General features: G+C 71.3%; 50 protein-coding genes and 1 pseudogene (1 of these 51 only partly in view). 8 read left to right on the top strand and 43 right to left on the bottom strand.

Annotated elements, in window-relative coordinates; translation table 11 throughout:
* Nucleotides 1–161: 161 nt before the first annotated feature.
* The 5 genes from ACIRPU_RS23890 to rpsB all read right to left on the bottom strand — a co-directional run bounded on the left by ACIRPU_RS23890 (nt 162) and on the right by rpsB (nt 4942).
* Nucleotides 162–1343: a phosphatidate cytidylyltransferase gene (locus ACIRPU_RS23890; RefSeq protein ID WP_403870507.1), complete on the bottom strand. Its 1182-nt coding sequence runs from the start codon at nt 1341–1343 to the stop codon at nt 162–164.
* On the bottom strand, nt 1343–1900 hold the full coding sequence (frr, locus tag ACIRPU_RS23885; RefSeq protein WP_355705153.1) for a ribosome recycling factor: 558 nt from the start codon (nt 1898–1900) through the stop codon (nt 1343–1345). Before frr ends, ACIRPU_RS23890 begins: the two co-directional genes overlap by 1 nt.
* A gap of 170 nt (nt 1901–2070) precedes the next feature.
* On the bottom strand, nt 2071–2829 hold the full coding sequence (gene pyrH / locus ACIRPU_RS23880) for a UMP kinase (protein ID WP_062641698.1): 759 nt from the start codon (nt 2827–2829) through the stop codon (nt 2071–2073).
* 185 nt (nt 2830–3014) lie between these two features.
* Nucleotides 3015–3851 carry a translation elongation factor Ts gene (tsf, locus tag ACIRPU_RS23875; RefSeq protein WP_384112796.1) on the bottom strand — a complete coding sequence of 279 codons (837 nt, stop codon included), beginning with the start codon at nt 3849–3851 and terminating at the stop codon, nt 3015–3017.
* 146 nt (nt 3852–3997) lie between these two features.
* Nucleotides 3998–4942, bottom strand: coding sequence for a 30S ribosomal protein S2 (gene rpsB / locus ACIRPU_RS23870; RefSeq protein WP_403870502.1), 945 nt, complete (start codon nt 4940–4942; stop codon nt 3998–4000).
* A 280-nt stretch (nt 4943–5222) separates the two neighbouring features.
* Here rpsB and ACIRPU_RS23865 point away from each other — a divergent pair, with 280 nt between their 5' ends.
* Complete coding sequence (locus ACIRPU_RS23865; protein WP_403870499.1) at nt 5223–5798, top strand: M23 family metallopeptidase; 576 nt, start codon at nt 5223–5225, stop codon at nt 5796–5798.
* A gap of 1 nt (nt 5799) precedes the next feature.
* Here ACIRPU_RS23865 and ACIRPU_RS23860 read toward each other — a convergent pair whose 3' ends face one another.
* The 18 genes from ACIRPU_RS23860 to proS form a co-directional block, all read right to left on the bottom strand.
* Nucleotides 5800–6357 (bottom strand): TetR/AcrR family transcriptional regulator, encoded by a 558-nt coding sequence (locus ACIRPU_RS23860; protein ID WP_403870694.1) that lies wholly within the window; start codon nt 6355–6357, stop codon nt 5800–5802.
* Between the two features lie 117 nt (nt 6358–6474).
* On the bottom strand, nt 6475–7317 hold the full coding sequence (gene whiG, locus ACIRPU_RS23855) for an RNA polymerase sigma factor WhiG (protein WP_403870496.1): 843 nt from the start codon (nt 7315–7317) through the stop codon (nt 6475–6477).
* Between the two features lie 264 nt (nt 7318–7581).
* Nucleotides 7582–8742 carry a DNA-processing protein DprA gene (gene dprA / locus ACIRPU_RS23850; RefSeq protein ID WP_403870493.1) on the bottom strand — a complete coding sequence of 387 codons (1161 nt, stop codon included), beginning with the start codon at nt 8740–8742 and terminating at the stop codon, nt 7582–7584.
* Nucleotides 8739–10364, bottom strand: a complete 1626-nt coding sequence (locus ACIRPU_RS23845; RefSeq protein WP_403870490.1) for a YifB family Mg chelatase-like AAA ATPase — start codon at nt 10362–10364, stop codon at nt 8739–8741. Before ACIRPU_RS23845 ends, dprA begins: the two co-directional genes overlap by 4 nt.
* Nucleotide 10365: 1 nt before the next feature.
* A complete protein-coding gene (locus tag ACIRPU_RS23840; protein ID WP_403870487.1) occupies nt 10366–10743 on the bottom strand; it encodes a YraN family protein in 378 nt (125 codons plus the stop codon).
* A gap of 117 nt (nt 10744–10860) precedes the next feature.
* Nucleotides 10861–11169, bottom strand: a complete 309-nt coding sequence (locus ACIRPU_RS23835; RefSeq protein ID WP_005311352.1) for a DUF2469 domain-containing protein — start codon at nt 11167–11169, stop codon at nt 10861–10863.
* Nucleotides 11170–11225: 56 nt separating this feature from the next.
* Entirely contained in the window at nt 11226–11762 is a 537-nt protein-coding gene (locus tag ACIRPU_RS23830) for an NUDIX hydrolase (RefSeq protein WP_355705162.1), read from the bottom strand.
* Nucleotides 11752–12528, bottom strand: a complete 777-nt coding sequence (gene lepB, locus ACIRPU_RS23825; protein WP_355705163.1) for a signal peptidase I — start codon at nt 12526–12528, stop codon at nt 11752–11754. Before lepB (ACIRPU_RS23825) ends, ACIRPU_RS23830 begins: the two co-directional genes overlap by 11 nt.
* A 122-nt stretch (nt 12529–12650) precedes the next feature.
* On the bottom strand, nt 12651–13631 hold the full coding sequence (gene lepB / locus ACIRPU_RS23820) for a signal peptidase I (RefSeq protein WP_355705164.1): 981 nt from the start codon (nt 13629–13631) through the stop codon (nt 12651–12653).
* Nucleotides 13519–14619 (bottom strand): signal peptidase I, encoded by a 1101-nt coding sequence (gene lepB / locus ACIRPU_RS23815; RefSeq protein WP_403870482.1) that lies wholly within the window; start codon nt 14617–14619, stop codon nt 13519–13521. Before lepB (ACIRPU_RS23815) ends, lepB (ACIRPU_RS23820) begins: the two co-directional genes overlap by 113 nt.
* Complete coding sequence (lepB, locus tag ACIRPU_RS23810; protein ID WP_385561413.1) at nt 14612–15346, bottom strand: signal peptidase I; 735 nt, start codon at nt 15344–15346, stop codon at nt 14612–14614. Before lepB (ACIRPU_RS23810) ends, lepB (ACIRPU_RS23815) begins: the two co-directional genes overlap by 8 nt.
* A 45-nt stretch (nt 15347–15391) precedes the next feature.
* Nucleotides 15392–15742 (bottom strand): 50S ribosomal protein L19, encoded by a 351-nt coding sequence (gene rplS, locus ACIRPU_RS23805; protein ID WP_020128707.1) that lies wholly within the window; start codon nt 15740–15742, stop codon nt 15392–15394.
* A 137-nt stretch (nt 15743–15879) separates the two neighbouring features.
* Nucleotides 15880–16713, bottom strand: a complete 834-nt coding sequence (trmD, locus tag ACIRPU_RS23800) for a tRNA (guanosine(37)-N1)-methyltransferase TrmD (RefSeq protein ID WP_355705167.1) — start codon at nt 16711–16713, stop codon at nt 15880–15882.
* On the bottom strand, nt 16713–17279 hold the full coding sequence (gene rimM, locus ACIRPU_RS23795; protein WP_403870478.1) for a ribosome maturation factor RimM: 567 nt from the start codon (nt 17277–17279) through the stop codon (nt 16713–16715). Before rimM ends, trmD begins: the two co-directional genes overlap by 1 nt.
* A gap of 105 nt (nt 17280–17384) precedes the next feature.
* Nucleotides 17385–17624: an RNA-binding protein gene (locus ACIRPU_RS23790; RefSeq protein ID WP_003973401.1), complete on the bottom strand. Its 240-nt coding sequence runs from the start codon at nt 17622–17624 to the stop codon at nt 17385–17387.
* A gap of 5 nt (nt 17625–17629) precedes the next feature.
* Complete coding sequence (gene rpsP / locus ACIRPU_RS23785) at nt 17630–18049, bottom strand: 30S ribosomal protein S16 (protein WP_403870475.1); 420 nt, start codon at nt 18047–18049, stop codon at nt 17630–17632.
* Between the two features lie 286 nt (nt 18050–18335).
* Nucleotides 18336–18932 (bottom strand): hypothetical protein, encoded by a 597-nt coding sequence (locus tag ACIRPU_RS23780; RefSeq protein WP_351763478.1) that lies wholly within the window; start codon nt 18930–18932, stop codon nt 18336–18338.
* Nucleotides 18933–19193: 261 nt separating this feature from the next.
* Complete coding sequence (gene proS / locus ACIRPU_RS23775) at nt 19194–20609, bottom strand: proline--tRNA ligase (protein ID WP_403870472.1); 1416 nt, start codon at nt 20607–20609, stop codon at nt 19194–19196.
* A 199-nt stretch (nt 20610–20808) separates the two neighbouring features.
* Here proS and ACIRPU_RS23770 point away from each other — a divergent pair, with 199 nt between their 5' ends.
* The gene (locus tag ACIRPU_RS23770; protein WP_403870469.1) at nt 20809–21690 is read left to right on the top strand and encodes a class I SAM-dependent methyltransferase; all 882 of its coding nucleotides are present in this window, start codon (nt 20809–20811) and stop codon (nt 21688–21690) included.
* A 113-nt stretch (nt 21691–21803) separates the two neighbouring features.
* Here ACIRPU_RS23770 and ffh read toward each other — a convergent pair whose 3' ends face one another.
* The 5 genes from ffh to ACIRPU_RS23745 all read right to left on the bottom strand — a co-directional run bounded on the left by ffh (nt 21804) and on the right by ACIRPU_RS23745 (nt 29464).
* Entirely contained in the window at nt 21804–23354 is a 1551-nt protein-coding gene (ffh, locus tag ACIRPU_RS23765; RefSeq protein ID WP_355705172.1) for a signal recognition particle protein, read from the bottom strand.
* Nucleotides 23355–23477: 123 nt separating this feature from the next.
* Complete coding sequence (locus ACIRPU_RS23760; protein ID WP_403870466.1) at nt 23478–25925, bottom strand: [protein-PII] uridylyltransferase; 2448 nt, start codon at nt 25923–25925, stop codon at nt 23478–23480.
* A gap of 26 nt (nt 25926–25951) precedes the next feature.
* Nucleotides 25952–26290, bottom strand: coding sequence for a P-II family nitrogen regulator (locus tag ACIRPU_RS23755; RefSeq protein WP_003997576.1), 339 nt, complete (start codon nt 26288–26290; stop codon nt 25952–25954).
* On the bottom strand, nt 26287–27633 hold the full coding sequence (locus ACIRPU_RS23750; protein ID WP_355705174.1) for an ammonium transporter: 1347 nt from the start codon (nt 27631–27633) through the stop codon (nt 26287–26289). The genes ACIRPU_RS23755 and ACIRPU_RS23750 overlap by 4 nt, the downstream gene beginning before the upstream one ends.
* Before the next feature lie 346 nt (nt 27634–27979).
* Nucleotides 27980–29464, bottom strand: a complete 1485-nt coding sequence (locus ACIRPU_RS23745; RefSeq protein WP_403870463.1) for a hypothetical protein — start codon at nt 29462–29464, stop codon at nt 27980–27982.
* 446 nt (nt 29465–29910) lie between these two features.
* On the opposite strand from ACIRPU_RS23745, the gene ACIRPU_RS23740 reads away from it, so the two are divergent.
* Entirely contained in the window at nt 29911–30567 is a 657-nt protein-coding gene (locus ACIRPU_RS23740; protein WP_403870460.1) for a bifunctional DNA primase/polymerase, read from the top strand.
* A gap of 158 nt (nt 30568–30725) precedes the next feature.
* Here ACIRPU_RS23740 and ftsY read toward each other — a convergent pair whose 3' ends face one another.
* Nucleotides 30726–31931 (bottom strand): signal recognition particle-docking protein FtsY, encoded by a 1206-nt coding sequence (gene ftsY, locus ACIRPU_RS23735; RefSeq protein WP_355705177.1) that lies wholly within the window; start codon nt 31929–31931, stop codon nt 30726–30728.
* Nucleotides 31932–32284: 353 nt separating this feature from the next.
* On the opposite strand from ftsY, the gene ACIRPU_RS23730 reads away from it, so the two are divergent.
* Nucleotides 32285–33256, top strand: a complete 972-nt coding sequence (locus ACIRPU_RS23730; protein ID WP_403870457.1) for an LLM class flavin-dependent oxidoreductase — start codon at nt 32285–32287, stop codon at nt 33254–33256.
* Between the two features lie 87 nt (nt 33257–33343).
* Here the strand turns inward: ACIRPU_RS23730 and ACIRPU_RS23725 are convergent, their stop codons facing one another.
* The 4 genes from ACIRPU_RS23725 to ACIRPU_RS23710 all read right to left on the bottom strand — a co-directional run bounded on the left by ACIRPU_RS23725 (nt 33344) and on the right by ACIRPU_RS23710 (nt 39669).
* Nucleotides 33344–34762: a sugar porter family MFS transporter gene (locus ACIRPU_RS23725; RefSeq protein WP_355705179.1), complete on the bottom strand. Its 1419-nt coding sequence runs from the start codon at nt 34760–34762 to the stop codon at nt 33344–33346.
* A 216-nt stretch (nt 34763–34978) separates the two neighbouring features.
* The gene (smc, locus tag ACIRPU_RS23720) at nt 34979–38536 is read right to left on the bottom strand and encodes a chromosome segregation protein SMC (RefSeq protein WP_403870453.1); all 3558 of its coding nucleotides are present in this window, start codon (nt 38534–38536) and stop codon (nt 34979–34981) included.
* Nucleotides 38537–38804: 268 nt separating this feature from the next.
* Nucleotides 38805–39008 carry a hypothetical protein gene (locus ACIRPU_RS23715; protein ID WP_020128723.1) on the bottom strand — a complete coding sequence of 68 codons (204 nt, stop codon included), beginning with the start codon at nt 39006–39008 and terminating at the stop codon, nt 38805–38807.
* Nucleotides 39009–39387: 379 nt separating this feature from the next.
* Nucleotides 39388–39669 carry an acylphosphatase gene (locus ACIRPU_RS23710; RefSeq protein WP_351763505.1) on the bottom strand — a complete coding sequence of 94 codons (282 nt, stop codon included), beginning with the start codon at nt 39667–39669 and terminating at the stop codon, nt 39388–39390.
* A 210-nt stretch (nt 39670–39879) separates the two neighbouring features.
* Between ACIRPU_RS23710 and ACIRPU_RS23705 the strand changes: the two genes are divergently transcribed.
* On the top strand, nt 39880–41016 hold the full coding sequence (locus ACIRPU_RS23705) for a CAP domain-containing protein (RefSeq protein ID WP_403870450.1): 1137 nt from the start codon (nt 39880–39882) through the stop codon (nt 41014–41016).
* A 58-nt stretch (nt 41017–41074) separates the two neighbouring features.
* On the opposite strand, the gene ACIRPU_RS23700 is transcribed toward ACIRPU_RS23705, so the two are convergent.
* Nucleotides 41075–41662 carry a flavodoxin family protein gene (locus ACIRPU_RS23700; RefSeq protein ID WP_403870447.1) on the bottom strand — a complete coding sequence of 196 codons (588 nt, stop codon included), beginning with the start codon at nt 41660–41662 and terminating at the stop codon, nt 41075–41077.
* Nucleotides 41663–41769: 107 nt separating this feature from the next.
* Between ACIRPU_RS23700 and ACIRPU_RS23695 the strand changes: the two genes are divergently transcribed.
* Nucleotides 41770–42171: a helix-turn-helix domain-containing protein gene (locus ACIRPU_RS23695; RefSeq protein ID WP_355705190.1), complete on the top strand. Its 402-nt coding sequence runs from the start codon at nt 41770–41772 to the stop codon at nt 42169–42171.
* Here ACIRPU_RS23695 and mutM read toward each other — a convergent pair.
* From mutM to recG, 8 genes are all read right to left on the bottom strand, one after another.
* Entirely contained in the window at nt 42144–43004 is an 861-nt protein-coding gene (gene mutM, locus ACIRPU_RS23690) for a bifunctional DNA-formamidopyrimidine glycosylase/DNA-(apurinic or apyrimidinic site) lyase (protein WP_384117560.1), read from the bottom strand. The two genes, ACIRPU_RS23695 and mutM, sit on opposite strands and share 28 nt — an antisense overlap.
* Before the next feature lie 92 nt (nt 43005–43096).
* On the bottom strand, nt 43097–43909 hold the full coding sequence (gene rnc, locus ACIRPU_RS23685) for a ribonuclease III (protein WP_403870443.1): 813 nt from the start codon (nt 43907–43909) through the stop codon (nt 43097–43099).
* A gap of 19 nt (nt 43910–43928) precedes the next feature.
* On the bottom strand, nt 43929–44102 hold the full coding sequence (rpmF, locus tag ACIRPU_RS23680; protein WP_007493396.1) for a 50S ribosomal protein L32: 174 nt from the start codon (nt 44100–44102) through the stop codon (nt 43929–43931).
* 2 nt (nt 44103–44104) lie between these two features.
* Nucleotides 44105–44758, bottom strand: coding sequence for a YceD family protein (locus ACIRPU_RS23675; protein ID WP_355705193.1), 654 nt, complete (start codon nt 44756–44758; stop codon nt 44105–44107).
* Nucleotides 44759–44910: 152 nt separating this feature from the next.
* The gene (locus tag ACIRPU_RS23670) at nt 44911–46008 is read right to left on the bottom strand and encodes an ATP synthase F0 subunit B (RefSeq protein WP_403870440.1); all 1098 of its coding nucleotides are present in this window, start codon (nt 46006–46008) and stop codon (nt 44911–44913) included.
* Between the two features lie 111 nt (nt 46009–46119).
* Nucleotides 46120–46599, bottom strand: coding sequence for a pantetheine-phosphate adenylyltransferase (coaD, locus tag ACIRPU_RS23665; protein ID WP_216377890.1), 480 nt, complete (start codon nt 46597–46599; stop codon nt 46120–46122).
* Nucleotides 46600–46625: 26 nt separating this feature from the next.
* The gene (gene rsmD / locus ACIRPU_RS23660) at nt 46626–47210 is read right to left on the bottom strand and encodes a 16S rRNA (guanine(966)-N(2))-methyltransferase RsmD (protein WP_355705195.1); all 585 of its coding nucleotides are present in this window, start codon (nt 47208–47210) and stop codon (nt 46626–46628) included.
* A 198-nt stretch (nt 47211–47408) separates the two neighbouring features.
* Nucleotides 47409–49640: an ATP-dependent DNA helicase RecG gene (gene recG, locus ACIRPU_RS23655; RefSeq protein ID WP_403870436.1), complete on the bottom strand. Its 2232-nt coding sequence runs from the start codon at nt 49638–49640 to the stop codon at nt 47409–47411.
* A gap of 167 nt (nt 49641–49807) precedes the next feature.
* On the opposite strand from recG, the pseudogene ACIRPU_RS23650 reads away from it, so the two are divergent.
* Together ACIRPU_RS23650 and ACIRPU_RS23645 are read left to right on the top strand one after the other, a co-directional pair.
* Nucleotides 49808–51663, top strand: a pseudogene (locus ACIRPU_RS23650) (HSP90 family protein).
* Nucleotides 51663–54662: a tetratricopeptide repeat protein gene (locus ACIRPU_RS23645; protein WP_403870433.1), complete on the top strand. Its 3000-nt coding sequence runs from the start codon at nt 51663–51665 to the stop codon at nt 54660–54662. The pseudogene ACIRPU_RS23650 and the gene ACIRPU_RS23645 overlap by 1 nt, the downstream one beginning before the upstream one ends.
* 107 nt (nt 54663–54769) lie before the next feature.
* Here the strand turns inward: ACIRPU_RS23645 and ACIRPU_RS23640 are convergent, their stop codons facing one another.
* Nucleotides 54770–56393, bottom strand: the 3' portion of a protein-coding gene (locus ACIRPU_RS23640) for a DAK2 domain-containing protein (protein WP_403870430.1). Its footprint extends 98 nt past the window's final position; 1624 of the gene's 1722 nt are visible here — the last part of the coding sequence; the start codon falls outside the window, past its right edge; the stop codon is at nt 54770–54772.

Genomic DNA, 56393 nt, shown 5'->3' with positions numbered 1-56393 from the left:
TCCTTACGTTTCGGCGAGGTTCCCGGCACAGCAGCCGCGACCTTGATCACAACGACCGGACCGGCCGCCCCGTCACCCACAAGGCACGACAAGCCACGACAACGGGCCCCCGCCCTGGAGATCAGGGAGGGGGCCCGCGTGAGCCGGTGGTGCCGCGTGGGTCAGCCGGAACCCACGAACAGGACGAGCAGCAGCCACACCACGGGAGCCGTGGGCAGCAGCGAGTCCAGCCGGTCCATGATGCCCCCGTGGCCCGGGAGCAGCGTGCCCATGTCCTTGATGCCCAGGTCCCGCTTGATCATGGACTCGCCGAGGTCGCCGAGCGTGGCGCTGGCCGCGACGGCGAGGCCGAGCAGCAGGCCCTGCCACCAGGTGCCGTCGTCGATCACGAACTGCATCAGCAGCGCGCCGGCGACCATCGCGAACGACACCGCGCCGAGCAGGCCCTCGCGGGTCTTGCCCGGGCTGATGCGCGGGGCGAGCTTGGTCTTGCCGAAGCGCCAGCCGACGGCGTACGCGCCCGTGTCGCTGACGACCGTCAGGAGCAGGAACGTCATGACGCGGAACGCTCCGTCGTCGGCGGTGAGCATCAGGGCGACGAACGTGGCCAGGAACGGGACGTAGAAGGCCGCGAAGACGCCGGCCGTGACGTCCTTGAGATAGCCCTCGGGCGGTTCGGTCATCCGCCAGACCAGCACCGCGAGCGCGGTGAGGGCCATGGCGACCCAGGCGCCCTCGGGACCCCGGACGTATCCGGCGACGACCATCGCCGCGCCGCCGACCGCGAGCGGTACGAGCGGCGCCTTGATGCCCTTGCGCTCCTGAAGCCTGCTGGTCAGCTCCCACAGGCCGACGACGACGGCCACCGCTATCACGCCGATGAACACGGCCTTGACGACGAACAGCGACGCGACGATCACTACGCCGAGCCCGACCCCGACGCCTATGGCCGCGCCCAGGTCTCGGCCCGCACTCTTCTTCTGGGGTGCGGGCGCCGGGTGAGAGGCGTCGGGCATGGGCTCCGGATTCTGCGGCACCGCCGCGTGGGGCTGTGCCGACGGTGTGTCGTGACCGTGGGCGGCGTCGCCGTACGGCTGGGTGCCGTAGGGCCGGTCCGGGAACAAGGGGCCGCCCGGCCGAGCGGCCCCCCGGTCGTCATCCTGGTTTCCGCCGCGCGCGGGTACGTCGGGGACGATGGGCATGGGGCGAGTCTGCTGCGCCTCAGGCGCATCGTATGCGGGACCCGCCGGGGCGGCCCCCTGGACAGGCCCCTGGTCGACGGGCCCCCAGTACCCGGCCCGCGACCCGGCGTGTGGCGGTGAGCCCCAGGAAGAGTCGTTCATCAGACCTCGAGCAGCTCCGCTTCCTTGTGCTTCAGGAGCTCGTCCACCTGGGCGACGTACTTCGCGGTGGTGTCGTCGAGTTCCTTCTCCGCACGGCGGCCCTCGTCCTCGCCGACCTCGCCGTCCTTGATCATCTTGTCGATCGCGTCCTTGGCCTTGCGACGGACGGCGCGGATGGACACCTTGGCGTCCTCGCCCTTGCCCTTGGCGACCTTGATGTAGTCGCGGCGGCGCTCCTCGGTCAGCTCGGGGAACACCACTCGGATGATGTTGCCGTCGTTGCTCGGGTTGACGCCCAGGTCGGAGTCGCGGATCGCCTGCTCGATGTTGCGCAGCGCGGTCTTGTCGAACGGGGTCACGACCGCCATGCGCGGCTCCGGCACGGAGAACGAAGCCAGCTGGTTGATCGGCGTCGGCGCTCCGTAGTAGTCGGCGACGATCTTGTTGAACATCGCCGGGTGCGCACGGCCGGTGCGGATCGCGGCGAAGTCCTCCTTGGCGACCACGACCGCCTTCTCCATCTTCTCCTCGGCCTCGAGGAGGGTCTCTTCGATCACCACTTGCTCCTGCGTGTCTTGAGTAGGCCCGGCTGCGGTTCCTTGCGGAGGCGGGCCGGCTGCGTCACGTCTTCTTCCTGCACGGTTCCCGACCGGCAGGACATTGTCCATCCCCCGACCAGGGTCCGTCCCCGGTCAGGTGTTGTCGTACGAAACCGGGGTTCCACCGGTCAGGCCCGGCTGCCTTGCTCACCCACGAGCGTGCCGATCTTCTCACCCTTGACGGCGCGAGCGATATTGCCCTCGGTCAGAAGCTCGAAGACGAGGATCGGGAGCTTGTTGTCGCGGCACAGCGTGATCGCGGTCATGTCGGCGACCTTCAGGTCCCGGGTGATGACCTCGCCGTAGCCGAGGGCGTCGAACTTGACGGCCGCCGGGTTGGTCTTCGGGTCGGAGTCGTAGACGCCGTCCACGCCGTTCTTGCCCATCAGCAGCGCCTCGGCGTCGATCTCCAGGGCGCGCTGGGCGGCGGTGGTGTCGGTGGAGAAGTAGGGCATGCCCATACCGGCGCCGAAGATGACCACGCGGCCCTTCTCCAGGTGCCGCACGGCGCGCAGCGGGATGTACGGCTCGGCGACCTGGCCCATGGTGATGGCGGTCTGCACGCGGCTGTCGATGCCCTCCTTCTCCAGGAAGTCCTGGAGGGCGAGGCAGTTCATGACCGTGCCGAGCATGCCCATGTAGTCCGAGCGGGCGCGGTCCATGCCGCGCTGCTGGAGCTCGGCGCCCCGGAAGAAGTTGCCGCCGCCGATCACGACCGCGATCTCGGCGCCGTCACGGACGACGGCGGCGATCTCACGGGCGATCTTGTGCACCACGTCGGGGTCCACGCCCAGGCCCCCGCCACCGGAGAATGCCTCCCCGGACAGCTTCAGCATGAACCGGCCGCGTAGTTTGCCGTCGTCGCTCGTCTGGGCCTTGGTGGTCATGGGAGATCCCGCCTCTTTCACGTGGTGCACATGCGAAGAAGGCCATTGCCGGTGGGGTGTTCCAACCCGTGCGCGGCAATGGCCTCCTCGTCAGATCTGCTGTCGTCCGTCACGCACGCGCGTGACGGCGTACCGGACGACTGTGTCCGACCCTATCGGGCCGACGCGTCGATCGCGGCACGGACTCAGATGCCGACCTTGATGCGCGTGAAGCGCTTCAGGGTGACACCGGCCTCGTCCAGGATCTTCTGGACGGACTTCTTGTTGTCCAGCGCGTACGGCTGGCCGAGCAGCGTGGCGTCCTTGAAGAAGCCGTTGAGGCGACCCTCGACGATCTTCGGCAGGGCGGCCTCGGGCTTGCCCTCGGCGCGGGTGGTCTCCTCGGCGACGCGGCGCTCGGACTCGACGACGTCGGCCGGCACGTCCTCCTTGGAGAGGTACTTCGGCGCGAAGGCGGCGATGTGCTGGGCGATGCCCTTGGCGACGTCGGCGTTCGGCTTGTCCAGCTCGACGAGGACACCGATCTGCGGGGGCAGGTCGGGCATCGTGCGGTGCATGTACGCGGTCACGAAGCCGTCGGCGAACTGCGCGAAGCGGTCCAGCACGATCTTCTCGCCGAGGTTGGCGTTGGCCTCGTCCACGAACGCCTGGACGGTCTTGCCGGCCTCGATCTCGGACGCGAGCAGCGCCTCGAGGTCGGCCGGGGAGGTCTTGACGACGTGCTCGGCGATCGCGTTGGCGACGGCCTGGAACTTGTCACCCTTGGCGACGAAGTCCGTCTCGCACTTCAGCTCGACGAGGACGCCGGAGGAGTTGTCGTCCGCGATGATCGAGACCACGGCGCCGTTCTCGGCGGAGCGGCCCTCACGCTTGGCGACGCCCTTCTGGCCCTTGATCCGGAGCGCCTCGACGGCCTTGTCGACGCTGCCCTCGGCCTCGTCCAGCGCCTTCTTGCAGTCCATCATGCCGGCGCCGGTGAGCTCACGGAGCTTCTTGACGTCAGCGGCGGTGTAGTTCGCCATGATCTGTGAATCTCTCTCGGAGTTCGAAGTCTCGAAGATCTGGGGGCTGTGGGTGAACGGCGGGCGGTGCACTCGGCACCCCCCGCCGTCACTTCGTCCCTAGGGCCGTACGAACGACCTGTCGACCGTACGGCCTACGGCCTGACTCAGGCCTGCTCGCCCTCGGCGGCCGGAGCGGCCTCGGCGGCGGGAGCCTCAGCGGCGGGGGCCTCGGCGGCCGGGGCCTCAGCCTCGGCCTCGGCGGCGGGGGCCTCGGCCTCAGCAGCGGCCTCGGCCGGCTTCTCGGCGGCCTCGTCCGTGGTCTCGGCGTCGGCCTTCTTCTCGCCCTCGAGCAGGTCGCGCTCCCACGCGGCCAGCGGCTCGCCCGCGGCCTTGTCACCCTCGGCGGCCTTGCCGGCACCGGAGCGGGCGATGAGGCCCTCGGCGACGCCGTCGGCGATCACACGGGTGAGCAGGGTGACGGAGCGGATCGCGTCGTCGTTGCCCGGGATCTTGTAGTCGACCTCGTCGGGGTCGCAGTTGGTGTCGAGGATGGCGACGACCGGGATGTTGAGCTTCCGGGCCTCGCCGACCGCGATGTGCTCCTTCTTGGTGTCCACGATCCAGACGGCGCTGGGCACCTTGGACATCTCGCGGATACCACCGAGGGTCTTCTCCAGCTTGGCCTTCTCACGCGAGAGGACCAGGAGCTCCTTCTTCGTCAGACCCGAGGCGGCGACGTCCTCGAAGTCGATGAGCTCGAGCTCCTTGAGGCGCTGGAGGCGCTTGTAGACGGTCGAAAAGTTGGTGAGCATGCCGCCCAGCCAGCGCTGGTTGACGTAGGGCATGCCGACGCGGGTGGCCTGCTCCGCGATGGCTTCCTGCGCCTGCTTCTTCGTACCGACGAACATGACCGTGCCGCCGTGGGCGACGGTCTCCTTGACGAACTCGTAGGCGCGGTCGATGTACGACAGCGACTGGAGCAGGTCGATGATGTAGATGCCGTTGCGCTCGGTGAAGATGAAGCGCTTCATCTTCGGGTTCCAGCGACGGGTCTGGTGACCGAAGTGGACGCCGCTTTCCAGCAGCTCCCGCATCGTGACGACGGCCATGGCCGTTCTCCTTGAGTTTCTCGGTTGTGCCGCGGGGGCCGGACGGCTCCCGCGCCTGACGCCCGCTGTGCGCCGAGCCACGAAGGACCGAGGGGCGCGGATACCGAAGGACCGACCGTGACCGGTCCCCGATACCGGGGCGTGCGAAGTCGACCCGGTGACCCGGATCGCCAGAAGAAGTGTACGGGACCGGCGAGGCACCGGGTGACGCCGCTGTCCACAACCGCGGGGTGGTCCACAGGCTCCGGCCGCGACCGCGGGAACACGGGACGGTGTCGCCATGCACGCACAGCGATTCACGGTCCTGCTGCCGGTCCTGTCGATCATGACGGTGGTCTCGGCGGCGTGGGCGGACCCCCAGGTCGCACCGGAGGCCCGGGCCCTTCCCGCACCGCCCGTCCCGGCGATCGGCCGGGCCTGGCCGGTGGGCGCCCGTCCGGCGGTGGTACGCGGCTGGGAGCCCCCGGCGAGCCCGTACGCCCGCGGCCACCGAGGCGTCGACCTCGCGGCCGCGCCGGACGCTCCGGTACGGGCGGTGGCGGCCGGCCGGGTGTCCTTCGCGGGCCGGGTGGCGGGCCGGGGCGTCGTCTCGGTGGAACTGTCGGCGACGGGCCGGCCGCCGCTGCGGACCACCTACGAGCCGGTACGTGCGTCACTGCGCAAGGGCGACCAGGTCGCGCCGGGCCAGGTCGTCGCCACGGTGGAGCCGACGGGCTCGCACTGCGCACGCACGTGTGTGCACTGGGGGCTGCTGAGCGGCGAGACCTATCTGGACCCGCTGTCGCTGCTGCCCCCGTGGCTGCGGCGGAGTGGCCCGTCACGACTGCTGCCGGTGCTCGGCGTGCCCCTGCCGTGACTCAGCCCCGGACGCCCCGCAGCACCATGGCCACCGCGGCGACCGTGATCGCCGAGGGATCCTCCGCGGCCCCGAGCTCGATCCGCCGCACCGCCGCGTCCACCACGCCCTGCAACAGCATCGCCGCCAGCCGGGGCTCCGCGTGCCCCAGCTCCGCCAGCGCCGCCCCGATCATCGCCACCAGCCCGCCGTGCGCCGCCCGGATCTTCTCCCGGGCCCCCGCGTCCAACTCGCTGGCCGAGATCGCCACGACGGCCCGGTGCCGCCGGTCCCCCACCAGGGCGAGCTGCCGGCGGACATACGCCTCGACCTTGGCCTCGGCCCCGTCGGCCACGGCCATGGCCGCCTCGACCTCCGCCGCCCACACGGGGAAGTCGACCTCGCACAGCTCCTCGACCACGGCGGCCCGCGAGCGGAAGTACTCGTACACGGACGAGCGCGCGAGGCCCGTGCGCTCGGCGAGGGCCGGGAAGGTCAGCGCCTCCGTCCCGCCCTCGGACAACAGGGAGCGTGCCGCGTCCAGCAGGGCGGCACGCTGCATCGACCGGTGCTCGGCCACGGAGGCCGCTCGAATCCTTGGCACGTCGACCACTCTACGGACGCTCCACCCCCGACGGGAGTGGCTCCGCCCGCACTTCCGTCGTCCGGCCGGGCCGGTCCGGCCGGTGCGGCCGGTTCAGCGGCCGAAGCTCGCCAGTTTCGCGCGCAGCTGGAGGACGGACTTGGTGTGGATCTGACTGACCCTGCTCTCGGTCACGCCCAGCACGTTCCCGATCTCGGCGAGCGTCAGGCCCTCGTAGTAGTAGAGCGTGACGACCGTCTTCTCCCGGTCGGGCAGTGTGTTGATCGCCCGCGCGAGGAACCGTCTGAGCTCCCGGTCCTCGGCCACCTCCACGGGGTTGTCCGCGGCGGTGTCCTCCAGCGTGTCCAGGAAGCTGAGGCCGTCCCCGTCCTCACCTCCGACGTGCAGCAGCTCCTCCAGTGCCACCACGTTGGCCAGCGACAACTGGCTGAACACGGCGTGCAGGTCGTCCACCGCGATACCCAGCTCGGCGGCCACCTCACACTCCGAGGGGGTCCGCCGCAGCCGCGCCTCGAGCGTCGCGTAGGCCCGCTCGACGTTGCGCGCCTTCTGTCGCACCGACCGCGGGATCCAGTCCAGCGCCCGGAGCTCGTCGATCATCGCGCCACGGATCCGGGTGATCGCGTAGGTCTCGAACTTGATCTCTCTTTCGATGTCGAACTTCTCGATCGCGTCGATCAGTCCGAAGACCCCGGAGGACACGAAGTCGGCCTGCTCCACATTGGGCGGCAGGCCGACGCTCACCCGGCCCGCCACGTACTTCACCAGCGGTGAGTAGTGCAGGATCAGCTGCTCCCGCAGCCGTTCGTCCCCCGTCCCCTTGTACGACCGCCACAGCTCGTCGAGCGTCGAGGGAGCGGGCGGCCGCACGCTGCCACCGTCACGGGCGGCTGGGGTGATCGCCGCCCGGTCGGACCCGGAGGTGTGCTGGGGCATTCGTCGCCTTGTGCCGTTCTGCCGTGAAGTGCGTGAGGTGGGTACCGCGTGGTGCAGAGGTGCCGGTCTGTGCCGGAATCCTCGTGAGCGTAGCGTGACTGGAGTGTCGCGGTGCGCGAAGACCGTGCCCGGACCGGTACGCAGATACGTTCCGCTGGACGCACTCCAGGGTCACGGCGGTCACGGCGGTCGGCCCCGAGGGTGGGTCAACTGCCGGAATCTTCAAGGCTTTCGGCGTTCCCCCGGACGGCCGAACACCCAGGGTCAACACGGGCGTCGACCCCCTCGAACGGAGACCACCGCCTGGCGTGTCAACTTCCAGCCGTCGCCGTGTCGTTCGACGTAGCCGAGCGCTCTGAGTTCGTACAGTCTCGCGATCGCGTCGTCCGGTGTGGTCCGGGCCTCGCGGGCGACCTCGTCGACCGCCGCGGGTCTGCGGGCGGGCAGCGCGGCCAGGACCCGCCGGGCCGCCGGCTCCAGCAGATCTCTCGGCAGCGCGGGGCCACGCCGGTCGGGGGCCAGCTCGCCCATGTCACCGACCAGTTCGACGACCTCCGCGGCATCGGTGACCAGCACGGCCTCTCCCCGCAGCAGTTCGTGCACACCGGCGGAGAGACCACTCGTGGCCGGCCCAGGCACTCCCATCGTGTGCCGGCCCAGCCGCAGGGCCGCCCGAGCCGTGACCAGGGAGCCGCTGCGGTAGGCGGCCTCGACGACGACCGTGCCCCGGGTGAGCGCGGCGATCACCCGGTTGCGCAGGATGAACCTGCTCGGGGTCGGATGGTCGCCGGGCGGCAACTCACCCACCACCAGCCCCTGTTGGGCGATCCTGTTGATCAGCGCCGTGTGGCCGCGCGGGTAGGGCTGGTCGACCCCGCAGGCGAGGACGGCGACGGTGGCGCCGCCCGCGCCGAGGGCTCCCCGGTGGGCGGCGCCGTCCACCCCGTAGGCGCCGCCCGACACCACCACCCAGCCCTGTTCGACGAGGCCCGCGGAGAGGGTGGCCGCCATGTGGGCGCCGTACTCGGTGCAGGCGCGGGCGCCGACGACGGCGACCGACCGCAGCGCCCACATCCGCAGACTGGGCCGCCCTCGCACCCAGAGCCCGAGCGGCCGGGCGTCCCCGAGTTCGTCCAGCGTCCCCGGCCACTCGGCGTCTCCCGGGCACACGAACCGCACCCCGGCCTCCCGCGCGACGGCCAGATCCCGCTCCGGCTCGGCCTGCCCGGCCCGCGCCCGCAAGCCGGCCCAGCGCCGCGCTGTCACCCCCGGCAGCGGCTCGCCGTCCTCCCGCAGCCGCCGCACCACCTCCGGCACGCCCCGCTCCCGCACCCACTGCCCGCCCACCTCGTCGCCGGGCTCGAGGACCCGCCCGAGGAAAATCCGGGCGAGCCGCTCGTCGGCCGGTTCGCCGCCGCCGCTCACGTCAGGGCCCCGAGGGCCATCGGCACACCGCGCGGCACCCCCGTGCGCAGTTGGAGGGCCAGGTTCACGTCCATCGTGCCGGGCCGGTCGTGACCGAGCAGGTCGGCCACGGTCCAGGCGACGCGCAGGACCCGGTCGAGCCCCCGGGCGGTCAGCACCCCCCGCTCCAGGCTGCGCTCCGCCTCGTCCATGGCTCCGACGCCGGCATGCCAGCGGTTGCGCAGCTCCCGCCCCGGCACCTCGCTGTTGGTCCGCCAGGGGGTGCCCGCCAGCCGGGCCGCCGCACGTTCCCTGGCGGCCCTGACCCGGTCGGCGACGATCGCCGTCGACTCGCCTCCGGGACCGCGGTGCGCGAGGTCGGCCCGGCTGACCGGGTCGACCTCGACGCGCAGGTCGACCCGGTCGAGCAGCGGCCCGGAGAGCCGCGCCTGGTAACGGCGGATCGCCGAGGGCGGGCACTCACACTGGGTGTCCCGCTGCGAGAACCGGCCGCACGGGCAGGGGTTCGCCGCGAGCACCATCAGGAACCGCGCCGGGAACCGCACCACTCCGGCGCTGCGCGCGATCACCACGTGCCCGGCTTCCAGGGGCTGCCGCAGGGCGTCGAGGGCGTGGCTGCCGAACTCGGGGGTCTCGTCGAGGAAGAGCACTCCCCGATGGGCCAGCGAGACGGCCCCGGGTCGGGCGAACCCGGCCCCGCCGCCGACCAGCGACTGCATGGTGGCCGAGTGGTGCGGGGCGCAGTACGGGGCCACGTCGATGAGGGGTTTGCCCGGCGGGAGCAGCCCGGCCACCGAGTGGACCGCGGTGACCTCCAGGGACTCCTGCCGGCTCAGTCGGGGCAGCACGGCAGGCAGGCGCTCCGCGAGCATGGTCTTGCCGGCCCCGGGCGGTCCTTCCAGGAAGAGGTGGTGTCCGCCGGCCGCGGCCACCTCCACGGCGGTCCGTGCCGAGCTCTGTCCGACCACGTCCGCGAGGTCGTGCTCCTGGTCCAGATGGGCGGCGCCCATGCTGTGCATCCCGGTGGCCGCTCCCGTGCCGGGCATCCGCAGGCCGGCCAGGAGCGGATCCGGGCGGCCCGCCTCGTCCGGTTCCTCCTCGGGGACCGGTTCGTCGGCGAGGACGGCGATCAGCTGTCGCAGGCTGCGCACCCCGAGCACGGACACGCCGGGCACCAGCGCCGCCTCGGCGGCGGCGCACTCGGGTACGACCACCTGTTCGTATCCGGCGTCGGCCGCGGCCAGCACGGCGGGCAGGATGCCCCGGACCGGACGCACCCGTCCGTCCAGGCCGAGCTCTCCGATCATGACGATGTCGGCGAGCACCCGCGGGTCGATCCGTTCGGCCGCGCCGAGCACGGCGCTGGCGATGGCCAGGTCGAAGCCGCTGCCGCCTTTGGGCACCGATGCCGGGCTGAGGCCGACGGTGAGCTTCTTCTGCGGCCATTCGCCGCCCGAGTTCACCACCGCCGCCCGTACCCGGTCCCGGCTCTCGGTCAGGCTCTTGTCCGGCAGCCCCACCAGCGTGAACGCCGCCACTCCCGGTTCGAGGTCGGCCTGCACCTCGACGACGACCCCTTCGACGCCCACCAGCGCCACCGAGCACGTACGCGCGAAGCCCATCTCAGCCCACCCCCCGCGCGTGCTCGACGACGGCCGCCCCGCGGCGGGGCAGGACGACGCCGACCAGATCGATGCGGACGCCGCCCGGCGGGGCTCCTCCGTGTGCCTGGATCCACCGCTCGGCCAGGCCGCGCAGGCGTTCGGCCTTCTCGGGCGTCACCGAGGCCATCGGGTGCTGGAATCCACCGCCGCTGCGGGTCTTCACCTCGCAGACGACCAGGACGTCTCCGTCCCTGGCGACGATGTCGATCTCACCGGTCCTGCCGCAGCGCCAGTTGCGCTCCAGGACCGTCATCCCGGCCTCGGCCAGCAGCCGTGCGGCCAGTTCCTCGCCGTACCTGCCGAGTGCGCCTCGGGCCAGATCCGTGTACGTGTTCATGTGGGCACCACCTCCGGCACCCACGCTCACGCATCCGCCGCCACGGAAAGGATCTTGGTGGAGAACCCGACGGCTGTGGATAACCCCGTCACCCGCACGGGCGCTCCACGACGGGGATCAGCTCCCCGGAAGTTCCAGATCGCTCTTGTTGAGCTCCTCGATGTTCACGTCCTTGAACGTGAGCACCCGCACCTGCTTCACGAACCGGGCCGGCCGGTACATGTCCCACACCCAGGCGTCCGCCATCGACACCTCGAAGAACACCTCGCCCTGGACCGAGTGCACCTGCATCTCGTAGTCGTTGGTGAGGTAGAAACGCCGCTCGGTCTCGATCACGTATTTGAACAGACCGACGACATCGCGGTACTCCCGGTAGAGCTTCAGCTCCATCTCGGTCTCGTACTTCTCGAGGTCCTCGGCGCTCATGGCATGTTCCCCTTCAGCCGTGCGATCTCCCCATTGTGCGCCAGTCCCGCGCGCCCCTAGACGATTTCCGTGTCCAGGGTTACGGGTCCGGCCGGAGGACCTTCGTCGAGCAGCCTGCGCAGCAGCTCGGCGAGTCTGGTCGGATACACCGTCTCATGTGCCTGGGTCAGTTCCTGACACGTCCACCAGCGCGCTCCGGCGACACTGCGCCGTTCCAGCTCGGTCAGGGCCGTGGCACGGGTCGCCGTCACCGTCGTACGGGCCAGGTAGTACCACTCGTCCTGGTCCCAGCGGCGGCCCGCGAACGGGAAGGAACACATCCGCCGCCACAGCACCGGGCCGAGCTCGACCTCGGTGATGCCGGTCTCCTCGACGAGTTCCCGCAGAGCCGCCTCCTCACGGGTCTCGTCGCCCTCCACACCGCCGCCGGGGGTGAACCACCAGTTGTCGGCGGGGTCGTCCGGTTCATGGCCGTGCAGCAGGAGGATGCGGTCCTGCGGGTCGAGGAGGACGACCCTGGCGACCTTGCGCAGCCCGCCCTCGTAGGAGTCGACGCCCGCGCCGGTCGGCTCGTCCGTGGTGTCAGCGGGCACCGGCCGCCCCCGGCCGGGCGCGGCGGCCGGACGTCCGCTTGGCGATCGGACCGTACGCCGCGCCACCGAGGACCAGCACGCCACCGGCGACGATCAGCCAGCCGATCGTGCCCAGCGGGCCCGGCTGGGAGAGGGCGCCGAGCGTCGTGAAGCCCGTGGGGCGCTCCAGCATGCCGTTCATGGGCCAGACGACGGCGTCGACCCGGGCCGCGACGGCGCTGCGCGCGACCGTGCCCTGCGCCGCGTCCGTGAGGTGGGCGGTGGAGTCCAGGGAGCCCTCCCGCTCGTCGCCGAGCAGGAAGAGCCTGCCGTCCGGAACCTTCACGGTCGGGATGTTCTTGTTCTCGGCGAGGCTGCCCGCGGGCAGATACGGTTCCTCGATCTGCTTGCCGTTGACGGTCAGCTTGCCGTCGGTGCAGCAGGAGACCGTGTCGCCGCCGACCGCGACGACCCGCTTGACCACGGGCGCGTTGCTCGCCCAGGTCTTGTCGGTGAAGACGACGACGTCCCCGCGGCGCACCTCGTCACCGTCGACGCGCTGGGCCAGCACCCGGTCGCCGGCGGCGATCGTCGGGCTCATGGAGCTGGTGGGCACCGTGTACGGCCGGTAGATCAGGGCGCCCCAGCCGAATCCGCCGAGGAACAGCACGAGGCCCAGTGCGACGGCCAGTCCGGACAGACGCTGTCCGGTCCGGCTGCCCACCGGGCCACTGCTGGTGCCACCGCCACTGTGCGGGGCCGTACGCGTAGTGCTCTCGCCACCCATGGATCCGCACCCTACCCGGCGGTACCGAACCGGGTCAGCCCTTCTTCGCCGGTCTTCCCGAGCCTTGGTCACAAGCTTGGGAAAGGGTTTGCCGAGTGGCGGCCGGCGCGGAAGCCGGAAGGTCAGCGGGCCGCGGAGTCCTCCGTGCGCCGACGACGCCACAGGACCACCGGGACGACGCCGACGAAGGCGAGGCCCTGCGGGGCGACGGTCAGCGCCGCGGACCCCGCGGACTGGGTGTTCAGACCGTCCTGGTCGAAGGTGTCCGGCACCGGCAGCGTGCCCCAGCGGGTGATCGGCCAGGCCTTGACGACGGCACGGCCGACGACCTGGTCGACGGGCACCATGCCGTGGTTCTTGTCGGACTGGTTGTAGCGCGAGTCGCGCGAGTTCTGCCGGTGGTCGCCCATGACCCAGATGAAGCCCTTGGGCACCTTCACGGTGAACTGGCCGCCCTGGTCGTCCTGGCTGCACGGGGTGTTGCCGGGGTACACGTACGGCTCGTTCAGCGCCTTGCCGTTGACCGTCAGCGGGCCGGTGCCCTTGCACGAGATGGTGTCGCCGCCGACGCCGACGACCCGCTTGATCAGGTCCTTCTCCTCGGCGGACGGCATCAGGCCGATCCAGCTGAGGACGGTCTGGAAGGCGTTGGGATCGGCCGTGGCCTCGCCCGCCAGCCAGTTGTCGGGGTCGTGGAAGACGACGACCTCGCCGCGCTCCGGCTCGGACCCGAACCACGGGGTCAGCTTGTCGACGAGGACCCGGTCACCCTCCTTGAGGGTGTTCTCCATCGAGGCGGACGGGATGGAGAACGCCTGCACCAGGAACGTCTTGATCAGCAGCGCGAGGACGAGCGCGATGCCGATCAGGATCGGCAGCTCCTTCCAGAAGGAGCGGGGCTTCTTCGGCTTCGGGGCCGGGCCTCCCGACCCCTCGCCACCGGTCCGGGGCGGCTCGTCCGCCGGCGGGCCGTCGCCGCCCGCCGCCGGGTCACTCCCGGAGGTCACGGCGCTGTCGGAAGCCGGGTCGGCTGCTTCCACAGGATGACCGCGGTGCTCCTCGCCGTCGTGCCCGGACCGTGCGCCAACCGCCACATCCCCCACGCCAACTCCTCACTCTGTGCCGCTGCCTGCCCCACGTACGGCGCAGGACCACCACTCCCATAACGAGCGGGAGTTCCGCAGGGGTCGGGAGTTGTCGAATCGATCCGTTCGGATCGCCGGGAGCAACCCTATGCGACAGCTGGGCGGCCGCGGTCGCCGTGGCGGCCGAGCCCGAGACGGATGCGAAAGTTTGCGGTTCCTTGAGGCGGACCCAGTGCCCCAGCGGCCAGGCGATGACCATGGCCCGCCCCACCACCTCGTCCTCCGAGACGGTGCCGCCGTAGTCGGTGTTCTGATGGGCCCGGGAGTCGGCGGAGTTGGCCCGGTGGTCGCCCATCACCCACAGCCGCCCCTGGGGGACGGTGATGTCGAAGGACGTGCTGGAGGGGTCGTTGCCGGGATACAGATACGCCCCCTCCTCCAGGGGTACGCCGTTGACGGTGACCCGCCCTTGCGTGTCACAGCACACGACGCGGTCGCCGCCCACCCCGACGATCCGCTTGATGAGGTCCTTCTCGTCGTCGGACGGCAGCAGACCGATGAAGGTGAGCCCTTCCTTGATCTGCTTGACGCCGACCGGGTCCTCCTTCTTGGTGGTGGTCTGCTCGTCGTCGAGCCAGCCGCCGGGGTCCTTGAACACGACGACGTCCCCGCGCTCGGGCTTGGAGCCGAACCACGGGGTGAACTTGTCGACCAGGACACGGTCGCCGATCCGGATCGTCTGCTCCATGGAGCCGGACGGGATCACGAAGGCCTGCACGAGGAAGGTCTTCAGGACCAGGGCTATCAGGACGGCGACACCGACCAGCAGCGGTATCTCGCGGACGGCCGAACGCCTGCGCTTGCGCTTGACCTTGCGCTGGAGCTTGCGCCGCTCCGCGCGCGTGCGGCCGCCACCGCCCGAGCTGGAGGTGCGTCGGGCGCCGGTGGGCAGCAGGTTGTCCGCGGCGCTGGTCGGGATGCCGCGCGGCTTGCCGCGGTTACCCATGGGCACCCTCCGCGCCGGGCACGCGCGCGTAGGCGCTCGGGCGGGACAGGTGGGTGAGGTGCGCGTAGGGCCAGAGGATCCAGTCGGCGCGGCCGATCACCCGGTCGACGGGGATCATGCCGCCGCCCGGTGAGCCGAGGTGGTCCCGGGAGTCGCTGGAGTGACTGCGGTGGTCACCGAGGACGAACAGGGTGCCGTCGGGCACGTCCACGTCGAAGTCCACCGTGGACGCACGGTCGCCGGGATACAGGAACGTCGACTCGTCGACCGACCGGCCGTTCACCTTGATCCTCCCCTCCTTGTCGCAGCAGACCACGTGATCTCCCCCTACACCCACGACGCGCTTGATGTAGTCGAAGTTCCCGAAGTACCCGGCGCCGTCGAACACGACGACATCGCCGCGCCGCGGCTCGGCACCGAAACGGTACGCCAACTTATTTACGAGAACGCGGTCGCCGATCCTCAATCCGTTTTCCATGGATCCGCTGGGAATCTGGAACGGTTGCACCACGAAAGCGTTGAGGACCAGCAAAAACAGCAGGCAGATCAGCAAGGTCAGACTGATCCGGCCACCCGGGAGCCACCCCGTGATCCGCGCCACCAACGCGAAACGCGACCGTCCCTCCGGTCCCTCCGCCTCCGGGGCCGTCTCCTGGGAGACGTCCGCCGGAACGGAAGGGTGGGAGGAGCGGTCGCGCTCCGTCGTCGGCTGAGCTTCGGTGTCCATCGGGGCCAGATGCTATCCGGCCGCTCTATGAACTCCCGAGGGCGCTCAGTTGTCGCGCTTCTCCTTGATCTTCGCGGCCTTGCCGCGCAGCTCACGGAGGTAGTAGAGCTTGGCACGACGCACGTCACCGCGGGTGACGAGCTCGATCTTCTCGACGATCGGGGTGTGCACCGGGAAGGTGCGCTCGACGCCGACGGAGAAGGAGACCTTGCGGACCGTGAAGGTCTCGCGGACACCGGCGCCCTGGCGGCGGATGACTACGCCCTTGAACTGCTGCACACGGGAGCGGTTGCCCTCGATGACGCGGACGTGGACGTTGACGGTGTCACCCGGGCGGAAGGCCGGGACGTCGCTGCGCAGCGACGCGGCGTCGACAGAGTCGAGCAGGTGAGACATTTCGTCTGCTTTCTTCGCTGATGCCACAGGTCATCAACGGAACTAGATGTTCAAGGATTGAGTGCCGTGTGCCCGTCGAGGCGGGCGTCGTGTCCCCCTGCGGCAGGGGCGCACACCGGACGGCGCACAACAACGGCCTATTCTTCCACGCTGTCGGTCCTGCGCCAAAATCGACCGTACGGCGCACCCTCCGGGTCGGGCGTCCAGCCCAGGATGGAGAGCATCTCGCGGTCCTTCTTGTCGAAGGTCTTCGGCTCGCAGCGCTCGATCAGGTCGGGCCGGTTGGCCGTCGTGCGCCGCAGGGCCTCGTCGCGGCGCCAGCGGGCGATCTTCCCGTGGTGCCCGCTGAGCAGCACCTCGGGGATCTCCCGGCCGCGCCAGGCGGGCGGCTTGGTGTAGACGGGGCCCTCCAGGAGGCTGGCCATGGCGCCGGGGGCGAAGGAGTCGTCGCGGTGGGACTCGGCGTTGCCGAGCACACCGGGCAGGAGTCGCGCCACGGCCTCGGTGACGACCAGGACGGCGGCCTCCCCGCCGGCCAGGACGTAGTCGCCGATGGAGACCTCGTAGACGGGGATCCGGGTGGCGTACTCGTCGATGACCCGCCGGTCGATGCCCTCGTAGCGGGCCGGGGTGAAGATCAGCCAGGGGCGCTCGGAGAGCTCGACCGCCAGCTCCTGGGTGAAGGGCCGGCCGCTGGGGGTCGGGACGACGATCGCGGGCGCGTGTGAGCCCCGCTCGTAGCCGTCGGCCAGGACGGTGTCGAGGGCGTCGCCCCAGGGATCGGTCTTCATGACCATGCCGGGCCCGCCGCCGTAGGGGGTGTCGTCGACCGTGTTGTGCCGGTCGTACGTCCACTCCCGCAGGTCGTGCACCTGTACGTCCAGCCGGCCACGCGCGCGTGCCTTGCCGACGAGGGAGACGTTCAGCGGGTCGAGGTACTCGGGGAAGATCGTGAGAACGTCGAGGCGCATTACGGCCGGTCCCCGTCCGCGCTCTCGTCCTCGTCCCGTGAGGACGCGATCTCGGCGCGGTCGTCGATCAGACCGGGCGGCGGGTCGATGACGGCCCGCTGCTCCTCGAGATCGATCTCGGTGACGATCGACTCGACGAAGGGGATCATCACCTCGCTGCCGTCGGGCCGCTCGACGATGAAGAGGTCCTGCGAGGGCAGATGCGAGATCTCGGTGATCCGGCCGACCTCGGCGCCGTCCTTGGTGACCACGTCCAGGTCCATCAGCTGGTGGTCGTAGTACTCGCCGTCCTCCTCCGGCAGCTCCTCGGGATCGACCTCGGCGATCAGGAGGGTGTTGCGCAGGGCTTCGGCGGCGGTGCGGTCCCGCACCCCCTCGAAGCGCAGGAGGAGACGACCGCTGTGGACGCGGCCGGTCTCGATGGTCAACGGGCCGGTCGAGGCCGGGTCCGTGGCCAGGACGGCGCCGGGCCCGAGCCGCTGCTCGGGCTCGTCGGTGCGTACCTCGACGGTGACCTCGCCCTTGATGCCGTGGGCGCGGCCGATCCGCGCGACTACGAGCTGCACTTCTGAAGATCTCCTGTCGTACCTGTCGTCACGACTGCCGTAACGACTACGGGCCGGGGACGGCCCAGTGGCCCTCCCCGGCCCGAGCCGGTGCTGCGAAACGCGTCAGCGAACGTGATCCACGTCGACGAGGTCGACGCGGACGCCACGGCCGCCGATGGCGCCCACGACGGTGCGCAGAGCGCGTGCGGTGCGGCCGTTGCGACCGATCACCTTGCCGAGGTCGTCCGGGTGGACCCGGACCTCGAGCACCCGTCCGCGGCGCAGGTTGCGCGAGGCGACCTGCACATCGTCGGGGTTGTCGACGATGCCCTTCACGAGGTGCTCAAGCGCCTCTTCGAGCATGCTGCTCAGGCCTCGGTCGACGCGGACTCGGCGGCAGCCTCGTCCTTCTTCTCAGCCTTCTTCTTCTGGGTGATGGCCTCACCCTTGCCCGAGTCGTCGCCACCGAGGGCCTCGAACACCGGGCGAGCCTTCTTCGGCTCGGCGACGAGCAGCGGCGCCGGGGCGGGCTCGCCCTTGAACTTCTGCCAGTCGCCGGTCTTCTTCAGAATGGCGAGCACGGGCTCGGTCGGCTGCGCGCCGACACTCAGCCAGTACGCCACGCGGTCGCCGTCGACCTCGATGATGGACGGGTGGTACGTCGGCTGGTACTTGCCGATCTCCTCGATCGCACGACCGTCACGACGGGTGCGGGAGTCGGCGACGACGATGCGGTAGTGAGGCGCGCGGATCTTGCCCAGACGCTTCAGCTTGATCTTGACTGCCACGGAAGTGGTGTCTCCTGGTCTTGACGTGGTTGGGCACGGCGAGATGGCCGCGTGGGGTTGCGGTACCCGAGTGCCCGATGGACGCGTCAGCCGGAGGAGAGAGGGGTCCTGTGCGACTGTCGAGTACAGCTAGCCATTGTGCCACACCGCGCGGGCCCCTTCCGGCCGCGGGTGGTCTGCGGGCATGCGGCAGCGACGCCCGGCGCTTGCGGGGCGCCGCCTTCGACGGCCCCCCGCACCACGCTGAACCGGCAGCCACGAGATGCCGGTGCATGACGGCAAGCGCCTAGGCCGCGCCCGCGATCTCCGGGATCCGGAACGGCTTGCCGCAGCCCCCGCACACGATCGGCGCTTGGGCGAGGACGGACGGCACGACCCGCACATTGCGGCCGCAGTCGCACACGGCCTTGACCCTGACGCCGCCGCCGGAGGAGCCGTGCCGGGCCGCCGGGCCGCGGAAGGTACGGGTGGTGTCGGCGGAGGTGGCCGCCAGGTGGGCCTTGAGGGCCCGCTGGAGGCGCTCGATCGTCGGGCGGTAGCGCCGCTTGGCCTCGGGGTTGAGCGTGACCAGGGAGAAACCGCTGCTGGGGTGGGGTTCCTCGGGGTGGTCCAGCCCCAGCTCCTCGGCGATCGCGAGGAATCTGCGGTTGTGGTAGCGGCCGGCGCGGGAGGTGTCGCGGACGCCACGGGCGGCGGCGATGCCATGGACTGCCTCGTGAAGCAGTCGCTCGAAGGAGAGCTCGTGACCGCAGGCGGACGACGACTCCCCGATCAGGGACTCTGGCGCGGCAAGATCCGGCAGCTCGGGGTGGTACCGCTGAATGTCGGCCCACGCCTCTGCCAGTTCTGCGGCGAGAACAGGTGGTGTCTGTGTCGTGCTCACGTAATGACAACGAGCGGGGGTGCCCCAGTGTTCCTATTCCGGGCCATCCCAAATAATTTGCACGTACCCGTCAGTTGCCGCTGATGCGTCCTGACGAGGGCGGGTGCGCTGATCTGCGGAGAAGCCTCACAGCTCCTACCAAGCTGGTGCGTAGGCCCACGTACGACCCGGCGCGTAGACGAGGTCCGCGCGCCGGGGTAGGGATGTTCCGCAGGGGCGCAAGAGGCGTTTCGGTCGCTCTCGCGAGCGGAGGGCGCTGCCTCAGTAAGCGCGTGCGACGATCGCGACGTTACCGGGGGCGTCCCCGTCGTCCGGCACCGACCCGTCCTCCGCGATCAGACACCGTACGGTCAGCGACTGCTCGGCCAGCCTGGCCTCGCCTTCTTCGCCGAGCGTCGCCCACGGGATGCGCGCCCAGCCGCCGGCGACGGCCGCCTCGGCCGCCTCCTGGATCGTCGACACGTCCGTGGTGCGGGATTCGCGGCGCTCGCGGGACTGCTTCAGCAGCAGCGCCTGGTCCTCCTCGAGGAGGACGGGCAGCATGCCTACGAGCGCGTCGATCGCCACCGGCTCCTTGCCTCCCGGGATGCGGCGGGCCAGCATCGCGGTGCCGTTCTCCAGGTCACGGGGGCCGATCTCGACGCGGACGGGCACGCCCTTGAGCTCCCAGTCGACCGCGCGCCGCCCGAAGGGGACGTCGGTGCGGTCGTCGACCCGGACGCGGAGCCCGGCCGCCTTCAGCCGGTCGCCCAGCTCGTGGACCTTGGCCAGAACCGCTTCGTCGCCCTTGATCGCGAGGACGACGACCTGGACCTGCGCCAGCCGCGGCGGCACCCGCAGACCGTCGTCGTCGCCGTGGGTCATCACCAGGGCGCCGATCATGCGGGTCGTCGAACCCCAGGAGGTCTGCCAGACCAGCTCCTGGGTGCCCTCCTTCGACAGGTAGCGGGTGTTGAAGGCCTTGGCGAAGTTCTGGCCCAGCTCATGGCTGGTGACCATCTGGAGGGCCTTGCCGTCGCCCATCATGCTCTCGAGTGTGAGGGTGTTGACGGCGCCCGCGAAGCGCTCCTTGACCGTCTTGCGGCCGGAGACGAAGTCGATCGCGAGGACGTTCTCCAGGAAGTCGCCGTAGACCTCGCGCTGGATGCGCGCGGCGAAGTCGCGGGCCTCCTCGTAGGTGGCGTGCGCCGTGTGCCCCTCCTGCCAGAGGAACTCGGACGTCCGCAGGAAGAGGCGGGGTCGCAGCTCCCAACGGACCACGTTGGCCCACTGGTTGATCAGCAGGGGCAGGTCGCGATAGCTCTGCACCCACTTGGAGAAGTACTCGTTGACGATGGTCTCGGAGGTGGGCCGGACGACCGCCGGCTCCTCCAGCTCCTTGCCGCCCCCGTGCGTCACCACGGCCAACTCGGGCGCGAATCCCTCGACATGGTCCGCCTCGCGGGTGAGGTAGGACTGCGGGATCAGCAGCGGAAAGTACGCGTTCTCGGTGCCCGTCTCCTTGATGCGGGCGTCCATCTCCGCCTGCATCCGCTCCCACAGTCCGTAACCGTACGGTCGGATCACCATGGTGCCGCGCACCGGCCCGTTGTCGGCCAGTTCGGCCTTGTTGATCAGATCCTGGTACCAGCGGGGGAAGTCGTCCGCCCGCGGGGTGAGAACGGGAGCCTTTGCCATGGCGCGATGGTACGGCCCCAGGTTGCCGGGATGTGAATTCTCGCCACAGGCACAGCGAGTGCGCAAAGGGGTGCCCGAGACCTCTGGACGCCGCCGCGTACGGGGAGTTACCTGGCATACGGGGGAAGTGCGAGCGCACTGCACGGGGGCCACCTGATCGGAAACTGCGGCAACTCTCGGCGGATTGGGGCGCTTATCCATGACACCTACGCTCGTGCGGCAGCACCTACCACTCGCGGGGCCGACGCCCCGCGCGGACCCGGGTGCACGCGCGCGTGACTGGTCGGAGATCCAGGAGCGGATGCTGGTCCCGCTCTACGAGGCCGTCTACGAGCGACTCGTCGTAGGGCCCGGCACCCGGCTCCTCGCCCTCGGCTGCGGCTCCGGGCTCGCCCTGCTGATGGCGGCCTCCCGAGGCGCTGCGGCCCTCACCGGTGTCGAACCCTCCTCCCCCGAACGGCTGACCCTCGCGCGCGAACGTCTGCTGCCGAAGGAGCCCGGGAGGGGGCCCGCGGGCCCGCGCGGGGACGGGGGCGGCATCCGGCTCACCGACCGGCTGCCGAAGGACGTGGTCGGCGCGGGCACGCGCGCGTACGACGTGGTGACGGCGTTCGAGCCGATCGGATGTCTCGCGGGCGACGCGGACGGGCTCGGCGCTCTGCTCGCGGCCACGAGGCCGTTCGCCGCGCGCGGGGCGCCCGTGGTGCTCGTCGGCTGGGGTCCGCCGGAACGCTGCGCGACGTCCGCGGTGTTGCGGGTCGCGGTCAAGCTGGCCGATCCGCTGCGCGGCGGCACGGTCCGGCTGCGCCCGGCGCGGCGCGACGACCTGGAGGAGGTCGCCGGGCGGGCCGGTCTGAAGCCGGACGGATCGGGGCGGGTGGCCTGCCCCTTCGGGTACGCCGACGTGGAGAGCGCCCTCAAGGGCCTGCTGTCCACCGGGCTGTTCGACGCGGCGATCGCGGCGACGGACCAGGCGCAGGTCGACAAGGAGCTGACCGAGGCGCTGCACCCGTACCGGCGCGCGGACGGGACGGTGTGGATGCCGAACGTGTTCCGGTACCTGATCGCGCGGACTCCCTGAGGCGCACCGGGTTCCCACGTCGCGGGCACCCCGGCATGCGCCGAGGGCGCCCCTCGCGGTGAGGGGCGCCCTCGGCGCGTGGAACGGACCCGATCTCGGCCGGATTCCGATCCTCAGCCCATGAACTTCTTGAACTCGTCCGGCAGCTCGAAGTCCTGGGCGCCCTGCTGCGGCAGCCCGAGGGCGTTGCCGCCCTGGGCCTGGGCCTCGCGGCGCTGGGCCTCCTCCAGCTCCTGCTGCTTGCGCTTCATCGGGTTGCCGGAGCGCTGCTTGCCCTTGGCCTGCTTCGGCTGCTTCTTCTGGCGGCCGGCGCCGCCGCCCATGCCCGGCATCCCCGGCATCCCCGGCATGCCGCCGCCCTGGGCCATGCGGGACATCATCTTGCGGGCCTCGAAGAACCGCTCGACCAGGCCCTTCACCGCGCTGACCTCGACACCGGAGCCCTTGGCGATACGGGCGCGGCGCGAGCCGTTGATGATCGTCGGTTCGTGGCGCTCGGCCGGGGTCATCGACTTGATGATCGCGGCCGTGCGGTCGACGTCACGCTCGTCGAGGTTGGCGATCTGGTCCTTGATCTGGCCCATGCCGGGCAGCATGCCGAGCAGCTTGCTGATGCTGCCCATCTTCCTGACCTGCTCCATCTGGGCCAGGAAGTCGTCCAGGGTGAAGTCCTGGCCCTTCTTGGACGCCAGCTTCGAGGCCATTTTCTCGGCCTCTTCCTGACTGAACGTCTTCTCCGCCTGCTCGATCAGGGTGAGCAGGTCACCCATGTCGAGGATGCGGGAGGCCATCCGGTCAGGGTGGAAGGCGTCGAACTCGTCGAGCTTCTCGCCGTTCGACGCGAACATGATCGGCTTGCCGGTCACCGAGGCGATCGACAGGGCCGCGCCACCGCGGGCGTCGCCGTCGAGCTTCGACAGCACGACACCGTCGAAGCCCACGCCGTCGCGGAAGGCCTCGGCGGTGTTGACGGCGTCCTGGCCGATCATCGCGTCGACGACGAAGAGGATCTCGTCGGGCGAGACGGCGTCGCGGATGTCCGCGGCCTGCCGCATCAGCTCGGCGTCGATGCCGAGGCGGCCGGCGGTGTCCACGATCACGATGTCGTGGACCTTGACCTTGGCGAACTCGATGGAGTCCTTGGCGACCTGGACCGGGTCGCCCACCCCGTTACCGGGCTGCGGGGCGTACACGGCCACGCCGGCGCGCTCGGCGACGACGCTGAGCTGGTTGACGGCGTTGGGGCGCTGGAGGTCACAGGCGACGAGCAGCGGCGAGTGGCCCTGCTCCTTCAGCCAGCGGCCGAGCTTGCCGGCGAGGGTCGTCTTACCGGCGCCCTGGAGGCCGGCCAGCATGATCACGGTCGGCGGCTGCTTGGCGAACCGCAGCCGTCGGGTCTCGCCGCCGAGGATCGTGACGAGTTCGTCGTTGACGATCTTCAGGACCTGCTGGGCGGGGTTGAGCGCCTTGGAGACGTCGGACCCGAGGGCACGTTCCTTGACGTTCTTGATGAACGTGCGGACGACCGGCAGAGCCACGTCGGCTTCGAGGAGCGCGATGCGGATCTCGCGCGCCGTGGCGTCGATGTCCGCTTCGCTCAAGCGCCCCTTGCCGCGCAAGTTCTTGAAGGTCGCTGAAAGGCGATCGGAGAGAGTATCGAACACGGCGGCGTCGGTCCTCGGAGTCGGGGGCAGTCTGAGCGTCTTCCAGGGTATCCGGCCGCGCAAGACATTCGTCCCCGCCTGCTGTATTTCAGCGGGCGGGGACGCGTGCCACGCGGCACACGGTCACGCCCGCAGCGTCTCCTCCAGCTTGCGGGTCACCGAGGCGGCCTCGTCTGCGGGCAGTGGCGCGCCCTCGGCTCCGGTGACGTAGAAGGCGTCCACGGCGTTCGCGCCGAGGGTCGAGACGTGCATGCTGCGGACCCGCAGACCCTCGTCCTCCAGGGCCTGTCCGATCCGGAACAGCAGCCCCGGCGCGTCCTGCGCGCGTACTTCGATGACCGTGGCGTGCCGAGAGGCCGCCGAGGCGACCGTCACACGCGGCGGCGGCGCGACCACGCCCCGCCGGCGGGGGTAGGCGGCGTCCCGTTCCGCGAGCCGTCCGGCGATGTCCAGCGAGCCGTCCAGGGCGCGTACGAGGTCGGCGCGCAGCCGGGCCGCCTGGGGCAGGGAGCCGTACTCGGCGGCGACCCGCCAGTTCAGCAGCAGGACGGAGCCCTCGACACCGCTCGGCAGGTCCAGGGCGCGCAGCTCGGCGGTGCGGACGGTCAGCCGGTGCATGGCGAGGACACCGGCCACCGCGGGCAGCACGCCCGCCTGGTCGGGCACGGCGATGAGCAGTTCCACGCCGAGCGGCTCGGGGTCGTCCGCCGGCCGGTCCTCCGTCGGGGGCTCGGTCTGGGCGCGCAGGGCCAGCACCGGGCTGCTGGTGGCGACCGCCTCGATGGCGAGCCGTTCCTGCTCGGCGGTGGGCGCGGCGGCGTCGGGCTCTTCGGGCTCGTCCCCGGCCAGCACCGCCCCGACCCGCTTGACCAGGTCCGCCACGAGCGAACCTCGCCAGGAGGACCAGGCGGCGGGACCGGTGGCCAGCGCGTCCGCCTCGGTGAGCGCGTGCAGCAGCTCCAGGGTGCTCTGCGAGCCGACCGCGTCGGCGACCGAGCGGACCGTGGCCGGGTCCTCCAGATCGCGCCGGGTGGCCGTCTCGATCAGCAGCAGGTGATGCCGTACGAGCGTGGAGAGGACGGCGACCTCGGCGCGGTCGAAGCCGATCCGGGCGGCGACGTCCTTGGCGATGATCTCGCCCGCGACCGAGTGGTCTCCGGGCCAGCCCTTGCCGATGTCGTGCAGCAGGGCGGAGACCAGGAGGAGGTCGGGGCGGCTGACCCGGCGGGTGAACTCGGAGGCGCGCACGGCCGTCTCGATGAGATGCCGGTCGACGGTCCAGATGTGCACGGCGTTGCGTTGCGGGCGGCAACGCACCCGCTCCCAGTCGGGCAGCAGCCGCGTGATCAGGCCCTCGGCCTCCAGCGCCTCCCAGACCTCGATGGTGGGCTGGCCCGAGCCGAGCAGGGTCACGAGCTGCTCGCGGGCCTCGGCGGGCCAGGGCGTGGGCAGCGGGCGCACGGTGGCGGCGAGGCGCCGTACGGCGTGCAGGGAGAGCGGGAGGCCGGCCTGCGCGGCGGCGGCCGCGGCGCGCAGCGGGAGCACGGGGTCGCGTTCGGGGCGGGCGGCACGGGCGAGCACCACCTCGCCGTCCTGCTCCACCACCCCTTCGGCCAGCGGAGAGCGCTCGGTGACGGGCTTGCCGCCCCCGAGCATGGCGCGCAGCCGCGGACGCACGGCGCGCGACCGCAACACGCGCCCCACTTCGCGCCAGGTGACATCACTCGCGTACGAGATGACGCGGGCCGCCTCGTACACCTGCCGCAGCAGCGTGTCGGCGTCCAGCAGGCCGAGCTCGACGGCCACCTGGTCCTGTTCCTGGAGGGCCAGGCGGTCGGTGGCGCGGCCGGTGGCCAGGTGCAGGGCGTCCCGCACGTCGAGGAGCCGGCGCCGGGCGTCGTCGAGGCCCTCGCGGGGCGCGTCGGCCAGCCAGGAGGCGGCGACGGCCCGCAACGCGGTGGCGTCCCTCAGGCCGCCCCGCGCCTCCTTCAGGTCCGGCTCCAGGAGGTACTGGAGCTCACCCTGACGTTCGGCGCGCTCGGCGCAGAGTTCCTGGAGCTCGGGGAGGCGTTTGGGCGCCTGGTTGCGCCAGTCGGCGAGCACGGCCGTCCGCAGTCCCGCGGTCAGCCCGGGGTCGCCGGCGAGGTGGCGGGCGTCGAGGAGGCCGAGCTGGACCTTGAGGTCCTCCCCGGCGGTCTTGCGGGCCTCCGCCGGGGTGCGGACGGAGTGGTCCAGGGCGAGGCCCAGGTCCCACACGGGGTACCAGAGCCGGTCGGCGAGGGCGGCGACCGCCTTGGGGTCGGCGCCGTCGTGCAGAAGGAGGAGATCGAGGTCGCTGCGCGGGGACAGCTCGCCCCGGCCGTAGCCGCCGACGGCGACCAGGGACACGCCCTTCAGGTCCTCGGTGCCCGCCGTGAAGAGCCCCGACAGCCAGTCGTCGGTCAGTTCCGCGAGGGCGGAACGGCGCGGCGGCCCGGACCGCGCCCCCTCGGTGAGGAGGCGCAGCCGGGCCGCCGCGTAGCCGCTGGGTCCCGAGTCCTCTGCATCCTTGCGCACGTCCGTACTCGTCACCCAGTGACTCCTGTTCTGTTCTGCCGTCAGAGCGCGTCCGGGCCGCGCTCGCCGGTGCGGACCCGTACGGCCGTCTCGACCGGAAGGGACCAGACCTTGCCGTCACCGATCTTGCCGGTTCGTGCGGCCTTGACGATGACGTCGATCAGCTGCTCGGCGTCGTCGTCCTCGGCCAGCACCTCGATGCGGATCTTGGGAACGAGGTCGACCGTGTACTCGGCGCCGCGGTAGACCTCGGTGTGTCCCCGCTGACGACCGTAACCGCTGGCCTCGGTGACCGTCAGGCCGTGGACGCCGAAGGCCTGCAGGGCTTCCTTGATCTCGTCGAGCCGGTGCGGCTTCACGACGGCGGTGATGAGCTTCATGCGTCCACCTTCTTGCTCGCGTCGGTGACCGCGGTCGGGGGGAGGGCGGTCGTGCGGACGCCGCCACCGGCCCCGCTGAAGTCGTATGCGGTCTCGGCGTGCTCGGCCTGGTCGATGCCGGCCACCTCGTCGTCCTCGGAGACCCGCATGCCGATGGTCTTGTCGAGGAGGAAGGCGAGGATCGCGGAGACCACCAGCGAGTAGGCGAGCACCGCGAAGACGCCGGCGCACTGCTTCCACAGCTGGTCGAAGGAGTGGTCGCCGTAGAAGACGCCGGTCGCCGTGGACTGGCCCTTGCCGCTGGCGAAGAAGCCGATCAGCAGGGAGCCGACGACACCGCCGACCAGGTGGACGCCGACGACGTCGAGCGAGTCGTCGTAGCCGAACTTGTACTTCAGGCCGACGGCCATGGCGCACAGCAGACCGGCGATGGCGCCGACGGCGATCGCGCCGAGCGGGGTGACCGCACCACCCGAGGGGGTGATGGCGACCAGACCGGCGACCGCGCCGGAGGCGGCGCCCAGCGTGGTGAACGCGCCGTGGCGGATCTTCTCGTAGACGAGCCAGGCCAGCATGGCGGCGGCGGTGGCGACCTGCGTGTTGACGAACATCAGCGCGCCGACGCCGTCGTCGTTGCCGAGCCACGAGCCCGCGTTGAAGCCGAACCAGCCGAACCACAGCAGACCGGCGCCGAGCATGACCAGCGGCAGGCTGTGCGGACGCATCGGGTCCTTCTTGAACCCGACGCGCTTGCCGATGACGAGGATCACGCCGAGGGCTGCGGCACCGGCGTTGATGTGCACCGCCGTACCACCGGCGAAGTCGATGACACCCAGCTCGAAGGCCCAGCCGCCGGCGCCCCAGACCCAGTGCGCGACCGGGAAGTAGACGACCGTGACCCACAGGGCGACGAACAGCGCCCACGCGGAGAACTTGACGCGGTCGGCGAGGGCACCGCTTATCAGGGCGGGCGTGATGATCGCGAACATCATCTGGAAGACCATGAACACGAAGATCGGGATGGTGTAGCCGTCCCACAGCTCCGTCAGGCCGATGTTGCTGAGGCCCACCCAGTCGGAGTTCCAGCCGATGAGGCTGCCGGAGTCGGTGCCGAAAGCGAGGGAGAAGCCGTACAACACCCACAGGATCGTGACGATCCCGATGCTGATGAAGCTCATCATCAGCATGTTGAGCGTGCTCTTGACGCGGACCATGCCTCCGTAGAAGAAGGCGAGGCCCGGGGTCATGATCAGTACCAGGGCGGAACAGATGAGCATGAAGCCTGTGTTCGCGGACGACAGCGTGGGTGCGTCCGCCGCAAGCGTGATGGCGGCCTGTGCCATCGGCGTCTCCTCGTCGTAGGTACGGCCCCGTGCGGGCGAAGCCAGAGCGGGTCGTGAGGGGTGGGCCGGTTATGCGCCATGAGATTCGCGCAGCGCGGTTTCGGTCGAAGCCCCTCGTTGTTTCGCCGCTGTGACGAAGGTGCCTTGTGCGTTACGCCTCGATGAACTGGCAGATGTTCGTCGAGTGGATCGTTATCGTGGCGCAACCTTCGGAGAACGCAACAAACCGGCCGCGGGCGGCCTTCCGAATGACCTGGCTGGGGGAGCCGAGTCGGGCAGTTCGGGAGGGCCGGCCGCGGCCGGAGTTCCTGGGTTCTGCTGGGTCCTGCTCTGTGGATCGGCCGGATCAGACCGCTTCGGCCGTCTCCGGCAGCTCGATGGTGAGCCGCTCGGTCAGGTCCACGACCTCGGAGAGATCCCCGAAATCGCGTACGGCGCTGTCGACCGTCTTTCGGATACGAGTGTTGACGCGCTCGGAGCGCACCTTCTTGGCCTCCTTCATGGCCTGTGTGGCGAGGGTGGCGCTCTGCGCGGGCTCGCGCTGGAGGAGGTGCACCGTGGCCATGCCGATCAGGTTCAGCACATACGACCGCTGGTGGTCGTGGTCGCCCTCGAACAGCTCCACGGCCTTGCGCATCAGGGGCTCGGCCAGCGAGGCGTAGGTGGGGCTGCGGCCGGCGACATAGGCGAGGTCGCGGAACGAGTGGCTGTTCTCGCCGTAGAGCTCGGCCTCGGAGAAGAAGCGGATCCAGTCGGGGTCCGGCTCGTCCCACTCGTCCGACTCGGCGAAGGTGTCCTCGGCCATCCGCACCGCCCGCTTGCACCGGCCGGGCTGCCCCATGTTGGCGTAGGCGCGGGCCTCCATCGCATACAGCATGGACTGGGTGCGCGGGCTCGCGCAGTCCCGGCTGCCGTACTGCGCGAGGTGGATCAGTTCCAGCGCGTCCTCGGGCCGGCCGAGGTGGATCATCTGGCGGCTCATGCTGGACAGCACGTAGCTGCCGAGCGGCCGGTCACCGGCCTCCTTCGCCGCGTGCAGGGCGAGGACGAAGTACTTCTGCGCGGTGGGCTGGAGCCCGACGTCGTAGCTCATCCAGCCCGCGAGTTCCGCCAGTTCGGCGGCGACCTTGAAGAGCCTTCGCGCGGTGGACTCGGGCTGGGGCTCCTGGAGCAGATCCGTCACCTCGTGCAGCTGCCCGACGACCGCCTTGCGGCGCAGCCCGCCGCCGCACTGGGCGTCCCACTGCCGGAACATCACGGTGGTGGACTCCAGCAGATCCAGCTCGGGCCGGGAGAGCCGGCCGCGGGCCCGGCTGGTCGGAACCGAGTCCGGCTCCTCGAGCGGGGCGGGCGGCGAGGGGACCAGCCAGCGCTGCATGGGCTCGATGAGGGACGGGCCGGCGCACAGGGCCAGCGAGGTCCCGAGGAAGCCGCGCCGCGCCAGCATCAGGTCGCTGCGCGAGAACTCGCTGAGCTGGGCCACCGTCTGCGGGGCCGTCCATGGCAGGTCGACGCCGGTCACGGAGGGTGCCTGGCGCGCGGCGCGCAGCCCGAGCTCCTCGACGGAGACGACACAGCCGAACCGCTCGGAGAACAGCTCCGACAGGATCCGGGGGATGGGCTCGCGCGGGTTCTCGCCGTCCAGCCAGCGGCGCACGCGCGAGGTGTCCGTGGAGATGTGGTTGGCGCCCAACTGACGCGCGCGGCGGTTGACTTGACGGGCGAGTTCACCCTTCGACCAGCCGCTGCGGACGAACCACGAAGAGAGCAGCTCGTTCGGGCGCTTGTCCACACCCGCAGCGTTGATTCCGCTTCCGCCGTTGCCGCTCACTGGAACGCCCCCATCCCTGAGACCACTTGTCACTGAGTGCGCCAAGCCTTATCAGAATGCCGGTAAATACGGCCCGACGTACGGTACTTGTCACCCTTCGAACGGAAAGCCGACTTGCCTCCGGCATACCCACAAGCGCATGTGCCTCCAGGACCCGCACACTCAAAGTAATCCTACGATCACGGCTCCGGCCACGAGGATCCCGGAAACGCCACCATTCGCCACCCCTTCGGATGAACTCCCGGTGGCCCGTACGCGATTCACTTGACATAGGACGGCCGGGAGTGGGCGGAGCGAAGCATTCAGGGGCGCACACGGCCCCGCACACCACCCGGAGCAATTCCAGGCGCTGCCTGGATCGAGCGGTCGACGGGTAGCGGAAGCACACAGAGTCACGATGAACGATCGCTGCGTAACCATCGGCGCGTCGAACCGTTGGAGGGGGCATGGGCTTCACGATCGGCGGCATTCGCGAGATCCGCTCCGGCGCGCGCAGGCGCGGTCGCTCGTCCGAGTGCACCGCCGTCGCCGAGTTCACGGGACTCTGGGGCTGGGACGCGGTGCCCGGCGCGCGGGCCGCGGCGGGCGTCTGCTCGTGCGGGGGCCCCGACTGCCGCGCACCCGGCGCGCACCCCCTGGCCTTCGCCCCGCGGGTGCCCGCCGGAGCCACGCTCGACGACGTGAGCCGGACCTGGTCGGAGTTCCCGGGCGCCGCGGTCATGCTGCCCGTCGGGCGCGCGTTCGACGTGATCGACGTCGCCGAGCCGGTCGGCCGTCGCGCCCTGGTCCGGATGGAGCGCATGGGACTCCCCCTCGGCCCGGTCACCGCCACCCCCGAGGGCCGCACCCAGTTCTTCGTCGCCCCCGGCGCCGCCGCCGAACTGACCGACCTGCTCTACCGCACGGGGTGGGACGACCCGACCGCCCTGGACCTGCGCGGCCTGGGCCCCGGTACGCACATCACGGCCCCGCCCTCCGACCGCGGCGGGCTCGGCCCGGTGCGCTGGCTGCGCCCACCCGCGCTCGATTCGGCGACCCGCCCACCGGAGGCCCGCCTGCTGCTGGGCACGCTGGCCTATCTGGCGCACCGCTCGCGCGCCTGAGCCGTACGGCCCGCGGACAGCCGAGCGCCCGCTCCCACTGCACCTGGGGGCGGGCGCTTCGGCATTCGTACGCCTGGACCGGCGCCGCTCTCGCGGACCCGGCCGACCGCCGTCGTGGTACCGACCGTGTGCGGTCCGTGGGCGGCGGGCAATGGCGCTCAGTCGCCGATAAGGGCGTCCACGAACGCCTCGGGCTCGAACGGCGCCAGGTCGTCCGCGCCCTCGCCGAGTCCGATCAGCTTGACCGGGACGCCCAGCTCGCGCTGGACCGCGACCACGATCCCGCCCTTCGCCGTGCCGTCCAGCTTGGTCAGGACGATGCCGGTGATGTTCACGACCTCGGCGAAGACCCGGGCCTGGACGAGACCGTTCTGCCCGGTGGTGGCGTCGAGGACGAGCAGCACCTCGTCGAGCGGTGCGTGCTTCTCGACGACCCGCTTGACCTTGCCGAGCTCGTCCATGAGCCCGGTCTTGGTGTGCAGCCGCCCCGCGGTGTCGATGAGGACGACGTCCACCCCCATCTCCTTGCCCTCCTTCACCGCGTCGAACGCGACGGAGGCGGGGTCGCCCGCCTCCGGGCCGCGCACGGTGTGGGCGCCGACGCGCTCGCCCCAGGTCTGGAGCTGGTCGGCGGCGGCGGCCCGGAAGGTGTCGGCGGCGCCCAGGACGACGGTCCGCCCGTCGGCCACGAGCACGCGCGCGAGCTTGCCGGTGGTGGTGGTCTTGCCGGTGCCGTTGACCCCGACGACCATCACGATGCCCGGCTTGCGCTCCTCGGGCTCGGTCTTCACGGTGCGGTCGACCTCGGTGCCGACCAGCTTGAGCAGCTCCTCGCGCAGCAGGGCGCGCAGCTCCTCGGGGGTGCGGGTACCGAGCACCTTCACGCGCTCGCGCAGCCGCTCGACCAGCTCCTGGGTGGGCTGCACGCCGACGTCGGCGGTGAGCAGCGTGTCCTCGATCTCCTCCCAGGTGTCCTCGTCGAGGTGCTCGCGGGAGAGCAGCGTGAGCAGGCCCTTGCCGAGGGCGTTCTGCGAACGGGACAGCCGGGCGCGGAGGCGGATCAGCCGCCCCTCGGTGGGCTCGGGGATCTCGAGCTCGGGAGCCTCGAGAACGGGCGGTTCCTCGACGGCGGTGCCGGTCGAGCCGCCGTCGGGAAGATCCACCTCCTCTATCGTGCGGCGCGGTTCGTCGCGCGGCGTCTCGGCCTCGTCGCCGACGTGCGGCTCGGCCGGAGGGGCGGTGATGTCGGGCGCGGTGGGGGGCGGCGGGGGCAGCGACTTCTTCCGTCGGCTGCCGACCACGAGCCCGCCGAGCACACCGAGCACGACCACGGCGATGACTACAGCAAGGATGACGGTTTCCATAACCCGTCCAGTATGCGCGACCCCTCCCCGCCGGTGCGGGTGGCGGCCCGGCCGCGCCTCGGTCCGTCTGCCCGCTCTTGCGCGGTGCGGCCCGCGCCCGGAACCGCGGCCGCAGGCAGCGCTCCGCGCACCCTCGGGCGCGTCCGCGAAACAGCGGCAGTGCTGGGGGCGAGCCACCGCAGGTCGTCGGGGTCGAGCCAGAGGGCGACGCGTCCCCGGTCGGCTCGTCCTGCGGGTCGGCCGGGACGACGGGTCGGGCCATGGCCGGAGCCTGTGGCCGGCGGCGCCCCACCATGGCAATCTGACGTCTCGTCAGATACCGTCCGTCCCCCCACATCCGAAGGGGGCCTCCCATGCCCGTCACCGTCGTCCGTTTCAACCTCGTCGCCCCCGGTGCGACCCCTGCCGAGCTCGGTGTGCGGTACCGGGCCGCTCTGGAGATGGCCGCGTACGCCGACGAGTGCGGGGTCACGACCGTGCAGACGGAGGAGCATCACGGCGCCGAGAACAACTGGCTGCCGGCGCCGTTCGCCTTCGCGGGCGCCGTGCTCGGCGCGACCCGGCGGCTCGCGGTCACGGTCTCGGCGGTGATCGGCCCGCTGCACGACCCGCTGCGGCTGGCCGAGGACATCGCGGTGCTCGACCTGCTGAGCGGCGGCCGGCTGGTCACGGTCGCCGGGATCGGCTATCGGCCCGAGGAGTACGAGCGCGCGGGCGTCGACTGGAAGCGGCGCGGGCGGCTCCAGGACGAGCTTCTCGACACCCTGCTCAAGGCCTGGACCGGCGAGGGGTTCGAGTACCGGGGCCGTACGGTACGGGTCACCCCGCGCCCGTCCTCCGAGCCGCACCCCCTGCTGCTGGTCGGCGGCTCCTCGAAGGCCGCCGCCCGCCGGGCCGCCCGGCTCGGTCTGCCCTTCTTCCCCAGCGCGCACCTGCCGGAGCTGGAGGCGTACTACAAGGAACGGCTCGTCGAGTACGGGACCGAGGGCTGGACGATGATGCCGGGCGCCGAGACCCCGCTGCTGCACATCGCCGAGGATCCGGACCGGGCGTGGGCCGAGTACGGCGAACACTTCCTGCACGAGGCACGGACGTACGCCTCCTGGCAGTCCGGCGAGATCCGCTCCGCGGTGCGGTCGGCCGCGAGCAGCGTCCGGGAGCTCCGGGACGAGGGGGTCTACCGGATCCTCACGCCGGACGAGTGCGTGGCACAGGGGCTCGACAACCTCGTCCTGCATCCGCTGGCCGGCGGGATGCCGACGGCGGAGGGGTGGCGCGGGCTGCGGCTGTTCTGCGAGAACGTGCTGCCCCGGCTCGACGGGTGAGCCGGGGCGGCACGTCCTACGGGTATCGAGGAGCGGGCAGCGGGGACTTGGCCCGGCTCCTCGAGTTCAGGGGCCTCTTCGCGAGGCTCAGCCCATCTCCTCCAGCGCCTTGCCCTTCGTCTCCTTGACGTACTTCAGGACGAACGGGATGGAGAGCGCGGCGAAGACCGTGTAGATCACGTAGGTCGCGGAGAGGTTCCAGTCGGCCAGCGACGGGAAGCTCGCGGTGATGGCCCAGTTGGCGATCCACTGCGCGGACGCGGCCACGCCGAGGGCGGCGGCACGGATCCGGTTGGGGAACATCTCGCCGAGGAAGACCCAGACGACCACACCCCAGGACAGGGCGAAGAAGAGGACGAACACATGGGCCGCGATCAGGGCGATCCAGCCCTGGGTGGCCGGCAGCTTGCCGTCGACCAGGTCGTAGGAGAACGCCCAGGCCTCCAGCGCGAGGCCGACGACCATGCCGACGGAGCCGATGAGGGCCAGCGGCCTGCGGCCGACGCGGTCCACGAAGATCATCGCGATCACGGTGCCGACGATGTTGATGATCGACGTCGTGAAGGAGTAGAGGAACGAGTCCGTCGGGTCGACGCCGACCGACTGCCACAGCGTCGAGGAGTAGTAGAACGCGACGTTGATGCCGACGAACTGCTGGAAGACCGACAGGCCGATACCGACCCAGACGATCGGCTTGAAGAAGAAGGAGCCGCCGAGCAGGTCCTTGAACGTGGACTTGTGCTCACTGTTCATCGCGTGCTCGATCTCGGCGACGCGGGCGTCCAGGTCGATCTTGTCGCCCTCAACCTCTTCGAGGATGTCGCGGGCCCGCTCGCGCTTGCCGACGGAGATCAGGAAGCGCGGGGACTCGGGGATGGCGAAGGAGAGCAGACCGTAGAGGACGGCCGGGACCACCATGACGCCCAGCATGACCTGCCAGGCCTCCAGCCCCATGAGCTTGCCGCGCTGGTCGCCGCCGGCGGCGTTCAGCAGACCCCAGTTGACCAGCTGCGAGATCGCGATGCCGATGACGATCGCGGCCTGCTGGAAGGACCCGAGGCGGCCGCGGTAGGCGGGCGGGGCGACCTCCGCGATGTAGGCGGGGCCGATGACGGAGGCCATGCCGATGGCGAAGCCTCCGACGACCCGCCACAGGGCGAAGTCCCACAACGCGAAGGGCAGCGCCGAGCCGACGGCGCTGACGATGAACAGCACGGCGGCGATCTGCATGACCCGGATGCGGCCGATCCGGTCGGCGATGCGGCCGGCGGTCGCGGCGCCGATGGCACAGCCGATCAGGGCGATGGCGATGACCTGCGCCAGGGCCGCGGAGCCGACGTCATAGCGGTCCCGGATGGCCTCGACGGCGCCGTTGATGACGGAGCTGTCGTAGCCGAAGAGGAAGCCGCCCATCGCGGCCGCCGCCGCGATGAAGATGACATGCCCGAGATGATCGGGGTGAGCCGTCCCGGCTCCTGACTTTTGTGCCTGCTCTGTGCTGGTCACGTTCAACTCCTCGGGCCGTCGGCAACGCTGCCGACGGGATCAACACCTCCAGATAGGTGGTACCTGAAGGTAAAAGCAACGGTGCCGAGACTATGCCTTCAAGTGTCGAAGTCAAGAGGGGGTGACTGTGACGTTTCAGTGCACAGGTGAGAAGGATGTGTTCAACTCTTGAAGTATTGCCCGGAGCTTGGATACAGGTACCCCGCTTCGGGCCGCTCAGCGCAGGCGCTGGCTGATGACCTTCGACACACCGTCGCCCTGCATGGACACGCCGTACAGCGCGTCGGCGACCTCCATCGTCCGCTTCTGGTGCGTGATCACGATCAGCTGCGAGGACTCCTGGAGCTCCTGCATGATGCGGATCAGCCGCTGCAGGTTGGTGTCGTCGAGGGCGGCCTCGACCTCGTCCATGACGTAGAACGGGCTGGGCCGGGCCTTGAAGATCGACACCAGCATGGCGACGGCGGTCAGCGACCGCTCGCCACCGGAGAGCAGGCTGAGCCGCTTGACCTTCTTCCCGGGCGGCCGGGCCTCGACGTCGATGCCCGTGGTGAGCATGTTGTCGGGGTCGGTGAGGATCAGCCGGCCCTCACCACCCGGGAAGAGCCGGCTGAACACTCCCTCGAACTGTTGTGCGGTGTCCCGGAAGGCCTCGGTGAAGACCTGCTCGACCCGCTCGTCGACCTCCTTCACCACTTGAAGGAGGTCGGCACGGGTCTTCTTGAGGTCCTCCAACTGCTCACTGAGGAACTTGTGCCGGTCCTCCAGCGCGGAGAACTCCTCCAGGGCCAGCGGGTTCACCTTGCCGAGCTGCTGGTAGGCGCGTTCGGCCGCCCTCAGGCGCTTCTCCTGCTCGGCCCGCAGGAAACGCCTCGGCTGGTTGCGCGGGTCCTCGGGGTCCTCCGGCAGCACCTCGCCCTCGGCGGGCGGCGAGGGCGGGACCGGCTGGTGGGGCCCGTACTCGGAGACGAGCCCCGCCGGCTCCACCCCCAGCTCCTCCAGCGCCTTGGTCTCCAGCTGCTCGATCCGCATCCGCTTCTCGGCGCCGAGCACCTCGCCCCGGTGCACCGAGTCCGTCAACTTGTCCAGCTCGGCCTTGAGGTCGCGCCCGGCGGTGCGGGCGGCGGCCAGTTCCTGCTCGCGCCGCGCCTTGGCGGCGTCCGCGGCGACCCGCTCCGCCTCGGCCCGCCGCAGGGACACCTCGACATGGGCGAGCAGCTGCCGCGCGCCGGAGGCGACGGCCTCCGCGACGGCGGCCTCGTGCCGCAGCCGCGCCCGCCGCTGCTCGGCACGCGCGCGTGCCTCGCGTTCCGCCCGCGCCGCCCGGTCCAGCGAGTCGGCCCTCCCGGCCAGCCCCTTCACCCGCTCCTCGTGCGTACGGACCTGGAGCCGCGCCTCCATCTCGGTCTGCCGGGCGTTGGCCCCGTCCGCGGCGAGCCGGTCCCGCACGGAGGTGTCGGGCTCCTCCTCGACGGGCATCTCCTCGGCGACGGCCAGCCGTTCGGCCAGCTCCTCGGCCTCCTCCACCGCCCGGTCCAGCGCCTCCTGCGCCCGCGCCGCGGCCGCCGTGGACCGCTCGGCCTCACCGGCGGCGCCCCGCGCCTGCCCCGCGAGCCGCCCCAGCTGCTGGGCCACGGCCGACTTCTCCCGGTCGGCGGCCCGCCGCCGCTCCCCCGACTCCTCGACGAGCGCGGCACACTCCTTGCGCCGCTCCCCCGCCGCGTGCTGCGCCCGGGTCAACTCCTCGCACCGCACGGCCAGCTCCTCGAGCTCGGCCGCGGCCTCGTCGACGGACGCCTGCACCTCCAGCAGACTGGGCGCCCCGGCTGACCCGCCGTGCGCGAAGTGCGCCCCCAGCAGGTCGCCCTCGGCGGTGACGGCGGTGAGATCGGGCCTGGCGTAGACGACCTCCTCGGCGTCCTCCAACGTGCCGACGACGACGATCCCCCGCAGGAGACGCCGTACGGCGGGCAGGAGATCGTCGGGGCCTCGCACGAGGTCGGCGGCGTACCGCGGCCCTTCGGTCTCCCGGGGCGCCTGGGGCACGTCGTCCGGAGCGCCGCTCACCAACAGCGCGGCCCGGCCCCCGTCCTGCTTGCGCAGCAGGCGGATCGCCTCGGCGGCCGAGGACGGAGTGGTCACGGCGAGGGCGTCCGCCGCCGCCCCGAAGGCCGCCGCGAGCGCGACCTCGTACCCCTGCGTCACCGTGAGCAGTTCGGCCGCCGGGCCCAGCAGTCCGCTCAGCCGGTCCCGCGCGCCGAGCAGCGCGCCCGTGCCGTCCTTGCGGCGCAGGCCCATCGCGAGGGTCTCGTGGCGGGCCTGGGTCGCGGCGCGGCTGCGTTCGGCCCCCGTGACCGCCTCGCGGGCGGTGCTGAGAGCGGCCTCCGCCTCGACGAGCCGCCGCTTGGCCCTCTCGTGCTGTTCCCCGAGCTCCTGGTCACCGGCGTCGAGGCCGTCGACTTCCGCCTTGAGCGCCTCGTACTCCTCCTGCGCGGTGACGGCCCGCTCCTGGGCCTCGTCGCGAGCGGCGGCGAGCCGGTCGATCTCGGCCTGGGCGGAGGCGGCACGTGACCGCGCCGCGTTGACCTGGCCGTTCAGCCGGGCCAGGCCCTCGCGCCGGTCGGCGATGGCCCGGGCGACGTCCTTCAGCCGCCGTTCCTCGACGGCGAGCTCCCGCTCCAGGTCGGCGCGGTGGGCGACGGTGTCGTCGAGGGCGTGCTGGGCCGCTTCGAGGGCGGCCTCCAGTTCGGCCTCCTGCTCGCGGACGCGGGCGGCCTCGCGCTCCATGTCCTCGGGATCGCGGCCGCGGCGCTCCTCGGGCGGAGCGGAGGTGGCGCTCTTCACGCGCGCGTCGGCGAGCGAGATCGTGCCGCGGACCCGTTCGGCGAGCTGGGACAGCTCGTACCAGGTCTGCTGGGCGCGCTGGAGGCGCGGTGCGAGCCGGCGGACCTCGTCCTCCAGCAGGGTTTCCCGCTGGAGGGCCTTGCGCAGTTCCTGCTCGGCGGCTTCCTTGCGCTCCTTGAGGGCGGCCTCGTCGGCGACCTCGGTCCGCAGGGCCTCCCGCAGCCGTACGAGATCGTCGGCGAGGAGGCGCAGTCGGGAGTCGCGCAGATCGGCCTGGATGACGGCGGCACGACGGGCGACGGCGGCCTGCCGGCCGAGGGGCTTGAGCTGACGCCGTAGTTCGTCGGTCAGGTCCTGCACGCGCGCGAGGTTGGCCTGCATCGCGTCCAGTTTCCTGAGCGCCTTCTCCTTGCGCTTGCGGTGCTTGAGGACGCCCGCGGCCTCCTCGATGAAGGCGCGGCGGCCCATGGGATCGGCGTGCAGGACGGAGTCGAGTTGGCCCTGGCCGACGATGACGTGCATCTCGCGGCCGATGCCCGAATCGGACAGCAGGTCCTGGATGTCGAGGAGCCGGCAGGTGTCGCCGTTGATCTGGTATTCGCTGCCGCCGTTGCGGAACATGATCCGCGTGATGGTGACCTCGGCGTACTCGATGGGCAGCGCCCCGTCGGAGTTGTCGATGGTCAGGGACACCTCGGCGCGGCCCAGCGGAGGGCGGCCGGTGGTGCCGGCGAAGATGACGTCCTCCATCTTGCCGCCGCGCAGCGACTTCGCGCCCTGCTCGCCCATGACCCAGCTGAGCGCGTCCACGACGTTGGACTTGCCCGAGCCGTTGGGTCCGACGACGCACGTGATCCCCGGTTCGAACCTGAGCGTGGTCGCCGATGCGAACGACTTGAACCCCCGGAGGGTCAGGGCCTTGAGGTGCACGGCGCTGGACTCTACCTTCCGGGGGTGTCTCACTCCATGAACCCGCGGTTTCACCCATGAACGCGCAGGGCACACCAAACGTTAAGAGACTGAAAGGGTGCGCGGGGGAAGTAAAACGGCGGGCAGGACGACGGCGGGAAAGACGGGGCGGGGGAAAGAAAGAAGGGACGCCGAAGCGTCCCTTGCAAACTCTTACTTACTTAGCGGTCCGACGCGGTGAGATGAGCCGCCCGACCACTGCGTGTGCCGTTGTACAGCGGTGCAGCGATCAGGTGAGCGCAGGCTCCGCCTGGCGTGCGTCGATGCTCTCCAGAAGCGATTCGTGAGAAGCGGCAGCCGTGAGCGCGTCGTTCTCGGCCTGGATTCGTCCGAGCTCGGATTCCAGGTCCTGAACGCGCTGCTGGAGCCGTCGCATCTCGGCGAGGAGTCGCGGGTCGGAGCCGCCGACGTAACCGAGAAGCGCCTTTGCCATGATGGATGGTCCTCCACAATGAGTGACCGACCGAAGCGGTGTGGGTCGTGAGGGATTCGCACCCGCGGTGCTTGCCAGGATCTTGGTTGTGCTGCCGTTCATCCATGCCAAACAGCTGAGGTGCGCGGGGTGCTTTCAGCGTCTCACCAAAAAGTTTGACGGTCAACACGATCACGCCCCGTATTGGCGGGCAGCCCGGTGGCGCGCGGCCTGAACGGCGGCGCTGCGACTCCTGCGGGGCCCTCAGGGCGTGGCGATCATCCTGACGTGCGGAGCCTCCCACTGCAAGCGATTCTTGGCAACCACCTGCCCGTTTCCGCTCGGGCAGGTGCCGTTGGCATGTACCGCCGCCCGCCCGGGGCCGTCCGGCACGTATTCCTCAACGGATCGCGAAGCCGTCGTAGCCGCCGCGCGGTGTGTCCCATATCTCGGTGACGCCCTCCACCCGCCCGGGCGTGTCGTCACCCAGAAGCCAGCCGAGCAGCCCCTCACAGCCCTCTCGGGCCCCTTCCGCGACGACCTGGACCCGTCCGTCGGCCAAATTGAGAGCAAAGCCACTCAGGCCGCCGATCTCCAGCGCCTTGGCCCGTGTGAACCAGCGGAAACCCACACCCTGGACGTGTCCACGCACCCAGGCGACCAGCCGTACATCCTCGCTCATGGCTGCAACCTAACCGGGCAAAGTCGCTCGGAGCACTTCCGCCCCAAGAGCCATGCGGTAGCGTCCCCACCCAATGATTCTCATATGAAACTCACTCGTTCGAGTGAGTCAGGTTGACCAGAGGGAGCAGGAGGCGCACGTCGCCCCAGCTCCTCGGCCGGCCGTCGAGAACACCAGTGGGAACACCGCTTGGACGAGGAAGGCAAGGACATGGGACGCCACCGACGCTCCGCCGCCGGCCGCGCCGCCACGAGCCGCGCCACGGGGGTCACACAGACGCACGGCTCGCACGCGGACAGTCGCGCCCCGCAGGACTCGTACGCCGACGACCGCCCCACGATGGGCATCGCGCCGTACCTGAACCCGGAGGCGTACGCCGACTCGGTCGCCAGAAGCCGGGAGTACCTGTACTCCACCGGGGACGAGTACGCCCACGCCGACACCGTGATCTTCTCGACGGACGGCTTCCGGCCCGACGGCGGCGCCCTGCGGCCGGGCTCGGACCGGGCCGGGGCGGGCAGCCGCCGCCGCAAGCGGAAGGTCGCCACTCCGGTCAAGACCGGACTGCTGGGCGTCTCCGCGGCGGTCGCCATCGGCACCGTCGCGGTGGCCACGGGCGTGGTGCCCGGGCTCGACAACTACCAGCTCGGCGGCGGCAGCGGCTCGGGCGACAAGGTGCAGGCCGCCGACTCCCCGACCAACTCGACCTCCGAGCAGGGCGGCACGTCCGGCTCCGCCGACACCGAGCGCGGTGGCACGTCGACCAGCCGCGACGCCGGCCGCTCGGCCTCGCCCGCCGCCCCGACGACGCCCTCCGCCTCCACCTCCACCTCGTCGGCGTCGCCGACCGAGACGGTCACTGAGAAGCCGCAGGCCACGCCTTCGAAGAAGCCGAAGACCACTCCGTCCAAGTCGAAGACGGCCACCAAGGCGCCGGAGAAGTCCGAGTCCCCGGTGACGGTCTCGGCCGAGGCGCAGGCCGCGGCCCAGGTGCTGAAGCTGGTCAACGAGGAGCGGGCCAAGGTCGGGTGCAGCGCCGTCTCCGCCAACAGTGCGCTGTCGGAGCTCGCCGAGGCGTTCAGCGACGACATGGCCGCGCGCGGCTTCTTCGACCACACCGATCCGGACGGGGCGACCCCGTGGGACCGGGCGGCGAAGGCCGGGATATCCGACCTCGGCGGCGAGAACATAGCCCGTGGCCAGGCCGACGCGGCCGCGGTCATGGAGGCCTGGATGAACAGCCCCGGCCACAAGGCGAACATCCTGAACTGCGACTTCAAGACGCTGGGCGTCGGTGTCCACCTGGGCTCCGGCGGCCCCTGGTGGACGCAGGACTTCGGCTACTAGGGCCGAAGGCGGGGGCGAACGGGGATCGAACGGCGGGCGCCGGGGCCCGCAGAAACGATCAAGCAGCCTGGGCGCGGCCGGCCAGGAAGACCTTCGCGGTCTCGGCGACGCGCCGCCCCAGGTGCTCCGCCGTCGCCACGTCGGCCTTGTGGACGGTGTCCGCGCCCCCGTCGACGTTGGTCTGCGCGGCCGCGCCCAGGAAGACGCCGAGGCGGTTGAGGTCGTGCTCGGACGCGGTGCTGCTGTTCCAGCCGGGCAGCAGGCCGAGGTTGACCCAGTGCATGCCGAGCTGCGCGGCGAGGATCTGGAAGTACTGGAGCGTGTGCAGCTTGTCGCCGCTCTTGGAGCCGGAGTTGGTGAACCCGGCGGCCAGCTTGTCCTTCCACGCCTGGGTGGCCCAGCGCGCGGAGGTCGCCTCGGCGAAGGCGTGGAAGGCGCCGGACGCGGTCCCCATGTAGGTCGGCGAGCCGAACACGATCGCGTCCGAGCCGTCGAGCAGCGTCCACTGCTCCTCGGTGATCTCGTCGACCTTGATCAGCCGCACCTCGGCGCCGGCGTCGGCGGCCCCGGCCCGGACGGCCTCGGCGAGGACGGCGGTGTGGCCGTAGCCGGAGTGGTAGGCGACAGCGACAACGGGGGTGGACATACAGCACTCCTCGAATAGAGCAGGTCGAAAGCGGTGACCACAGGAAAGCACTAACTTTTGGTTAGTGCAACCTGTCGGATAGCGCTGCCTTCGCGTACGCTTGTCGCATGGACATCACCCAGGAGCGCGCGGAGGGCCAGGACCTCCCGTTCAACGTGTTCGCCAAGGCCTGCCCCTCGCGCGGCACGCTGGAACACGTCACGGGCCGCTGGGGCGGACTCACGCTCGGTGCACTGTACGAGGGTTCGCTGCGCTTCAACGAGTTGCGCCGCCGCGTCGACGGCGTGAGCGAGAAGATGCTGTCCCAGACGCTGCACGCGCTGGAGCGCGACGGTCTCGTGCACCGCGAGGCCCAGCCGACCAACCCACCCCGCGTGGACTACGAACTGACGCCGCTGGGGCGTGAGGTGGCCGAGCGACTGCTGTCCCTCATCCACTGCGTCGAGGGGCGCATGGGCGACGTACTGGCCGCCCGCGAGCGCTACGACGGGACGCGCGGCACCTTCTGACACTTCGGGCAGAAGTAGCTGGACCGGTTCATCCACGGGCGCCGGAGCATCGGCGTGGCACACCGCTTGCAGGGCAGGCCCTCGCGGCCGTACGCGTCCAGCGACCGGTCGAAGTAGCCCGACTCGCCGTTGACGTTGACGTACAGGCTGTCGAAACTGGTGCCGCCCACGGCGAGAGCCGCGTTCATCACGTCCCGGACGTGGCCCAGGAGTTCGAGCGTGCGGGGACGGGTGAAGCTCGCGGTCGGACGGTCGTAGTGCAGACGGGCGCGCCACAGCGCCTCGTCCGCGTAGATGTTCCCGACCCCGCTGATCAGCGACTGGTCGAGCAGGGCGCGCTTGATGGTGGTGCGCTTGCGCCGCAGGGCCTGGTGGAACGCCTCGTCGTCGAACAGCGGGTCGAGGGGGTCACGGGCGATGTGCGCGATGACGTCCGGAAGGCCGTCGGGGGTGGTGTCGTGCAGCGACAGTCCGCCGAACGTGCGCTGGTCGACGAAGCGCAGTTCGGTGTCGACCTCGTCCGCGAAGCGCACCCGGACGCGCAGGTGCTTCTCGTCGGGCGCCTCGTGCGGCTGGACCAGGAGCTGACCGCTCATGCCGAGGTGGGCGAGAACCGCCTGGTGCGTGTCCGTCAGCGGCAGCCACAGGTACTTGCCCCGGCGGCTGGGGGTGCCGATGCGGTGACCCTCGAGCCGGTGCGCGAAGTCGTCGGAGCCGGCGATATGACGGCGTACGGCACGCGGGTGCAGCACCTCGGCGTCGGCGACCGTGCGATGGGCGACCCACCGCTCCAGACCGCGCCGGACGACCTCGACCTCGGGCAACTCGGGCATGGGATCCCCCGTACGGAGCGCCCGCCTCCCAACAGGGGGGCGGGCGCTCGTCTCGTACCGCTGTTCTACTGCTCTTGCTGTTCCGCTGTGGGTCAGGCGGAGGCGGACTCGGGGTCCGGGCTGCCGTCGGCGGCCGGGACGGCCTCGACGGACTCGGCAGCCTTGGCACGCTCGTCCGCCGCGGCCCGGATGGACCGCCATGCGGACTCGGCGGCCTGCTGCTCCGCCTCCTTCTTGCTGCGGCCGGTGCCGGTGCCGTACGAGACGCCTCCGACGCGGGCAGCAGCAGTGAAGGTCTTCTCGTGGTCGGGGCCGGTCTCCGTGACCAGGTACTCGGGGACGCCGAGGCCTTCGGTCGCGGTGAGCTCCTGGAGACTGGTCTTCCAGTCCAGGCCGGCACCGAGGTTCGAGGACTTCTCGATCAGCGGGTCGAACAGGCGGTGCACCAGTTCGGAGGCCGCGTCGAGGCCCTGATCGAGATAGACCGCACCGATCACCGCTTCGAGGGTGTCGGCGAGGATGGACGCCTTGTCCCGGCCGCCCGTGCCCTCTTCACCCCGGCCGAGCCGGATGAAGGAACCCAGGTCGAGGCCACGACCGACCTCCGCCAGCGCACGCGAGTTGACCACCGCGGCCCGCAACTTGGCCAGCTGGCCTTCGGGCAGGTCGGGGTGGGTGCGATACAGCGTGTCCGTGACGACGAGGCCGAGCACGGAGTCCCCGAGGAACTCCAGCCGCTCGTTCGTCGGCAGGCCGCCGTTCTCGTATGCGAAGGAACGGTGGGTCAGCGCACGCACCAGAAGGGCGGACTCGAGCCGATAGCCGAGCCGCCCTTCCAGAAGCGTGTGGGACGAGGCCGTGTCCGCCTTGTTCTTGGCGGTCGTGTCCGCCTTGGCGTCAGACATGAAGCCTCTCACCAGCCGCTCAGACCTCGAGGACCTGGCGCTTGTTATAGGTGCCGCAAGACGGGCACGCGATGTGCTGCAGCTTGGGCTCGTGGCAGCGCTCGCACGCAACCAGGGTGGGGACCGCAGCCTTCCACTGCGACCGGCGGTGGCGCGTGTTGCTGCGCGACATCTTCCGCTTCGGAACAGCCACGGCTACTTCTCCTGCTTCTCGTTGGCGCGCGCCGATCGAGGCGCTTCGCCACTCAGTTCGTCCTTCTCGCCGTCTTCGAGTGAACCGGCGAGTCCCTGCAAAGCCGCCCAACGGATGTCGGTGGCGTCGTGGTGGTGGTCCGGGTCGTCCGTGAGCCGGGCTCCGCACTCGGAGCACAGGCCCAGACAGTCGTCCTGGCACACCGGCTGCATCGGCAGTGCGAGCACCACCGCATCACGCAGCACGGGTTCGAGGTCGAACAGGCCGTCCTCGATGAAGAGCCTGTCCTCGTCTTCCTCGGCGTCGTCGACCGGCTCCGCTTTGGGGCGGCCCCGGTCGTCGGCGTCAGGGTACGAGAACATCTCCTGGAAGTCCGCTTCGAGCTCCAGCTCCAGCGGCTCCAGACACCTTACGCACTCCCCCTCGGCCTGTGCACGGGCGGTGCCTGTGACGAGCACACCTTCCATGACCGACTCGAGTCGGAGCTCCAGCTGCACCGGGGCGCCTTCCGGCACTCCGATCACTCCCTGGATCCCGAGGTCCTGGGGAGCGTCGAACTCGCGGGTCAGGCGCTGTAGCGCACCAGGACGCCGCCCCAGCTCGTGCGTGTCGAACACGAGAGGCTTGCGGTGGTCGAGGCGGGCGTTCAGGGCCATTCCTGCTTTCGATCTTCTGAGCTCGGGGGACGCTGCCCTACTACGGTGCTGCGGGCAGCTGAGATCGCGGACGTACACGCGACCGAAGAGCCAGGATACTGGAGCATTCGCCCACAGCCCAATCCGGGCCCTATCCCCGGGCCGCCCCGGTGCTACAGGCCGCGTTCCTGCTCGTAGGCGCGCAGCTGCTCGGCACTGATCATGCCGGTGTCGAAGAGGCTGGTCTCGTCGAGGGCGTATCCCTGCTGGACCTGCTGCTGGGGCTGCTGCGCGGCCTGGTTCGGGTCGTAGGGGGCCTGCTGGGTGTCGTAGCCCTGGATGGGGGCCCCTCCCGCCGGAACGTAGTCGAAGGTGGGGGCGTACGGGTCGGCCTGCTGCTGGTATCCGTACGCGTCCTGCCGGCCGTAGCCCTGCTGCTGTTGCTGCTGATAGCCGCCGTAGGGGTCCGGCTGCTGCTGGTAGCCGTACGCCGGCTGCGGTTCCTGCTGGTCGTACGGCTGCTGGACGGGCTGCGCCGCCGCGGCGTCCTGCTCCGCGAGGGCGGTCAGGTCGGCGAGGTAGTCGGCGTCGGAGGAGTGCTGGAACGTCGTGGCGTCGTCGGCGAGAGAGCCGAGGTCGTCCGAGGCGATGCGGCCGTGCAGCTTCTGGCGGCCGCGGCCGACCGCGTCCAGGGTCTTGGCGAGGACCGCCTCGAAGGCGCCGAGCTTGGTGTCGACGTAGGCGTCGGCGTCGCGGCGCAGGGTCTCGGGGTCGTGGCTGCGCTCGGGGGCGTCCTCGTCCTCGTAGCCGTTCTCGTCCATGCCGGGTCCGGTGCCGAGGAGCTTCTCGCGGCCGCGGCCGACGGAGCCGAGCGTCTTGGTGAGGACGACCTCGAAGTTCGCGAGCTTGGAGTCGACGTAGTCGTCGGCCTCCGCGCGGACCTCCTCGGCCTCCCTGCGGGCTTCGGCGAGGATGCGGTCCGCCTCGTTCTGGGAGCGGCGGGCGATCTCGGTGTCGGAGATCAGGGAGCCGCGTTCGGCGTGCGCGGTGGTGATGATCCGCTCGGCCTCCTGGCGGGCCTGCTCGACCATCTGCTCACGGCCGCCGATCAGCTCCTCGGCCTGGGCGAGGGAGTCGGGAAGGGCCGCGCGCACCTCTTCCAGCAGGGCGAGCAGGTCCGCGCGGTTGACCACGCACGAGGCCGACATCGGCATCGACCGGGCACTGGAGACCGCGGTGACGATCTCGTCGAGCTTCTTCTGCACGTCCACCGGTTGCTCGCCACTCTCTACAGGTGTGTTGGAGACGGACGGGACGACTGTACGGCCATGGGGTGTCCGCCGGACACCGGGTGACGAGCCGTCAGGAGACCGGTCCCGGGGTCAGTCCTTCCTGAGCCGCTCGCCCAGGGCTTCGAGGACCAGCGGCGGCACCAGATGGGAGACGTCGCCGCCCCAGGTGGCGACCTCCTTGACCAGGGAGGAGGAGAGGAAGCTGTACGTGGGGTTGGTGGGCACGAACAGCGTCTCGACGCCCGACAGGCCGTTGTTCATCTGGGCCATCTGGAGCTCGTAGTCGAAGTCGCTGACCGCCCGCAGGCCCTTGACGATGGCCGGGATGTCGCGCTGCTTGCAGAAGTCGACGAGGAGGCCGTGGAAGGCCTCGACCCGGACGTTGCCGTACTCGGCGGTGACCTGACGGATCAGGTCGATCCGCTCGTCGATCTCGAACAGGCCCTTCTTGGCCTTGTTGATCATGACCGCGACGTAGACCTCGTCGTACAGACGAGACGCGCGGGAAATGATGTCGAGGTGTCCGTTGGTGATCGGGTCGAACGACCCGGGACAGACGGCACGGCGCACTTGTGGGCCCTCGCTCTCCAGTCCGGTCATCGTGCGTCTTCGCACGTAGAGGCGGCGCGACCGTACCAAAACGTTCCCTCGCCGTAACGACGGGCCCTGAGCGCCTCGAACCCGTCCGGCCAGGGGAACTCCCCGCCTCTGGTGCTGCGCTCCACGGTGACGAGGGCATCGGCCGCGAGCCAGCCCCCTGAGCGGAGTGTGAGCAGAATCTCCCGAAGATCGTCGTTCGTGACGGCGTACGGGGGATCGAGGAAGACCAGGTCGTACGGGTCCGCCGGCGGTGTCTGGACGATCTGCTGGGCCTTGCCGGCCCTGACCTCGGCGCCGGGCAGGCCGAGGTTCTTCACGTTCTCCCGGATCGTGCGGGCCGCCCGCGCGTCGGCCTCGACGAGGAGGGTGTGACCCGCTCCCCGGGAGAGGGCCTCCAGGCCCACGGCGCCGGAGCCCGCGTACAGGTCGAGGACGCGTGTCCCGGCGAACGGCCCGCCCAGCAGGGACTGCCAGGTGGAGAAGAGACCCTCGCGTGCGCGGTCGGAGGTGGGGCGGGTGCCGGTGCCCGGCGGCACCGCCAGGCGACGTCCACCGGCTGCGCCGGCGATCACGCGGGTCATCTCGGGGTCCTTGTTCGGGGGCGGTTACGCGTCCAGTCTGGCAGGCGGAGGGGAGAGGGCGCTCAGTGCCGGGAGGGGCTTCGGGCCGTCCATGGCCGTCGCGCCCGTCCTGGGAGCGGCTGCGGGGCCGTCCGTGGCCCGTCGCGCCGGGGTGGCGCAGCCGCGCCACCGGTGCCGCCCCGCGTCCGGGGGTCGCCGTCAGCCCTTGTCCAGGTACTGCTCCCGCTCTTCGTCCAGGAGGGCGTCCAGGGCCGTGCGCAGGCCGGGCAGGGTGGTCAGTTCCGGGTCGGCGGCGACCAGGCGGGCCGCCTCCTCGCGTGCCTCCGCGATGACCTCCTCGTCCTCGATCACCGCGAGTACCCGCAGGCTGGAGCGGGCGCCGGACTGGGCCTGGCCCAGGACGTCGCCCTCGCGGCGCTGTTCGAGGTCGATGCGGGAGAGTTCGAAGCCGTCGAGGGTGGCGGCGACGGCGTTGAGGCGCTGGCGGGCCGCGCTCGCCTCCGGCATCTCCGAGACCAGGAGGCACAGACCCGGCGCCGAGCCCCGGCCGACGCGGCCGCGCAGCTGGTGCAGCTGGGAGACGCCGAAGCGATCGGCGTCCATGATCACCATCGCGGTGGCGTTCGGGACGTTGACGCCGACCTCGATGACGGTCGTGGCGACCAGGACGTCGGTGTCGCCCGCGGCGAAGCGCCGCATGACGGCGTCCTTGTCGTCGGGGGCCATGCGGCCGTGCAGGACCTCGACCCGAAGGCCGTGCAGGGGCCCCTTGGCGAGCTGGTCGGCGATGTCCAGGACGGCGAGCGGAGGCCGCTTCTCGGCTTCGTCCTCGGGGGACTTCTTCTTGGCGCCGGACTTCCTCGCGCCGGCCGGTTCGTCGGCGTCGTCGCCGATGCGCGGGCAGACGACGTACGCCTGATGGCCGTTGCCTGCCTCCTCGCGGACCCGCTCCCAGGCGCGGGCCAGGAAGTGGGGCTTGTCGGCGGCCGGGACGACATGGCTGGCGATGGGCGAGCGGCCGGCCGGGAGCTGGTCGAGGACGGAGGTCTCCAGATCGCCGAAGACGGTCATGGCGACGGTGCGCGGGATGGGCGTGGCCGTCATGACGAGCAGGTGCGGGGGCTGCTTGCCCTTGCCGCGCAGGGCGTCGCGCTGTTCGACGCCGAAGCGGTGCTGTTCGTCGACGACGACCAGCCCGAGGTCGTGGAAGCGGACCTTGTCCTCGATCAGCGCGTGCGTGCCGATCACGATGCCGGCCTCTCCGGTGACGAGGTCCAGCAGAGCCTGCCGACGGGCGGCCGTGCCCATGGACCCGGTCAGCACCACGACCTTGGTGGCCCGCTCGGACCCGCCCAGCATCCCGCCCTCGGCCAGCTCGCCCATCATCTCGACGACGGAGCGGTGATGCTGCTGGGCGAGGACCTCGGTGGGGGCGAGCAGGGCGGCCTGCCCGCCGCTGTCGACCACGGCGAGCATGGCGCGGAGCGCGACCAGGGTCTTGCCCGATCCCACCTCGCCCTGGAGCAGCCGGTGCATCGGATGGTCCGTCGCCAGGTCGTCGAAGATCTCCTTCGAGACCTTCTGCTGGCCTTCGGTGAGGGTGAAGGGGAGACGGGCGTCGAAGGAGGTCAGCAGGCCGTCGGCGGCGGGCTCGCGGGGGGCGGCCGGGAGCTGGGCGTCGGCGTGGCGGCGGCGGGCGAGGGCGACCTGGAGGACGAACGCCTCGTCCCACTTCAGCCGGGCGCGGGCGTCGGCGATGTCCGCCTTGGTGTGGGGGCGGTGGATCTTCAGGAGGGCCTCGGGGAGGGAGACCAGGCCCCGGCCGTCGCGCAGGGAGTCCGGGAGGGGGTCGAGCACCTCCTGCGCGCTGGGCAGGACGGTCTGGATCGCCTTGCCGATCTTCCAGGACTCCAGTTTCGCGGTGGCGGGGTAGAGCGGGATGAGGGCGCCGGCCCAGGTCTCGACCGATTCGTCGGTGTCGGCCCGCAGCAGTTCGTAGGCCGGATGGTTCAGCTGGAGACGGCGGTTGAAGACCGAGACCTTGCCCGAGAACATCGCGCGCGTGCCCGGCAGGAGTTCCTTGTGGGGTTTGTGGACGCCACTGCCGAAGAAGACCAGCTGGAGCCGGCCGCTGCCGTCGGTGATGGTCACCTCCAGGCGCTGGCCCTTGCCCCGGGGGGCCTTGGCCGAGGCGAAGCTGTGCAGACGGGCGTCGGCGACCTGGGCGACCACGGTGACGTGTTCGTCCATGGGGAGGTCGGCGAGGTGGGTGAGCTGGCCGCGCTCCTCGTATCTGCGGGGGTAGTGGTGCAGGAGGTCGCCGACGGTGTGCAGGCCGAGGTGCTCGGCCATCACCTTCGCGGTGGCGGGGCCGAGCACTGACTTCAGTGGCTGGTCCAGTGGTTCTTTCAGTGCGGGCACGAGATCCATTGCACACCACGTCACTGACATTGCCGTATATGTGTCCCGAAACCCCTGGTCAGGCGGCTCGTTCGGGCTCTAGGATGACGCGCTCCGGCCATCATCCGCGGTCACCGCCCCACCGGGACCGCCCGACCCCGCGCCGTGCTCCTCCCCCAGCCCGCGGCGTAGCAGCGATGGACTCCCAGACCTCACAGTCATCCCAGGCACCCCACCCACCCCACACGTTCCAGGTCGACCTGCGTGGTCTGGTGGACCTGCTGTCCCATCACCTCTATTCCAGTCCCAAGGTCTACCTGCGCGAACTGCTGCAGAACGCCGTGGACGCGATCACCGCCCGGCGGGCCGAGGAGCCCGACGCCCCGGCGCGCGTGCGGCTGTTCGCGGGGGACGGCGGGCTGCGGGTGGAGGACTCGGGCATCGGGCTCACCGAGGCCGACGTGCACGACCTGCTGGCGACGATCGGGCGCAGTTCCAAGCGCGCCGAGGGGCTCCAGGACGTCCGTTCGGACTTCCTCGGGCAGTTCGGCATCGGACTGCTGGCCTGTTTCGTGGTGGCCGAACGGATCCGCGTGGTCAGCCGCAGCGCCCGCACGCCGGACGCGCCGCCGGTGGAGTGGACGGCGCACGACGACGGCTCCTACACCGTGCGGACGCTGCCCCGCGAGGAGCGCCCCGAGCCGGGCACCACCGTGCATCTGGTGGCGCGGGCCGGGGCCGACGAGTGGCTCACGGAGCCGCGGGTGCTGGCGCTGGCCCGGGACTTCGGATCCCTGCTGCCGTACGACGTCCGGGTCGGCGACGAGGCGGTCACCGATCTGCCGGCGCCCTGGAACCGGTCCTATCCCTCCCCCGCCAACCGGCGGGTGGCGCTGGCCCGGCACTGTCACGAGCTGTTCGGCTTCACGCCGTTGGACTCCGTCGAGCTGGACCTGCCGGTGGCGGGGGTCCGGGGGGTGGCGTACGTGCTGCCTTCGGCGGTCAGCCCGGCGCAGCGTGCCGGTCACCGTGTGCACCTCAAGGGGATGCTGCTGACCGAGCGGGGCGAACAGCTGCTGCCCGACTGGGCGTTCTTCGTGCGCTGCGTGCTGGACACCGACAGTCTGCGGCCCACGGCCTCGCGGGAGTCGCTGTACGAGGACGAGACGCTGGCGGCGGTACGGGAGGCGCTGGGGGAACGGATCCGGTCGTGGCTGACGGGTCTGGCCGCCGGTGATCCACAGCGGCTGACCACCTTCCTCGAGGTGCACCACCTGGGCGTGAAGTCCCTGGCGCGGCACGACGAGGAGATGCTGCGCACGATGCTGCCGTGGCTGCCCTTCGAGACGACCGACGGGCGGCTGTCGCTGGAGGAGTTCGCTCAGCGGCACCCGGTGGTGCACTTCACGCGGACCGTGGAGGAGTACCGGCAGGTCGCGCCGATCGCGTCCGCACAGGGCATCGGGGTGGTCAACGGCGGTTACACGTACGACAGCGAGCTGGTCGAGGCGCTGCCGTCGGTGCGGCCGGGGACGGTGGTCGCCGAGCTGGACGCGGACACCGTGACCGCCCACCTGGACACCGTCGCCGCGGCCGACGAGCCGGCCCTCGCGGGCTTCCTGGCGGCCGCGCGGGCGAAGCTCGACCCACTGGGCTGTGACGTCGTCCTGCGGGCCTTTCACCCGTTGTCGGTGCCCGCGCTGCACCTCGACGACCGGGGGCCCGGCACGAGCAGGCCCGCGCGCAGGCCGAGACACAGGCCGACGACCTGTGGGCGGGCATTCTGGGCTCGCTGCGCGGGAGCGCCCCACGCGCGCGGCTGGTGCTCAACCATCTCAACCCGCTGATCCGGCGGATCAGTTCGTTGAACGATCCCGAGCTGATCGGCACCGCCACGGAGTCGCTGTACGGGCAGGCGCTGCTGATGGCGCAGCGCCCGCTGCGGCCCGCGGACTCGGCGTTGCTGAACCGGGCGTTCATAGGCCTCCTGGAATGGGCCACGCACGGGGAGTCGGCACACGGGGAGCCGACAGAGGAACAGGGCGGTCACTGATGAGTGAGATCACGGACTTCGACTCCCTCCGCCGGGCGATGGCGGAGAACGGCGAGCAGCCGGAGGGTCCGGCCCGCAACGCGCGCGCGGAGCAGCTGCTGGTGGAGGCCGAGAGGCTCAACATCCCGCTCGCCGTGATCGAGGCGCTCGGGCACCAGCTGAAGGTCTACAACTACAGCTCCGAGAAGGCGAAGATGTTCGTCCCGTTCGCGCGGCTGCTGCGCATGTGGGACGAGCGGCCCGAGGAATTCGACGAGTACGAGACGCACTCGCTGCACTGGGTCTTCAAGTGGGTGTCGTCCGGCATGCTCGACCAGCCGCACGTGCCGCTGGCGTCGGTGGAGAAGTGGCTCGGCGAGATGGAGCACCGCTACCGGCTCGCCGGGCACTCCGCGCGGGCGGTGCGCAGCGCCGAGTTCAGCGTGGCCGCGCACGTGGGCGACGTGGAGCGGGCGGAGCGGGCGTTCACCGCGTGGCTGGCCGCGGACCGGGACACCATGGCCGACTGTCACGCGTGCGAGCTGCACGGGCAGGGCTGGTGGCGGGCGGAGCGGGGCCGGGACGCGGAGGCGCTCGCGCTGTGGGCGCCGGTCCTGGAGGGCGAGTACTCGTGCGCGCACGAGCCGCACACGGTGCTGGCGTCGTCCCTGGCGCCGTTGCTGCGGCTCGGCCGCCTGGAGGAGGCCCGCGCCCACCATCTGCGGGGCTTCCGGCTGGTGCGGTCCATGGAGAGCATGCGGGGCGCCTACGCCGACCACGTCGAGTTCTGCGCGCTGACCGGCAACGAGGCGCGGGGACTGGAGCTGCTCGCGGAGCGCCCGGCGTACTTCACGGACGAGGGGCATCCGCACAGCAGGCTGGAGTTCCTGAGCGTGGTGGTGCTGCTCATGGAGCGCCTGTCCGAGCTGGGTCTCGCCGGTCAGCGGGTGCCCGGGCCGGCCGGGCGCGAGTGGACCGCCTTGGAACTCGCGGGACACGCGCGCACCCAGGCCCTCGCGCTGGCCGCGCGCTTCGACGAGCGCAACGGCACGTCGTACGTCAGCGAGCGGGCACGCGCGCGTATGGCACAGCGGCCCCTGGTGGAGCGGCTGCCCCTGGGCGTACGGGCGGCTCGCCCCGCCTCCGCCGCGGCCGCCGCGGCGGCACCCGATGCCGCTGCCCCGGCTCCGACTCCGACTCCGGCGACCGACGCACCGGACCTGGCGGTCCTGCTCGCCGAGGCCCAGCGGCTGTCCGACACGCTCCAGCCGCGTGCCGTCGAGGCGTGGGCGCGGGTGGCCCGGCTGGCCGAGGAGGTGGAGGGCGTCGAGCTGGAGGCGCGGGAGCGCGCGGAGATCGCCGACCACGAGGCGATAGGTCTCGGTCCGGACGGCGCCGAAACGTTCGAGCACGCTGCCGAGCTGTACGCGCAGGCGGGCGACCCCGGCGAGGCCCTGGCGGCACGCGCGCGTGCCGCGTACATCCGTGCGCTGGGCGGCGAGATCGACGAGGCGCTCGCGGCGGTCGCCGACCCGTACGACCGGGTTCTCTCGCTGTACGCCGAGGGCGGCACGGGGGTGCCGCAGGCGGCGGGCGTGCTGATGGGCCGGGCGCGGATCCTGATGCGGCGCGTCCACGAGGCCGAGGGGGAAGTGGTCGACGAGGCGGTCCTGGCGGAGGCCGAGGCGGCGGTCCGGGAGCTTCTGGCCCTCGTCGACGGGCGCGCGGGCAACGACGTACGGCTCGCCGCCCGCGTCGCCGAGGGGCACGCGATGCTCGCGGAGCTGGCGACGCACTCCGGGAACCCGGAGGCGGGCGCGAAGCTGTTCGCGCGGGCCGCGCGGGAGTTCAACGAGACGGGTCTGCCGTGGTTCGCCGTGGAGTACGAGGCCCGGCTGGCCGGTCTCGCCCACCAGCTGGGCGACATGAGGGAGGCGGAGCGGGCCCTGCGGGCGGCCCTGGAGCACGGCGGACCGTACCTGGAGGCGGTCGGGCGGGCCCAGCTGCACCTTCAGCTCGCCGAGGTCGTCGGGGGCCGGGGGGAGGCCGAGGAGGCCGCGGAGCACGCCCTGGAGGCCGCGCACTGGGCGGACGAGGCGGGTGCGGGCCCCACGCTCGGCGCGTGGGCGCGGCATCAGCTCGGCGGGTTCCTGGTACGGCAGGGCCGCTGGGCCGAGGCCGCGGAGGTGCTGGAGTCCGCGCTGGCGGAGCTGACCGCCGAGACGCACGGCGACGGCGCGGTCGTCCAGACGCAGTGGTGGCTGGGTGACTGTCTGAGCGAGCTCGGGGAACACCGGGACGCCGCCGAACGCCGGCTCCAGGCCGCGGAGATCGCCCGGCACTGGCCCGAGCAGCACGACCACGCGACCCTCGCCCACCTGGCCGCCGAGTCGCTCGGCCAGGCCGGTCTGCGCACCGAGGCGGACCAGGCCTACGCGCGCGCGGGCGAGCTGTGGCGCGGCCTCGGCAACGTCCACGGGCTCGTGCGCTCGCTGCGCGCCCGCGCGTGGCTGGCGTTGCGCGTCGAGGACGGGACGGACGCGGCGCGCGATCTGATGGCGCGTGCCGTGGAGGAGTGCGCGGACGCGTTCGACGGGGCCGACGACGACGAGGCGCGTCTGCGGCTCATCGCCGAACTCGGCCACACGCACCGCCAGTTCGGGGACCTGCTGGCCCGGTCGGCCGCCGAGGACGCCGACGACGACTCGATCCGGGCCACCCTGGACGAGGCGCTCTCCCAGATGGCCGAGGCCGTCGCGGTGTTCGTCGCCCTGGGCGAGGACGCCGTGCACGCCCGGACCGGGGCGGAGCTGGCCGCGGGCTGGCTGGAGACCGACCTGGGACGCCCGGCGGCGGCGGCCGCACGCGCGCGTACGGTGCTGCGGGCTTACGCCGATGTCGAAGACGCTGCCGACATCGGCGCAGGCAGCGGCGAGCGGGAAGAGGACGAGACGGCGGGGGCGCGGCGGGCCGAGGCGGAGCAGTTGTTGCAGGCGGCGGAGGAACAGAAGGATCGTTGAACGACCCGCAGGGGGTATAGGGGTTGTTCAACAATCCCTATACCCCGCTCGCCGCCGCCCTGCTCGCCGCCTCCCTGCCCGCGCCCCCTCCCCCCACCCCTTCCCCCCTACTCCACCCCGATCAGCACCAACGCGCCCTGCCGTCCGCCCCGGTACACCACCGTGTCCACGGCGAGGTACGCCTCCCGTACCCGTGTCTCCAGGTGCTCGGCGACACCCTCGGGGGCCTCGTCGCCGAGCACGAGGGTGACGAGTTCGCCGCCCGCCGCGAGCATGCGGTTCAGGACGGTCTCGGCGGCGGCGGTGACATCGGAGGCGATGACGGCCACGTCGCCGTCGATCAACCCCAGGACGTCGCCGGCCTGGCAGATGCCGGCCATGGTCCACGACTGGCGCTCGGCGACGGTGACCTCGGCGTAACGGGTGGCGCCCGCCGCCGAGGTCATGGAGACGACGTCCTCGTCGAAGCGGCGGTCCGGCTCGTGCACGGCCAGCGCCGCGATCCCCTGGACCGCGGACCGGGTGGGGATCAGGGCCACCCGGATGCCCTCCGTGCGGGCCTGCTCGGCGGCCGCGGCGGCGGTGTGCCGCAGGTCGGCGTCGTTGGGCAGCAGCACGACCTCACGCGCGTGTGCCCGTCGTACGGCCTCGACGAGCTCTCCGCTGGCGGGCGGCTCCCCGGGACGCGCGAGGACGGTGGTCGCGCCCGCCTCCGCGTACAGCCCGGCCAGGCCCTCGCCGGGCACCACGGCGACGACCGCCCGCTGGACGCGCTCGCGCGGCGGACGCTCACCGGCACGCGTGTGCGCGTCGCCGGCGCCGAAGTGGGTGATGCGGATCCGGTACGGCCGGCCCGCCTCGACACCCGCCTCCACGGCGGCGCCCGCGTCGTCCACGTGCACGTGCACGTTCCACAGCCCGTCGCCGCCGACCACGACCAGCGAGTCGCCCTGGGCGTCCAGTCGCTGCCGCAGCCGCGCCACATCGCTGTCCTCGGCCTCCAGCAGATAGATCACCTCGAAGGCGGGACCGCCCTCGCCGCTCTCGCCGCCTTCACCGTCCGGCCCGTCGTCGGCGCAGTCCGCCGCCTGAACGGATTCCCCGCGCGCGTGGGCCGCGCCAGCGGCTGCGGTCACGGCGCCGGAGAGCCCCGGCACCTCCCCCGTGAACGTCCCCACCAGCGCGGCGAGAACCGCCACCAGCCCCCGGCCGCCCGCGTCCACCACTCCGGCGCGCTCCAGCACGGCCAGTTGGCCCGGGGTCGCGGCGAGCGCCGCGCACGCCCCCCGGTAGGCCGCCCCGGCGACCGCCCCGCAGTCCCCCTCGGCTCCCTCCGCGGCGTCGGCGGCGGCCGAGGCGACCGACAGCACGGTGCCCTCGACGGGGTGGGCGACGGCCTGGCGGGCGGAGTCGGCCGCGTGCCGAAGGGCCAGCCGCAGCCCGTCCCCGTCGGTGTGCGGGGTCTCCCCCTCGGCGGTGAGCACCTGGGCCATGCCGCGCAGCAGCTGCGCGAGGATCGTCCCCGAGTTGCCGCGCGCCCCGATGAGCGCGCCGTGCGCCATCGCGCGCGCGGCGTCGGCGAGAGAGGGCTTCCCCGCGGGCGCCGAACCGGCGCCGGAACCGGCCTCGTACCCGGCGAACACCGCCTCCACGGCGGTCGCCGCCGACTCGACGGTCAGGTACAGGTTGGTGCCGGTGTCCCCGTCCGCGACCGGGTAGACGTTGATGGCG

It is taken from the genome of Streptomyces sp. NPDC102259, assembly GCF_044766465.1.
In the GTDB taxonomy this organism is placed as follows: Bacteria; Actinomycetota; Actinomycetes; order Streptomycetales; family Streptomycetaceae; genus Streptomyces.
This window is presented reverse-complemented; position numbering and strand designations above follow the sequence as displayed.

Excerpts from the sequence above, each read along its gene's own strand:
- mutM (WP_384117560.1), bottom strand. The coding sequence starts at position 43,004 with ATGCCCGAGTTGCCCGAGGTCGAGGTCGTCCGGCGCGGTCTGGAGCGG.
- ACIRPU_RS23645 (WP_403870433.1), top strand. The coding sequence starts at position 51,663 with ATGAGTGAGATCACGGACTTCGACTCCCTCCGCCGGGCGATGGCGGAG.
- whiG (WP_403870496.1), bottom strand. The coding sequence starts at position 7,317 with ATGCCCCAGCACACCTCCGGGTCCGACCGGGCGGCGATCACCCCAGCC.
- pyrH (WP_062641698.1), bottom strand. The coding sequence starts at position 2,829 with ATGACCACCAAGGCCCAGACGAGCGACGACGGCAAACTACGCGGCCGG.
- ACIRPU_RS23845 (WP_403870490.1), bottom strand. The coding sequence starts at position 10,364 with ATGGGCTTCGCGCGTACGTGCTCGGTGGCGCTGGTGGGCGTCGAAGGG.
- lepB (WP_355705163.1), bottom strand. The coding sequence starts at position 12,528 with ATGGGTGGCGAGAGCACTACGCGTACGGCCCCGCACAGTGGCGGTGGC.
- rpsB (WP_403870502.1), bottom strand. The coding sequence starts at position 4,942 with ATGGCCGTCGTCACGATGCGGGAGCTGCTGGAAAGCGGCGTCCACTTC.
- ACIRPU_RS23770 (WP_403870469.1), top strand. The coding sequence starts at position 20,809 with ATGACACCTACGCTCGTGCGGCAGCACCTACCACTCGCGGGGCCGACG.
- ACIRPU_RS23705 (WP_403870450.1), top strand. The coding sequence starts at position 39,880 with ATGGGACGCCACCGACGCTCCGCCGCCGGCCGCGCCGCCACGAGCCGC.
- ACIRPU_RS23790 (WP_003973401.1), bottom strand. The coding sequence starts at position 17,624 with ATGCTCGAAGAGGCGCTTGAGCACCTCGTGAAGGGCATCGTCGACAAC.
- ACIRPU_RS23865 (WP_403870499.1), top strand. The coding sequence starts at position 5,223 with ATGCACGCACAGCGATTCACGGTCCTGCTGCCGGTCCTGTCGATCATG.
- ACIRPU_RS23695 (WP_355705190.1), top strand. The coding sequence starts at position 41,770 with ATGGACATCACCCAGGAGCGCGCGGAGGGCCAGGACCTCCCGTTCAAC.
- lepB (WP_385561413.1), bottom strand. The coding sequence starts at position 15,346 with ATGGACACCGAAGCTCAGCCGACGACGGAGCGCGACCGCTCCTCCCAC.
- rsmD (WP_355705195.1), bottom strand. The coding sequence starts at position 47,210 with ATGACCCGCGTGATCGCCGGCGCAGCCGGTGGACGTCGCCTGGCGGTG.
- ACIRPU_RS23715 (WP_020128723.1), bottom strand. The coding sequence starts at position 39,008 with ATGGCAAAGGCGCTTCTCGGTTACGTCGGCGGCTCCGACCCGCGACTC.
- rplS (WP_020128707.1), bottom strand. The coding sequence starts at position 15,742 with ATGTCTCACCTGCTCGACTCTGTCGACGCCGCGTCGCTGCGCAGCGAC.
- ACIRPU_RS23890 (WP_403870507.1), bottom strand. The coding sequence starts at position 1,343 with ATGAACGACTCTTCCTGGGGCTCACCGCCACACGCCGGGTCGCGGGCC.
- tsf (WP_384112796.1), bottom strand. The coding sequence starts at position 3,851 with ATGGCGAACTACACCGCCGCTGACGTCAAGAAGCTCCGTGAGCTCACC.
- lepB (WP_403870482.1), bottom strand. The coding sequence starts at position 14,619 with ATGGGTAACCGCGGCAAGCCGCGCGGCATCCCGACCAGCGCCGCGGAC.
- ACIRPU_RS23675 (WP_355705193.1), bottom strand. The coding sequence starts at position 44,758 with ATGGCCCTGAACGCCCGCCTCGACCACCGCAAGCCTCTCGTGTTCGAC.
- ACIRPU_RS23730 (WP_403870457.1), top strand. The coding sequence starts at position 32,285 with ATGCCCGTCACCGTCGTCCGTTTCAACCTCGTCGCCCCCGGTGCGACC.
- ACIRPU_RS23750 (WP_355705174.1), bottom strand. The coding sequence starts at position 27,633 with ATGGCACAGGCCGCCATCACGCTTGCGGCGGACGCACCCACGCTGTCG.
- recG (WP_403870436.1), bottom strand. The coding sequence starts at position 49,640 with ATGGATCTCGTGCCCGCACTGAAAGAACCACTGGACCAGCCACTGAAG.
- trmD (WP_355705167.1), bottom strand. The coding sequence starts at position 16,713 with ATGCGCCTCGACGTTCTCACGATCTTCCCCGAGTACCTCGACCCGCTG.
- ACIRPU_RS23700 (WP_403870447.1), bottom strand. The coding sequence starts at position 41,662 with ATGTCCACCCCCGTTGTCGCTGTCGCCTACCACTCCGGCTACGGCCAC.
- ACIRPU_RS23840 (WP_403870487.1), bottom strand. The coding sequence starts at position 10,743 with ATGAACACGTACACGGATCTGGCCCGAGGCGCACTCGGCAGGTACGGC.
- proS (WP_403870472.1), bottom strand. The coding sequence starts at position 20,609 with ATGGCAAAGGCTCCCGTTCTCACCCCGCGGGCGGACGACTTCCCCCGC.
- ACIRPU_RS23755 (WP_003997576.1), bottom strand. The coding sequence starts at position 26,290 with ATGAAGCTCATCACCGCCGTCGTGAAGCCGCACCGGCTCGACGAGATC.
- ACIRPU_RS23710 (WP_351763505.1), bottom strand. The coding sequence starts at position 39,669 with ATGAGCGAGGATGTACGGCTGGTCGCCTGGGTGCGTGGACACGTCCAG.
- ACIRPU_RS23835 (WP_005311352.1), bottom strand. The coding sequence starts at position 11,169 with ATGAGCGCCGAGGACCTCGAGAAGTACGAGACCGAGATGGAGCTGAAG.
- ftsY (WP_355705177.1), bottom strand. The coding sequence starts at position 31,931 with ATGGAAACCGTCATCCTTGCTGTAGTCATCGCCGTGGTCGTGCTCGGT.
- ACIRPU_RS23740 (WP_403870460.1), top strand. The coding sequence starts at position 29,911 with ATGGGCTTCACGATCGGCGGCATTCGCGAGATCCGCTCCGGCGCGCGC.
- rnc (WP_403870443.1), bottom strand. The coding sequence starts at position 43,909 with ATGTCTGACGCCAAGGCGGACACGACCGCCAAGAACAAGGCGGACACG.